The 41937-nt window shown below is 34.4% G+C and carries 42 protein-coding genes and 2 tRNA genes (1 of these 44 only partly in view); 32 read left to right on the top strand and 12 right to left on the bottom strand.

Going from position 1 to position 41937, the window contains the following annotated elements:
* Window positions 1–537: 537 nt before the first annotated feature.
* From rpmH to bsdcttw_RS24815, 14 genes are all read left to right on the top strand, one after another.
* The gene (rpmH, locus tag bsdcttw_RS24880) at window positions 538–672 is read left to right on the top strand and encodes a 50S ribosomal protein L34 (protein WP_033164197.1); all 135 of its coding nucleotides are present in this window, start codon (window positions 538–540) and stop codon (window positions 670–672) included.
* 61 nt (window positions 673–733) lie between these two features.
* Window positions 734–1084, top strand: a complete 351-nt coding sequence (gene rnpA / locus bsdcttw_RS24875) for a ribonuclease P protein component (RefSeq protein WP_185257437.1) — start codon at window positions 734–736, stop codon at window positions 1082–1084.
* Window positions 1084–1296 carry a membrane protein insertion efficiency factor YidD gene (gene yidD / locus bsdcttw_RS24870; RefSeq protein WP_185257436.1) on the top strand — a complete coding sequence of 71 codons (213 nt, stop codon included), beginning with the start codon at window positions 1084–1086 and terminating at the stop codon, window positions 1294–1296. The genes rnpA and yidD overlap by 1 nt, the downstream gene beginning before the upstream one ends.
* A 122-nt stretch (window positions 1297–1418) precedes the next feature.
* Window positions 1419–2699, top strand: coding sequence for a YidC/Oxa1 family membrane protein insertase (locus tag bsdcttw_RS24865; protein WP_185257435.1), 1281 nt, complete (start codon window positions 1419–1421; stop codon window positions 2697–2699).
* Entirely contained in the window at window positions 2700–3461 is a 762-nt protein-coding gene (gene jag, locus bsdcttw_RS24860; protein WP_185257434.1) for an RNA-binding cell elongation regulator Jag/EloR, read from the top strand.
* Window positions 3462–3690: 229 nt separating this feature from the next.
* Complete coding sequence (gene mnmE, locus bsdcttw_RS24855; protein WP_185257433.1) at window positions 3691–5067, top strand: tRNA uridine-5-carboxymethylaminomethyl(34) synthesis GTPase MnmE; 1377 nt, start codon at window positions 3691–3693, stop codon at window positions 5065–5067.
* A 16-nt stretch (window positions 5068–5083) separates the two neighbouring features.
* Window positions 5084–6970 carry a tRNA uridine-5-carboxymethylaminomethyl(34) synthesis enzyme MnmG gene (gene mnmG / locus bsdcttw_RS24850; RefSeq protein ID WP_185257432.1) on the top strand — a complete coding sequence of 629 codons (1887 nt, stop codon included), beginning with the start codon at window positions 5084–5086 and terminating at the stop codon, window positions 6968–6970.
* Window positions 6971–7209: 239 nt separating this feature from the next.
* The gene (gene rsmG, locus bsdcttw_RS24845; protein WP_185257431.1) at window positions 7210–7926 is read left to right on the top strand and encodes a 16S rRNA (guanine(527)-N(7))-methyltransferase RsmG; all 717 of its coding nucleotides are present in this window, start codon (window positions 7210–7212) and stop codon (window positions 7924–7926) included.
* A 31-nt stretch (window positions 7927–7957) separates the two neighbouring features.
* Window positions 7958–8395 carry a GNAT family N-acetyltransferase gene (locus tag bsdcttw_RS24840; protein ID WP_185257430.1) on the top strand — a complete coding sequence of 146 codons (438 nt, stop codon included), beginning with the start codon at window positions 7958–7960 and terminating at the stop codon, window positions 8393–8395.
* A gap of 183 nt (window positions 8396–8578) precedes the next feature.
* The gene (locus tag bsdcttw_RS24835) at window positions 8579–9688 is read left to right on the top strand and encodes a sensor histidine kinase (protein ID WP_185257429.1); all 1110 of its coding nucleotides are present in this window, start codon (window positions 8579–8581) and stop codon (window positions 9686–9688) included.
* Window positions 9681–10328, top strand: a complete 648-nt coding sequence (locus bsdcttw_RS24830; protein WP_185257428.1) for a response regulator — start codon at window positions 9681–9683, stop codon at window positions 10326–10328. The genes bsdcttw_RS24835 and bsdcttw_RS24830 overlap by 8 nt, the downstream gene beginning before the upstream one ends.
* Window positions 10329–11149: 821 nt before the next feature.
* Window positions 11150–11911, top strand: coding sequence for a ParA family protein (locus bsdcttw_RS24825; protein ID WP_185257427.1), 762 nt, complete (start codon window positions 11150–11152; stop codon window positions 11909–11911).
* A gap of 35 nt (window positions 11912–11946) precedes the next feature.
* Window positions 11947–12846 carry a ParB/RepB/Spo0J family partition protein gene (locus bsdcttw_RS24820; protein WP_185257426.1) on the top strand — a complete coding sequence of 300 codons (900 nt, stop codon included), beginning with the start codon at window positions 11947–11949 and terminating at the stop codon, window positions 12844–12846.
* A gap of 12 nt (window positions 12847–12858) precedes the next feature.
* Complete coding sequence (locus tag bsdcttw_RS24815; protein ID WP_185257425.1) at window positions 12859–13371, top strand: DUF4446 family protein; 513 nt, start codon at window positions 12859–12861, stop codon at window positions 13369–13371.
* Between the two features lie 88 nt (window positions 13372–13459).
* On the opposite strand, the gene adhE is transcribed toward bsdcttw_RS24815, so the two are convergent.
* The gene (gene adhE, locus bsdcttw_RS24810; RefSeq protein WP_185257424.1) at window positions 13460–16072 is read right to left on the bottom strand and encodes a bifunctional acetaldehyde-CoA/alcohol dehydrogenase; all 2613 of its coding nucleotides are present in this window, start codon (window positions 16070–16072) and stop codon (window positions 13460–13462) included.
* Window positions 16073–16492: 420 nt separating this feature from the next.
* Here adhE and bsdcttw_RS24805 point away from each other — a divergent pair, with 420 nt between their 5' ends.
* The 3 genes from bsdcttw_RS24805 (at window position 16493) to bsdcttw_RS24795 (ending at window position 18991) form a co-directional block, all read left to right on the top strand.
* Window positions 16493–17569, top strand: coding sequence for an HD-GYP domain-containing protein (locus tag bsdcttw_RS24805; RefSeq protein WP_185257423.1), 1077 nt, complete (start codon window positions 16493–16495; stop codon window positions 17567–17569).
* A gap of 354 nt (window positions 17570–17923) precedes the next feature.
* Window positions 17924–18814 carry a DUF3881 family protein gene (locus tag bsdcttw_RS24800; protein ID WP_185257422.1) on the top strand — a complete coding sequence of 297 codons (891 nt, stop codon included), beginning with the start codon at window positions 17924–17926 and terminating at the stop codon, window positions 18812–18814.
* Window positions 18815–18917: 103 nt separating this feature from the next.
* Window positions 18918–18991 (top strand) — tRNA-Arg (locus bsdcttw_RS24795).
* 52 nt (window positions 18992–19043) lie between these two features.
* Here the strand turns inward: bsdcttw_RS24795 and bsdcttw_RS24790 are convergent.
* The 10 genes from bsdcttw_RS24790 to bsdcttw_RS24745 all read right to left on the bottom strand — a co-directional run bounded on the left by bsdcttw_RS24790 (window position 19044) and on the right by bsdcttw_RS24745 (window position 29594).
* Entirely contained in the window at window positions 19044–20603 is a 1560-nt protein-coding gene (locus tag bsdcttw_RS24790; protein ID WP_185257421.1) for a D-alanyl-D-alanine carboxypeptidase family protein, read from the bottom strand.
* Window positions 20604–20897: 294 nt separating this feature from the next.
* The gene (locus bsdcttw_RS24785) at window positions 20898–21515 is read right to left on the bottom strand and encodes a V-type ATP synthase subunit D (protein ID WP_185257420.1); all 618 of its coding nucleotides are present in this window, start codon (window positions 21513–21515) and stop codon (window positions 20898–20900) included.
* Between the two features lie 58 nt (window positions 21516–21573).
* Complete coding sequence (locus tag bsdcttw_RS24780; RefSeq protein WP_185257419.1) at window positions 21574–22959, bottom strand: V-type ATP synthase subunit B; 1386 nt, start codon at window positions 22957–22959, stop codon at window positions 21574–21576.
* 14 nt (window positions 22960–22973) lie between these two features.
* Entirely contained in the window at window positions 22974–24740 is a 1767-nt protein-coding gene (locus bsdcttw_RS24775) for a V-type ATP synthase subunit A (protein ID WP_185257418.1), read from the bottom strand.
* Window positions 24741–24817: 77 nt separating this feature from the next.
* Window positions 24818–25387, bottom strand: coding sequence for a V-type ATP synthase subunit E (locus tag bsdcttw_RS24770; RefSeq protein WP_185257417.1), 570 nt, complete (start codon window positions 25385–25387; stop codon window positions 24818–24820).
* A gap of 12 nt (window positions 25388–25399) precedes the next feature.
* On the bottom strand, window positions 25400–25708 hold the full coding sequence (locus bsdcttw_RS24765; protein WP_185257416.1) for a V-type ATP synthase subunit F: 309 nt from the start codon (window positions 25706–25708) through the stop codon (window positions 25400–25402).
* A gap of 146 nt (window positions 25709–25854) precedes the next feature.
* Window positions 25855–26277, bottom strand: coding sequence for an ATP synthase subunit C (locus bsdcttw_RS24760; RefSeq protein WP_185257415.1), 423 nt, complete (start codon window positions 26275–26277; stop codon window positions 25855–25857).
* Between the two features lie 27 nt (window positions 26278–26304).
* Window positions 26305–28206, bottom strand: coding sequence for a V-type ATP synthase subunit I (locus tag bsdcttw_RS24755; protein ID WP_185257414.1), 1902 nt, complete (start codon window positions 28204–28206; stop codon window positions 26305–26307).
* A 16-nt stretch (window positions 28207–28222) separates the two neighbouring features.
* Window positions 28223–29257 carry a V-type ATPase subunit gene (locus bsdcttw_RS24750; protein WP_185257413.1) on the bottom strand — a complete coding sequence of 345 codons (1035 nt, stop codon included), beginning with the start codon at window positions 29255–29257 and terminating at the stop codon, window positions 28223–28225.
* Window positions 29258–29282: 25 nt separating this feature from the next.
* Complete coding sequence (locus tag bsdcttw_RS24745) at window positions 29283–29594, bottom strand: hypothetical protein (RefSeq protein WP_185257412.1); 312 nt, start codon at window positions 29592–29594, stop codon at window positions 29283–29285.
* A gap of 421 nt (window positions 29595–30015) precedes the next feature.
* On the opposite strand from bsdcttw_RS24745, the gene bsdcttw_RS25275 reads away from it, so the two are divergent.
* The 5 genes from bsdcttw_RS25275 to bsdcttw_RS24725 all read left to right on the top strand — a co-directional run bounded on the left by bsdcttw_RS25275 (window position 30016) and on the right by bsdcttw_RS24725 (window position 31691).
* The gene (locus bsdcttw_RS25275; RefSeq protein ID WP_269140610.1) at window positions 30016–30144 is read left to right on the top strand and encodes a hypothetical protein; all 129 of its coding nucleotides are present in this window, start codon (window positions 30016–30018) and stop codon (window positions 30142–30144) included.
* Window positions 30141–30779 (top strand): tRNA (guanosine(46)-N7)-methyltransferase TrmB, encoded by a 639-nt coding sequence (gene trmB / locus bsdcttw_RS24740; RefSeq protein ID WP_185257411.1) that lies wholly within the window; start codon window positions 30141–30143, stop codon window positions 30777–30779. Before bsdcttw_RS25275 ends, trmB begins: the two co-directional genes overlap by 4 nt.
* Before the next feature lie 88 nt (window positions 30780–30867).
* Entirely contained in the window at window positions 30868–31020 is a 153-nt protein-coding gene (locus bsdcttw_RS24735; RefSeq protein ID WP_185257410.1) for a hypothetical protein, read from the top strand.
* Window positions 31021–31063: 43 nt separating this feature from the next.
* Complete coding sequence (gene trxA, locus bsdcttw_RS24730; RefSeq protein ID WP_185257409.1) at window positions 31064–31381, top strand: thioredoxin; 318 nt, start codon at window positions 31064–31066, stop codon at window positions 31379–31381.
* Between the two features lie 237 nt (window positions 31382–31618).
* A tRNA-Lys gene (locus tag bsdcttw_RS24725) sits at window positions 31619–31691 on the top strand.
* Between the two features lie 115 nt (window positions 31692–31806).
* On the opposite strand, the gene bsdcttw_RS25370 is transcribed toward bsdcttw_RS24725, so the two are convergent.
* Window positions 31807–32874 (bottom strand): M23 family metallopeptidase, encoded by a 1068-nt coding sequence (locus bsdcttw_RS25370; RefSeq protein WP_185257408.1) that lies wholly within the window; start codon window positions 32872–32874, stop codon window positions 31807–31809.
* Between the two features lie 472 nt (window positions 32875–33346).
* Here bsdcttw_RS25370 and bsdcttw_RS24715 point away from each other — a divergent pair, with 472 nt between their 5' ends.
* The 10 genes from bsdcttw_RS24715 to argC form a co-directional block, all read left to right on the top strand.
* On the top strand, window positions 33347–34111 hold the full coding sequence (locus bsdcttw_RS24715; RefSeq protein WP_185257407.1) for an MBL fold metallo-hydrolase: 765 nt from the start codon (window positions 33347–33349) through the stop codon (window positions 34109–34111).
* Window positions 34112–34386: 275 nt separating this feature from the next.
* A complete protein-coding gene (locus bsdcttw_RS24710) occupies window positions 34387–35007 on the top strand; it encodes a chemotaxis protein CheW (protein ID WP_185257406.1) in 621 nt (206 codons plus the stop codon).
* 174 nt (window positions 35008–35181) lie between these two features.
* Entirely contained in the window at window positions 35182–36054 is an 873-nt protein-coding gene (locus bsdcttw_RS24705) for a class I SAM-dependent methyltransferase (protein ID WP_185257405.1), read from the top strand.
* A 433-nt stretch (window positions 36055–36487) separates the two neighbouring features.
* The gene (locus tag bsdcttw_RS24700; protein WP_185257404.1) at window positions 36488–37738 is read left to right on the top strand and encodes a S8 family serine peptidase; all 1251 of its coding nucleotides are present in this window, start codon (window positions 36488–36490) and stop codon (window positions 37736–37738) included.
* A gap of 381 nt (window positions 37739–38119) precedes the next feature.
* Entirely contained in the window at window positions 38120–38488 is a 369-nt protein-coding gene (locus tag bsdcttw_RS25450; protein WP_225903748.1) for a YkvA family protein, read from the top strand.
* A gap of 62 nt (window positions 38489–38550) precedes the next feature.
* Window positions 38551–39246, top strand: a complete 696-nt coding sequence (locus tag bsdcttw_RS24690; protein ID WP_185257403.1) for a GNAT family N-acetyltransferase — start codon at window positions 38551–38553, stop codon at window positions 39244–39246.
* An 88-nt stretch (window positions 39247–39334) separates the two neighbouring features.
* Complete coding sequence (gene rfbD, locus bsdcttw_RS24685; protein ID WP_185257402.1) at window positions 39335–40195, top strand: dTDP-4-dehydrorhamnose reductase; 861 nt, start codon at window positions 39335–39337, stop codon at window positions 40193–40195.
* 14 nt (window positions 40196–40209) lie between these two features.
* The gene (locus tag bsdcttw_RS24680) at window positions 40210–40668 is read left to right on the top strand and encodes a cupin domain-containing protein (RefSeq protein WP_185257401.1); all 459 of its coding nucleotides are present in this window, start codon (window positions 40210–40212) and stop codon (window positions 40666–40668) included.
* 74 nt (window positions 40669–40742) lie between these two features.
* A complete protein-coding gene (locus tag bsdcttw_RS24675; protein WP_185257400.1) occupies window positions 40743–41300 on the top strand; it encodes a histidine phosphatase family protein in 558 nt (185 codons plus the stop codon).
* A gap of 336 nt (window positions 41301–41636) precedes the next feature.
* Window positions 41637–41937: the 5' end (the start) of an N-acetyl-gamma-glutamyl-phosphate reductase gene (argC, locus tag bsdcttw_RS24670; RefSeq protein ID WP_185257399.1), read on the top strand. Its footprint extends 647 nt past the window's final position; the window shows 301 of its 948 coding nt (coding positions 1–301); it begins with the start codon at window positions 41637–41639; the stop codon falls past the right edge of the window.

Here is a 41937-nt window from a genome sequence, read left to right as displayed (position 1 = left end):
TACTCTAATCTCCCTAAAATAAAATTTCATACATTCTTCTTAATATAATATAACAAAATTGTGGATATTTCAATGATAATATGTAACTAAAATGGCGGAAAGGGGTGGATATCCCCAAGCTAAATGTATTTATTAACAGTTATGTGAATTTTTTATACAGAGTATTAACAGAAAGAAAACCAGTGAAAATAAAGAATTGTTCGAATTAATCAGACAAAATATTCACACCATTTCACAAAGTTATCCACAAATCATCAACAATTTGTGGATAACTTTGTGTGAAACAAATGTTTTTATTATTTTTTCTATTTTTTTGAAATAATTATACTATTTATGGAATTTTATAATAGTAAAAATCAAACCTGGTAGAATTTCTAAAAAAAATAACAGTAATTTACTGGAATATAACAATTAACTATAAGAAATACTTGACGTACAAGCTTATCAAAGATATAATAAACATAATATTTTAAATTATTAAAATAGAATAAATACGCTTACCATTATGTCTTGGTATATATAAAGGAGGTGCCCGTTATGAAGATGACATTCCAGCCTAAAAAAAGAAGCAGATCCAAAGTTCATGGATTTAGAGCAAGAATGAGCACTGCCAACGGCAGAAAAGTATTATCCAGCAGAAGAGCTAAAGGCAGACACAAATTATCAGCTTAGGTCGCATTACTGTGGCCTTTTCTTCTCTTTATTTCTTTTTTAAAGAAAGGGCCGAAAAGTCTTGAAACTATCAGAATCAATGAAAAAAAATGCCAACTTTAAGTCCGTTTATAAAAGCGGAAAGTCTTTAGCCAATACGTATCTGATAATGTACGTAATGGAAAACCATACAGAAAGAAACAAACTCGGTGTTTCGGTTAGTAAAAAAGTTGGCAACAGTGTAATCAGACACAGGATTACAAGATTAATAAGAGAAAGTTACAGATTAAACGAGGAAATGTTTAATAGTGGTTTAGACATTGTCGTTATAGCAAGAGCAGGAGCAAAGGGTAGAAACTACTTGGAAATTAACAGTGCATTACTTCATTTATCAAGGATGCATAAAATTCTGAAAGAGACAACAAAATCGTGATGAAGCGAGTTTTAATAGGAATGATTAAATTTTACAGGAAATTTATTTCGCCCTTAAAAGGGAGGTCAAGTTGTATCTATGTACCTACCTGCTCTTCTTATGCTATTCAAGCACTGGAAAAATATGGTGTCATTAAAGGAGGATATCTTGCCGTAAGGCGTATTTTAAGATGTCATCCTTTTCATATAGGCGGATATGATCCTGTGCCATAATTTATTTTTTGGATTATAAGGTATAGGAACTTAAAGATGTTCCTATAATCAAACGGATGACGGCAAATATGTCGTCTGATGTTTTATTACTGCAAGTTCGGAATGTTCAAGGAGGAAGAAAATTGTTAGAGGCAGTATTAACCCAGAGCGGTGGCATATTAGGACCAATCGCATTTATTTTAGGACGGATATTAAATGGTATCTATGTTTTTTTAGGACTGTTTGGAATACACAACGTAGCATTGGTAATCGTTTTGTTTACCTTTATTGTAAGGGGTCTTATGACGCCGCTGACAATAAAACAACAGAAATTCAGCAAACTTTCCGCTAAGATGAACCCTGAACTTACAGCAATCACTGCTAAGTACAAAGGAAAAAAAGATGAAGCTTCCATGAGAAAACAGCAGGCAGAGACCCAGGCTGTATATATGAAGTACGGCGCTAACCCGACTTCAGGATGTCTTCCCTTATTAATACAGCTTCCCATAATGTTCGCTTTGTATCAGGTTATCTACCATATACCTGCCTATGTAACAGAGATTAATGTTTGGTATAAACATATTGGTGAAGCAATTATAAGTAACGGCAATTACCTTGATATCATGAAAGAGTTTGCAAAAGCTGGACAGGTAAGTACCGTTAAATTTACTGAGATGGCAAATGGCAACTTAACATTGAACCATATAATTGATATTCTGGCAAAGTTCACTCCGGATAACTGGAATGAATTAGTTTCAAAATTCCCGCCATTGGCCGATATTATTAAAACAAACTCAACACATATTATTGATGTAAACAGTCTTTTTAATACAATTAACATTCTTGACAAACCGGGTCTTAAGTTCCCGGGAGTTATTATTCCGTTCTTAGCAGCTGGTTTTCAGTTTATTCAAACAAAGCAAATGATGGCAGCTAATCCTACTCCTGTGGATAAGGATAACCCGATGGCAGCTTCCATGGGTATGATGAATAATGTTATGCCTATTATGTCCGGTGTATTTTGCTTTATGTTCCCTGTTGGTATTGGTATTTACTGGATAGCAGGTAGTTTATTTGCAATTGGTCAGCAGTTTGTTATTAATAGAATACTTTCCAAAATCGATATTGATGACATGATCAAGAAGAATGTTGAAAAAGCAAACAAGAAGAAAGCTAAGTTAGGTTTAGACCCTAATGCCACTTTAGAAGATTTAGCAAAAACTCAGACAAAATCTATTACATCAAGACTGCAAACTCAAGTGCCAGAAAATTCAGGTTCTACCTCTGACTATGCAAATTCAGTTAAGAAAAATTATGTTGACTCAAATTCAGGAAAGAGTGATACAACCTATAAACCGGGAAGTATTTCTGCAAATGCGAATCTCCTGAAATCGAGGAACAAGGATAATAAGGGGGATAAGTAAATGGATTGGTTGGAAATTACTGCAAAAACTGTAGATGAAGCCATAACAGAAGCACTTATTAAACTACAAACGACAAGTGACCGTATTGAGTATGAGGTAATTGAAAAAGAGAGCAGCGGCTTTTTAGGCCTGTTTAACAAACCTGCTAAGATAAAAGCCAGGATGAAACAAGGTGCCGACTATGCAGCAAAGGATTTTCTGAGTAAAGTATTTAAGGCAATGGGAATCGAAGCTACTGTTGAAGTTAACTTTGATGAGGAGGAATCCTCCATGGATATCAATGTACTTGGTGATGATATGGGGGTATTAATCGGTAAGAGAGGTCAGACTCTGGATTCTCTTCAATACCTTGTAAGCCTGGTATTAAATAAAGGCAGTGAAAAGTATATTAAAGTTAAACTTGATACAGAAAACTACAGACAAAGAAGAAAAGAAACCTTAGAAAACTTGGGTAAGAATATCGCATTTAAAGTAAAGAGAACAAGAAAACCTGTTGCTCTGGAACCTATGAATCCGTATGAGAGAAGAATTATTCATTCTGTCCTTCAGAATGATAAATTTGTGGAAACACATAGTGAAGGTGAAGAACCGTTTAGAAAAGTTGTAGTTACTTTGAAGAAGAGTGCACAGCAAAAGGAATATAAATACAACAATCAAAACAGCCATTATAAAACCCAATATGGTAATAAACAAAAAAAAGAATATGGCGGATACACTCATAAGCACAGAGAAGATGTTGTTAAAACAAGCGAAGTAGAATAAAGAAGAAGGGCGTATTAAAGGTAATAGCTTTGATACGCTTTTTTTAAAGTAAAGCTAGAAGTAAAGGTATATTTCTGTATATTAATATACGGAAGGTATAAGTGAAGTCGGAGTGAAAGATTAATCTTTCACTCTGTCTAATTTTTAAGTATACTGAAGTATCCAAATGAATGTTTATAAAAATAAAGTTTTTTAGACGCAAAGATTATTCGCAGGAATGAGGTAAGAAATGAATATTGATACAATAGCGGCGATAGCTACTGCGGTAAACAATGGCGGAATTAGTATAATTCGTATTAGCGGGCCGGAAGCAATAGCTGTTGCAGATAGAGTTTTTCAGCCTAAAAAAGAAGAAAATAAATTATCTTCTATGAAAAGTCATACAGTTCATTATGGGTATATAAAAGATAATGGAAAAGTAATAGATGAAGTTTTAACAGTAATTATGAAAGCTCCCAATACCTATACAAGGGAAGATGTAGTGGAGATTAACTGCCACGGAGGAGTGATTGTAACTAAAAAAGTATTGGAAACTGTAATTAAAAACGGCGCAAGAATTGCCGAACCTGGTGAGTTTACCAAAAGAGCATTTTTAAACGGAAGAATAGATTTATCCCAAGCTGAAGCGGTATCAGATATCATCAATGCAAAAAATACTTATGCACTGAAGAATTCTCTTAATCAGTTAAAAGGAAATGTCTATACAAAAATAAAGGAACTTCGTGAAAATATTCTGCATGATCTGGCTTATCTGGAAGCTGGACTTGATGACCCGGAACATATTGATTTAGATGACTTTAAATATCTTTTAGCTGATCATATTAATGATTACAACAAGGATATACAAAAGCTTTTAGATACTGTGGGTAATGGAAGAATTATAAAAGAAGGCATTAAGACAGTAATTGTTGGTAAACCCAATGCAGGAAAATCATCACTGTTGAACGCACTTATGGGAACGGACAGAGCAATAGTTACAGATATACCGGGTACCACCAGAGATACACTGGAAGAATCTATAATGATAGGTGATCTCTGCCTTAATATAATAGACACGGCAGGAATTAGAAACACAACGGATATAGTGGAAAACATGGGAGTAGAAAGAGCCAGATCTATGACAATGGATAGTGACTTAATTCTTTATGTCGTAGATGCATCACAACCGTTGGATGAAAATGATGAAGAAATTATAGAATTGATAAAAGACAAGAATGCAGTTGTCTTATTAAATAAATCAGATCTTAGTCCCATAATAAATACTGAGACAATAAATCAAAAATTGAAGAAAGAAGTACTATTTATATCTGCGAAAGAAAAAGAAGGGTTAGAAGAACTGGAAGAATATATTAAAAATATGTATTTTAAAGGTATATTAGAATATAATGACGAAGTGTATATTACAAATTTAAGACAGGAAGAGGCATTAAGGCGAGGACAGGAAAGTCTTAAGATAGTAATGGAAACAATTAATGATAATATGCCTGAAGATTTATATGCAGTTGATTTGATGAATGCATATGAAGCATTAGGCAGCATAACCGGAGAGCAGGTAGATGAGGACTTGGTAAATACAATTTTCCGTGAATTTTGCATGGGAAAATAGAGATAGGAGGTAACTTATGTCATATATATATGAAAGTTATGATGTGGTTGTAATCGGAGCCGGGCATGCAGGCTGTGAAGCAGCACTAGCCTGTTCACGGCTGGGTCAGAATACTTTAATATTAACTATAAGCATGGATAGTATTGCTTTAATGCCTTGTAACCCCAATATTGGAGGTACATCTAAGGGACATTTGGTAAAGGAAATAGATGCTTTAGGCGGAGAGATGGGAAAAAACATCGATAAAACTTATATACAGTCTAAGATGTTAAATATATCAAAGGGACCGGCGGTTCATTCCTTAAGAGCACAGGCTGATAAACAGGATTATAGCAGAGAAATGAGAAAAATTCTGGAGAATACGGACAACCTTACTCTAAAGCAGGCGGAAGTTACTGAAATACTTGTGGAAGAAGGAAAGGTTACAGGAGTAAAGACCTTTACAGGAGCAATCTATCCTGCCAAAGCAGTAATTTTATGTACTGGCACATATTTAAATGCAAGATGTATAACAGGAGATATCAGTAATTATACAGGACCCAATGGCTTAAAATCAGCTAATTACCTTACGGAATCCTTAAAAAGCGCTGGTATTGAGATATACCGTTTTAAGACCGGAACACCGGCGAGAATTGATAAGCGTTCTATTGATTTTAGTAAGATGGAGGAGCAATTAGGAGATGAAGAAATTGTACCTTTTTCTTTTACTAACAAGGAAGAAGATATTAGAAAAGAACAGGTATCCTGCTGGCTAACTTACACAAATGAATCAACACATAAGATTATACGGGATAACATACATCGTTCTCCATTATTTTGCGGAGATATAAAAGGAACAGGTCCAAGATATTGTCCGTCTATTGAAGATAAAGTTGTAAGGTTTGCTGATAAAGAAAGACATCAGGTGTTTATTGAACCAGAAGGAAATTATACAAATGAGATGTATGTAGGAGGCATGTCCAGCTCACTTCCGGAAGATGTTCAATATCAGATGTACAGAAGTGTGGCAGGATTAGAGAATGCAAAAATAGTCAGGAATGCATATGCAATCGAGTATGATTGTATTAATCCAAACCAACTAAAAGCAACTCTGGAATTCAAAAATGTCGAAGGTTTATTTAGCGGTGGTCAGTTCAATGGAAGTTCAGGATACGAAGAAGCTGCGGCACAGGGATTAATTGCGGGAATAAATGCAGCTATGAAATTACTTAATAGGGACCCATTAATATTAGACCGATCTGAAGCATATATAGGGGTATTAATAGATGACCTGGTTACGAAAGAAACTCATGAACCATATCGAATGATGACATCAAGAGCTGAATATCGGTTACTGCTAAGGCAGGATAACGCGGATCTACGCTTGACAGGAAAAGGTTATCAGGTTGGATTAATAAAGGAAGAAAGATATCAGGGACTGTTAAAAAAGGAAGAAGAAATTGAAAAAGAAACGAAAAGAGTAAATGAAACATTAATCGGTGCTACTTCTTTCGTACAGGAATTCTTAAATACAAACAACAGCCAGGAATTAAAGACCGGTACTACAATAGGGGAATTAATAAGAAGGCCGGAATTAAATTATGATATGCTGGAACCCATTGATACACAAAGAAAACCATTACCTAAAGATATAAGAGACCAGGTAAATATTAATATTAAGTATAATGGATATATCGAGAGACAGCTAAGACAGGTAGAACAGTTTAAGAAACTTGAAGGTAAGATTATTCCGGAAAATATTAATTATGAAGAAATTAAAAGTTTAAGAATCGAAGCAAGACAAAAGCTTATCAAACTAAGACCAGCTTCCGTAGGACAAGCATCCAGAATATCAGGGGTATCACCGGCAGACATATCAGTGTTACTAGTTTATCTGGAGCAATTTATGAGAAGAAGTAGCTAAAATATAGAATACCAGAAGATAATTCTATAAATAAAATTTATATTAAGGCAGTTTGCTGTAAAATGTAAACTGCCTGTGTTATACTTATAAGAAATAATAGGAAGCTTAAAATAAGGTATAATAAAGAAGGTCAAACGCGTTGGAAAGATTATGGCTGCCAGGATGAATGCCAGCTGTCAATTTTACAATTAAATATTCAGAGTATCCAGCATAGACTGGATATTCACGAAAGGATATATATGGATAATACAAAAAAGTTACTAGATGAAGCAAGAAATCATCATATAGAGCTTACGCAAGAGCAGGCAGAGCAGTTTGTAAAATATTATGAAATGCTGATAGAAAAAAATAAAGTTATGAATCTTACTGCTATTACGGATTATGATGAGGTTATTGTAAAACATTTTATAGATAGTTTAAGTATAATAAAGGTTTATAATGTTAATCAAGCATTAAAGGTTATTGATATTGGAACCGGTGCTGGATTTCCTGGTATACCATTAAAAATTGCCTTTCCAAAGCTTACTGTTACGTTGATTGATTCCTTAAATAAGAGGGTTACATTTTTAAATGAGGTTATATCTGAACTCGGTTTGACAGATATTCATGCTATACATGGAAGAGCAGAGGATCTAGGCAGAGATAGTTCGCACCGCGAGAAATATGATTTATGTGTATCAAGAGCAGTATCTAATCTCTCGACCTTATCAGAATATTGTATACCATTTGTAAAAATAAATGGTATGTTTATTTCGTATAAAGGTATAAATATAAAGGAAGAATTAGACACAGCTAAAAAGGCAATAAATATACTGGGCGGAAAAGTTAAAACCTTTGATGAATTCTCACTGAATGAAAACATGGGAAGAGCTTTAATATTAATTGAAAAAGTTGAGAAAACATCAATGAAATATCCGAGGTTGGCTGGAAAGCCTGCCAAAGAGCCATTACAATAAATAAAATATATTGTAAAAGAAGGGAGTAAGTATGGTACAGGTAAAAGAAATAAAGGACAGTAATAAGCTTTCTGAAATATATGAAATATGGGAAAAGGTATTTGGAATTAGTAGAACAGTGCATAATTATGATATTTCCAATAATTACATTATTCTATATGAGGGGTTAAAGGAAGACACCCCTATTGGAGCAGCACTTATTAAGCCTTCCGGAGAAGATTGCTATATAGAAAATCTTGCTATTATAGAAGAAAAGAGAAATCAGCAAAATGGTGAATTCCTATTAAGGTTTGCTGTAGATAAAGGATTTCAATCAGAATTCCATAAAGTTTACGCTGTAACGAAAGAGAATCAAGGTGGTTTATTTGAAAAAGTTGGATTTTTAAAAACATATGATGACAAAATACAACAAAATATGATAAAATATGAAATAAATCCGGAAAATTTTTATAGAAAATGCAATCATTAAATAAATTAGTAAAATGTGATAAAAATATGTCAAAAAATAAAAAAGTACTTTTAAAAATGTAATAAATGGTATAAAATATATACATTAGAAGCTAATCAGAAAATATTTATATTTAATGAATAAAAACACATTTACATAACCCTGATATTCTAAAATTTTGAGTACATACGGGAGAATAAAAATATGATTTATCAGGAAGATAATATGGGTTTTATGGAACAGTTAAGGGATGCTTTGTATTATATTGATGATAATGAGAAAATAGTTCAGGAAGAAATGAATCAAATTAATATAAAACTGAAGCTGTTGGAAGAAAAAAAGAAAAAAGAACAAAAAAGTATCTCATCATTAATGACAGAAGATGTAAACAGTGAAGTTTATTTATTAAATACAGATGAAAAAAATAAGAAATTATCTCAGCTAATGACGAGAAAAAATAAAATAGAGCAGGAAATAAAGCTGGCTGAAGAGAAATTTCTTGAATGTATAAAGAGAAAAAATAACTTAGATAATATTAAGAATTGTTTTCATACATTAAAGGGTAATATTTGTGAGGATTCATATTCAAAAACTATGAATTCTTCTTGTAAGAATAGAGAAGATAATAAAATAAGTTATGAACTTGGACTAAATATAATTGAAACACAGGAAAATGAAAGAAAGCGAATCGCTAGAGATTTACATGATTCAACGGTGCAGAATTTAACTACTATGATGCATAAAACAGAGTTATGTACGCGATTAATCGATTTAGATCCAATAAGAGCTAAGTTAGAGTTACAAACGATGGTTGGAACTATTAAATCAACCATTAACGATATGAGAAATATTATTTACGGTTTGAGACCAATGGCTTTAGATGATTTAGGATTGATTCCTGCAATTCAGAAATACATCCGTGATGTCTCAAATAATTATAATATAAAAGTTAACTTTAAAATACATAACAAAGAAAAGATTTTGCTGCCTGTTATAAACCTTACATTATTTCGTATTATACAGGAATCTGTAAACAATGCAATAAAACATGGCAAGGCAAATGCAATCTGGGTTGATATATATTATTCAGATAAATCCGTAAGAGTACAAGTAAAAGATGATGGAATTGGCATAAAGGATGATACCTTGCAAAAGGCTCATGATAATATTTTTTCTGGTTATGGATTGTCAATGATGAAAGAGAGGGTTTCAATATTATCAGGAGAATTTAATATTGAGTCAGTGGAGAAAGAAGGAACAAAGATTTCTATAAAAATTCCTTTAATTAAGATATGGAGGGAAACAAATGAATAGTATAAGGGTAGTTATATCAGATGATCACAAAATGATAAGGGAAGGGTTAAAACAGCTTTTGGAATTAGAGGGAGATATTGTAGTTGTAGGTGAAGCAGGGGATGGCATAGAGTGTCTGGAACAGTTGGAAAGTAAGAAGCCGGATGTTTTGTTATTGGATATAAATATGCCAAGAATGGGTGGCTTGAAGGTATTAGAAAAGCTTAGAGAGATGAAGCATACTACTAAGGTTTTAATATTAACTATCCATAATGAAATTGAATATTTATTAAAAGCTGTAGAGATTGGTGTTAACGGTTATATTTTAAAAGATTCTGAAAGTGATTTACTTAGAAGAGCAATCTTTGCGGTATATAGGGGAGAAACATATATACAACCAAATATGATTCCATTGCTAAATGAAAAATTAGAAGGAAAAGAAGATATCACATCCAGTGAAAGTCTTCTTACCAAGCGTGAAATGGAAGTTCTAAAATTAATTACAGAAGGTCTGTTTAATAAAGAAATAGCCTATAATTTATCCATAAGCGAAAAAACTGTTAAAAATCATGTGTCTAATATTTTTAGAAAGATTTCAGTTTCTGATCGTACTCAAGCTGCTGTTTATGCAATTAAAAATAATATAGTAGAAGTACTCTAAAACAGAAGGAGTAAGACATAAAGTTTTTGATACAAAACATATTTTTATAATTGATATTATTTAAAAATTATTAAGTACATAGAGCAAAAATAGGATGAGGCAATAAATAGTCTCATCCTATTTTTGTTTTATAATAGTTTATATAAATAAAAATCACATAAAAAGAGCTTAAAGTTAGAATAAAAAATAAAATCGCAAGATAAAAAAATCAAATTGCAAAAGTAAAAATAAAAAACAGAACAACAAAAGTAAAAAAAATTAAGTTACTATATCCAACTGATTATAAGTATTATTCAAGGACTGTAGTTTTTATATCTTAATATATGGAAGTGCTAATTATTCTGTTTTATATTATTATAACAATAAAATGTTTCACGTGAAACATTGCTATTATTACTTTATTATATTATTAAATGACTATATACAGGTAAAAAATTTAGTATTTTTATGGATAAATAAATTTATTAATGATATAATAAAAAAGATATAGAAAAACTATATTTTCATTCGATAAACATTATATATTTATGTAGACTAATAAAACAAAGTCGGTCAAAGTCCTCTTACTATTCTTTAAGTTTGATAAAAATATCATTTAAGAGAGAATTACTATATTAAACTCTATAAGTAAAGGTATTAACTAATAACGAATATTTGATAATAATCAAAATTTGATATAATTATTAAATCACGTATCTGCAAACTACAATAGATTAGATTCTGATTTTAAATATATAATATAGTTTGTTTATAGTTTTTAATTCTAATGATGAATCATGTCCATAATGATATACAGAAAGAGTGTTCTTTAGGAGGGAATAATGGGTCGAATAATAGCAGTTGCAAATCAAAAGGGGGGAGTAGGTAAGACAACAACATCAATAAATCTATCCGCCTGTCTTGCTGAAAAAGGGAAAAAAGTGCTTACTATTGATGTTGACCCACAAGGAAATACATCAAGTGGTCTTGGAGTAAACAAGAATGAACTACAATATACCATTTATGATCTAATGATAGGTAATTGCACTGTATCTGATTGTTTAGTAGAAAATGTCTTTGATAATTTGTCATTGATTCCTTCAAATGTAAATCTGGCAGGTGCAGAAATAGAATTGATCGGCATAGATGATAGAGAATACATATTAAAAAAAGAAATCGAAAAAATAAGGGAAATGTTTGATTTCATTATAATTGATTGTCCCCCGTCCTTAAATACTTTAACGATTAATGCAATGACTACTGCTGACACAGTACTTGTACCGATTCAATGTGAGTATTATGCATTAGAAGGTTTATCACAGTTGATACATACAATAAATCTGGTTAGACAAAGATTAAATCCCGAGCTTAATATCGAAGGTGTTGTATTTACTATGTACGACGCCAGAACAAACTTATCATTACAAGTAGTAGAAAATGTGAAAGAAAATCTAAAGCAAAATATTTATAAAACGATTATACCCAGAAATGTTAGATTAGCAGAAGCACCAAGTCATGGTTTACCTATAAACTTATATGATTCAAAATCTGCAGGTGCAGAAGGTTATAGAGATTTGGCTGATGAAGTTATCAATAAAGTATAATTATCTACTTAGCAAAAAAATGATTGGAGAAACATATGCCAGGAACAAAAAAGGGATTAGGAAAAGGCCTTGACTCAATGATACCGGACAGAAGTGAAAAGGTTCAAGATAAAATAGAAACAATGGACGTAAAAGATGTTTCACGTGAAACATTAATTTCAATTAATGAAATAGAACCAAATAAAAATCAACCAAGAAAACATTTCGATGAAGACTCTATTCAGGAACTTGCAGATTCAATTAAACAGCATGGTGTTATTCAACCTCTTATAGTGCAAAAGAAAGATAAATATTATGAAATAATAGCTGGAGAAAGAAGATGGAGAGCAGCTAAAATGGCTGGCCTAAAGGAAATCCCAGTTATTGTGAAAAATTATAGTTCACAAGAAATTGTCGAGATAGCATTGATTGAGAATATTCAGAGAGAAGATCTTAATCCAATAGAAGAAGCACTAGCATATCAAAATTTAATTAAAGAGTTTAACTTGAAGCAAGATGAGGTAGCGGAGAAAGTTTCTAAAAGCAGAACAGCTATTACCAATGCAATGAGATTATTGAAATTAGACAACAGGGTTCAGCAGATGTTGATTGATGATATGATAACAGGTGGACATGCTAGAGCATTACTTGGAATTGAAGATGTAGAACTCCAATATCAAGCGGCAATGAAAGTTTTTGACGAAAAATTAAGTGTTAGAGAAACTGAGAAATTAGTAAAGAAATTATTAAAAGGTATTAATGAAGTCAAGAGTGAGGTTGCAATATCAAAGGAAAACCTTGCGGTTTATAGAGATATTGAAGAAAAAATAAAAAAAATTATGGGTACAAAAGTATCTATTAAAAAGAAAGATGATAATAACGGAAAAATCGAAATTGAGTATTATTCAGTCGAAGAACTCGAACGTATATTAGAATTATTTGAAACCATACACTAAAGGAGAACACGAATGTTACTAAATGACTACATAACTGATTATTTGACTTACATTATTTTAGGAATGGCAGCAATTATATTGGTAATGTTTATATGTATTATTGCTTTATTGGTAAAATCAGCTGGACTCAAAAAAAGGTATAAAAAGTTTATGGAAGGTGCTGATGGGAAATCCCTTGAGACACAGTTTGAAACTAAGTTCAATGAATTAGATACATTAAGAAATGAAAGCACCGTGCATACAGAACAGATAAAAAAGATATTCGAGAATCTTTTAGTTGCTTATCAGAAAATAGGAATAGTTAAGTATGATGCATTTCATGAGATGGGTGGTAAATTAAGCTTTGTCCTTGCTGTTTTAAATGATGAAAACAATGGGTTTTTATTAAATTCTATGCATTCAACAAGAGAAGGCTGTTATACTTATATCAAAGAAATTATAAAAGGAGAAAGTTTTGTTGTTCTTTCCTCTGAAGAAAAGGCTGCTCTAGAAGAAGCCAAAAAATTTAAAAATTATATGGAATAGAAAAGGAAGTAAAGTAATAAAAAAAATAGTAAAAAAATATAACAAAAAGTCCGCTTTATGCGGACTTTTTGTTTGTAAACTATATTTATTACTTGGCAGGTGTATTATCTTTTCCATAGTATGCAGTTAAATATAACTCTTCTAATTCAGATACTAATGGAAGTCTGGGATTAGCTGTTGTACACTGGTCACCGAATGCTAAATCAGCTAAACTGTTAACCTTTGTAAGGAAGTTCTTTTCATCAATTCCATATTCCTTTAATGTTGCAGGAATTCCTAAGAAAGAATTTAATTTTTCAACTTCTTTTGCTAAGATTTCAACAGCATCATCGTTGTTCTTAGGTGAATATCCTAATTTCTTCATTAAAGTGAATATCTTATCACCTACAATGTAGCTTTCATACTTAGGCCAGGAAGTGAATTTTGTAGGGCAGGAAGTACCATTGTATCTAATAACATGAGGTAATAATATTGCATTAGCACAACCGTGAGGAATATGATATTCTCCTCCTAATTTATGAGCAAGAGAATGATTAATTCCTAAGAAAGCATTTGTAAAAGCCATACCTGCAATGGTTGATGCATTATGCATTTTCTCTCTGGCTACAGGGTCTTTTTCACCAAATTCATAAGATCTCTTGAGATAAGTGAAGACCATTTCTATTGCATGGATAGCAAGGGCATCTGTATAATCAGAAGCAAGTATTGATACATATGCTTCGATAGCATGTGTCAAAACATCCATACCAGTCCAAGCAGTTGAAGTCTTAGGTACTGTCATAACAAAGTCAGGATCTATAATTGCTACGTCTGGTGTTAACTCATAATCTGCAAGAGGATATTTCTTATTTTCTGTCTTATCCGATATAACAGCAAAGGATGTTACCTCAGAACCTGTTCCGGATGTTGTAGGGATAGCAACTAACTTTGCTTTCTTTCCTAACTGAGGGAATTTATAGGTACGTTTTCTGATATCCAGGAATTTAAGGGACATATTTTTAAAGTCTGCTTCCGGATTTTCGTAGAATAACCACATACCTTTAGCTGCATCAATAGCTGATCCACCACCTAATGCAATAATAACATCAGGTTTAAATTTATTCATGGAGTCTACGCCTCTCATTATTGTTTCAAGAGAGGGATCGGGTTCAACCTGATCAAAGATTTCGCAATGAACATATTCTTCTCTTTTTCTTAACTGGTACAATACCTTGTTAACATATCCTAGCTGTGTCATTGAAGGATCAGTAACGATGAAAGCCTTTGTTATTCCAGGCATCTTAGCCAGATAAGCAGTTGATCCTGATTCAAAGTATATTTTACTGGGTATCTTGAACCATTGCATATTGTTTCTCCTCTTAGCTACGCGCTTGATATTTACAAGATCAACAGCTGATACGTTATGAGTTGTTGAGTTTCCACCATAAGAACCGCAACCAAGTGTTAAGGAAGGCATATTTGTATTATATAAATCGCCGATAGCACCATGAGTAGAAGGAGAGTTTACAATAATACGTCCAGTTTTCATTCTATTAGAGAATTCTTCAATTACATTTTGATCAGTGGAGTGAAGTACGGAGGAGTGACCCATACCGCCGTTTGCTAACATCTTTTCGCAGAGCACCATACCATCTTCCAGATCTTTTGCTTTCACTACTGCTAATACAGGGGATAACTTTTCTATAGACAGTGGATACTCTTTGCCAACACCTTCAATTTCGGTACATAAAATTTTAGTATCTGCAGGGATTGTAAAACCAGCTAAAGCTGCGATAGCTGCAGGTGACTGACCTACGATTGCAGGATTTACACTTCTCTTTTCAATATTAATAACTACAGGCTCAAGTTTTTTGATTTCTTCTTTTGTTGCGAAGTAGCAGCCTGCCTTCTTCATCAGTTCTATAACTTCCTTATAAACTGGAGCTTCAATAATAGCAGCCTGCTCGGAAGCACAAATCATACCATTGTCAAAGGACTTTGATAAAACAAGATCATTTACAGAACGCTTTAAAACTGCTGTTTTTTCAATAAAGCAAGGTACGTTTCCAGGACCAACGCCAAGTGCAGGCTTTCCGCAAGAATAAGCTGCTTTAACCATACCAGGACCACCAGTTGCAAGAATACATGCTACACCAGGATGATTCATTAATACGGATGTAGCTTCTACGGATGGATATTCAATCCATTGGATACAGTTTTTAGGGGCACCTGCTTTTACTGCTGCATCATACAGTGTTTGCGCTGCAGCTTTTGAGCACTTCTGAGCACTGGGATGAAAACCGAATATAATAGGATTTCTGGTCTTAATACAAGATATAATCTTAAACATTGTTGTTGAGGTGGGATTTGTAACAGGGGTTACACCGGCTACAATACCGATGGGTTCAGCTACTGTCATATAATCTTCTTCTTCATTATCTTCGATAATACCAACAGTCTTTTGATACTTAATAGAGTGCCAAATATACTCAGTTGCAAATATATTCTTTGTTATCTTATCTTCGTAAATACCTCTTTGAGTCTCCTCAACAGCTAATTTTGCAAGATACTGTTGCTTTGAAAGACCAGCTAATGCCATCTCTTGAACGATATTATCTATTTGTTCCTGATTAAAGTGCATGAATTCTTTTAGAGCTACTTGAGCGTTTTTTACCAGTTGATCTACATGTTCCTGGGGGGTTGGTTGATTTTTTTCACTCATGATAAATCCTCCTATTATAATAATTTATTTAATGTTAAAATATTAACAAGTTGATTTGTTTTTCTTTACACTCTCAATATATCAGATTGTTATTCTTTTGTCAAACAAATCATTTGTAAATCATGCATAAATTACCACCCAATATTATGCCCAAATAATTAACAAAATATACATAATGCCTAAATGCTTAAATTAGTATATTATTGATGTTCCTCTAAATCGACATTTTGCATAAAAAATCTTTGCATAAAACTTAATATTGTTATTTAATTAACAATTAAAGAAAAGTATTTTTTACATGCTTATTGACATCACAACATTTATTCGATATTGTATTAAGTAGAAGCTTAAGAATACGTTTAATATAGAGAATACAAAGGATATTATTATATTCCGATTGTATATACCAGAGGTGTTTATATGAGAAAGGTGTTACTTGATGCAATCAAGGGACATGAATTACTTGCGAAAGATATTATATCTGATAGTGGTATTGTAATAATGACGGCTGGTTCCCCTGTAAAAATTGAATATGCTAAGAGGTTAAAAGAACTTGGCTATAATTATATCTGTGTGGAAGATGAGTTGTCTGTTGGTATTAATGTAGAAGATAATATAGAAGAAAAGATAAAAGAAGAATGTCAGGATATTGTAAGAGATATAATTGAACGTTATACTTATCAGGGGTATGGTGAACTGGAGGAAATAAAAAGCATAGCGGAGGGAATTATATGCAATATTATTAATTCTCCGAATGTTTTATATAGTATATCCGGTATCCGCAAAAAAAGCGAAAGTACATATTCACATTCCTTAAATGTATGTGCTATGTCTGTTTTAATAGCTCTGAAAATGAAGATGTCAAAAGAAAAAGTAAGGCATATTGCAATAGGAAGCTTACTCCACGATATGGGGTATAATCTCGTTAAAATAGACTATCTGGATTGTAATTACCTTAAGAGCAGTAAAGAAGAACAGAAAGAGCTAATGAAACATGTTGTATACGGATATTCTTCTGTTATAAAGGAAAGTTGGCTTCCTGCAGCCGCGAAAGATATAATTCTCTGCCATCATGAGAGGAATGATGGGACAGGTTTTCCTTTTCATAAAAAAGGAGATAAAATTAAAATTGGAAGTAAGATAGTTGCGATATGTGATACCTTTGACAGTTTGGTCTATGGTTTTATGATGCCAAAATTAAAAGTACATCATGCATTGGACTATATTCTTAGCCAGGCCGGTATTAAATTTGATTTTGATGCTGTAAACTGTTTTATGGAGTTAATAGCTGCATATCCCAATGGGTCGATCGTGCTTACGAATAACGGTGAGAAGGGTATTGTAATTAAGCAAAATAGCAAATGCCCTACCAGACCTGTTTTGCGTATGCTTGTAGATATGAATGGTAATAATTATGATAAATGGGTAGAAAAGGATCTGAAAACAGAGCTGTCTACCATGATTGTTGATGCACTGGATACAGAAGAATACGTATGAAAAAGTAATTTACTTGCCAGCTGCATTAAAATGTGATATAAGTAATTCATATTCAATGAAATTTTCTTTTGTGGGTATGTTAAATAAGCTAACCTCCATATAATAAGGTAATCTAATTATTGTATTTAGCAGGAGGTAATGTGAATTATAAGCTAGCATGAAAGTTAGTGTGAAAATAAAGAATCACATTTCTTATTTGGGCAATACCGTAATCAGTTCTGCGGTATGTATGGTGTCATTATAAAGGTTATTTTTATGACAACTATAGTATTTCTGTAATGAGGAATACTCCCAAGAAACTGCTACGTATTGTTGAATACTCAATAAAATGGGATATTCAGAAAAGAGGTTATTATGCATAGTTTTTTGAGAGCTATTGGTTTTTCTAATATTAAAGATAGATTAGACTTGGAACATTTAATAAATTTAATTACGGAGCTTCCTTCTGAAAAGAGAGTATATACATCTCAGGATGGAAGAATGTTAGCAGAGGTCACCAGGCTGTTTGGCAAACAATTCGGTATTACTGTTAGAGGTGACTATGATAAGGAAGGTAAGTTCTATATGGAACACTATTTTCCTTATGTTAAGGGAAGCTACATGAGTACAAAAGAAGATTTGTCTATTATTAAAAGAGTGGATACAGACGCCTATACAGGTATGAGTGATGATGTCAGACTTGGTGTTTCTTTAATTTTTTATCTTCAGAATGTTGTAGATCATTTTGATGAATTAAAAGCCAGAAATCAGCTTGACAGGCCTTACCCTATATATTTATCTGCATTGTCCATATCCGGTAAGATTCTGCTTCCGCTGGAAAGAGATGAAAAGCTTGTTAAGAGTAATTCTGCAGAAGTGCAATATAGAAGGCAATTAATAACAGAAGCTAAAAAAGGAAATCAGGAAGCCATTGACAGCCTTACAATTGATGATATTGATATGTATGCTATGATATCAAGACGCGCAAAAGTTGAGGATATTTATACAATCGTGGAAACGACGTTTACACCATATGGCTCTGAATCTGATAATTATACAATCCTTGGAACAATATTAGATCTGGAAACAGTTAAGAATGATATTACAGGAGAAGAGATTTATATTCTTGGTCTTTCCTGCAACGACGTAATCTTTCAGGTGGCAATTAATAAAAATGACCTTTATGGCGAACCTATGGTAGGCAGAAGATTTAAGGGAAACATATGGCTTCAGGGATTTGTAGATTTTAATTATAATAATGCTTAACCTTTAATTTTATTATGGTTTGGGGTTGACTATTTGTCCTGAAAATAGTAGAATATTTTTGCTGCTATTTTAATTATATATTGCAGCTCTATACCATGAGAACGTTCTCGTAGCTCAGCAGGATAGAGCGATCGCCTCCTAAGCGATAGGTCGCACGTTCAAATCGTGTCGGGAACGCTGAAATAAGGCTGTTGAAGAGATATCTTCAACAGCCTTTTATTATTGTATTCTAAAAGTTATTTTTATGATGGTTGCCGTTTCTCTTTTTCTTAGTATAGGCATTTCTGCGTTTTCTGTAAGGCAGTTCTACAAATAAAAGGTAACAGGTAACAGAGATTAAAATTACAATCACAATAATTGATATAATAATAAGTCGAAGCCTATGATTGTTATCTGTATCAGATGGCATTTGTACCCCTTTAGTCACGATAGTTTTGGGAGTTTCGGGAATAAAGGTATTATTTAGTTCATAGGGAGAAGATGCTTTATTATAAAGTATATCTGCATAACCTACAAAGATATTTTTATAAGTATAATTCATAGAACCAATGACATTACTGCCATCTTTCAGCTCTGAAACCGGCTCATAGGAAATATTCTTTTCCGCTTTGGAAAAGGAAATTCCTTTAGGCAAAACTACACTTCCTTCTGTGCTTAGTTTTAATGAGGAGGTCTTCCTGCTAAACAGTGGAGCATATTTTGTAAACATTGTATCCGTATCCCCATTATTAGGACCGATTTCCTGAGATATATTATATAAACTGTAATTTTCAAAGCCATAATTTAATAGCGCTTTTGTATCAGCATATTCATCTGTTATACTGTCACAGCACATGATTACACTGATTAAGGTCATTCCGTTACGCTTAGCAAAAGTAACGAGGGTATACTTCGCTTTGGAGGTATAACCGGTTTTACCGCCGATAACCCCGTCATATGAGATTGAACCCTTTACCATTTTGTGATGATTGGCCAGATATCTGGTTTCAGATTGAATATTGGTTGGCGGTATAGCGTATGTTTTAGTTCCTGTTATTTTACGGAAGGACTCATTATTAATAGCCGCTCTTGATATTAAAGCCATGTCATAAGCGCTTGTATAATGATTTTCGTCTGGTAAACCATGTGGATTGACAAAGTTAGAATCAACACAGCCAAGATTCTTAGCAGTCTTATTCATAAGAGCTGTAAAGGCAGGAACACTGCCGGCTACATGCTCAGCAACACCATAAGCCACTTCATTCGCTGATTCAAGCATAACAGCATATAAACTCTGTTCCATGGTAAGTTTTTCACCTACATCGATACCGATTCGGCTGCTGTCCAGATCTACATCATATATAGCATTTTTTGAGAAAGTAACAACTTCTCCGGGACTGGAATTTTCTAATGCTACTAACGTTGTAAGTATTTTAGTAATGCTTGCGGGAAAATGCTTGTCATGCATATTTTTTGCATAGAGAATTGCTCCTGTAGAAGCTTCCATAACAACGGCAGATTTTGAGTTGATACTTGGCTTGTCACCTATATTAAGTGGCAGAAGATTCTTTTGATTGGCTGTAGTATTTGTAATTTTATCAGTGTTAGGGGATGTATTTTTATCTGTTTCTTTGTTATCAATGGAATCAGAATTCTTATCGGAAGTATTTGCTGAGGAAGTTAATACGGTGCTTACATTAGTTGTATTATTATTTATATTAGCAGAGATAGTCTGAGCTTGTACACTTGTAAAAGATGTATTTGAAATAAGTAAGCATAGTACACTTATAAGTAGAAATGACCTTTTCATAACAACTCCTTTAGATACAGTATTTATAGTATAGGATGTTTTCTTGATATTTATTTAAGCATTACTTAATTAAGCTATAAAAATGATACTTACTTTATAGCGTCTATTCGGTGAAATATATAATTAATCTATGTTATCGTTCGTTTTTTGCATAAAATTTCATTACATTTATCTATTATAGATGATTTCACAGGTTGTATCAAGCACTAAAGAGGGGTTAAGAAAAAATTAATATCTGAACATAAAAAAAGCATTATTCCCTATAGAACTGCTATGGAAACAATGCTTTTTTGCTTATTTTGTACGCCAGTTTTTGATGACTTTAAGTCTTGTAAACTCTTCTCTTTCTTTTTCTTCCAAGGCATTTTGAATGTCATGGACAAGTTGTGAATAATTAGGAATCGTTATATTCTTTAAAGCATTGGCGCGTTTTTGTGTTTTATTAATACTTGCAGCAAGACGGTAAGCTGAATTCTCAATAGTTGCAAGCCTGAGAGTTAATTCCTTAACCTTACGAAAGCTGCTGGTTGCTTCATCCAGCGACACTCTGGTATTAAAGAAGGAATAAGTTGGCTTCTCATCTTCTAACTCAAAATCAACTAAAGGAATTTCCGTACCCATGATACTTCTTTGCTTTATCTCGATAGAATTTTCCTCCGGAATTGTGAAGCTTAAATCTTCAACATTTCGGATTCCCATTTCAATATTGGCTTTTTGCAAAGCGGCATATGCACTGGTAAAAGTTCCATCAATTTCTGTCTGGATATCCCTTGCCTTATCAATCAGCTCCATAAGTTCACGAATTAGAATATTACGCTTCTTATCCATGAGCTCGTAACCTTGTTTGGCTAAGGCAAGAGAGTTTTTAGCTAATATTAGATTTCCCTTGGTGGGGAAGGTATTCGGATCCATATATTACACCCATGCCTTTCTGTTTCATCCGTAAAACGGACTCACTTAATTCAGGTACTTATTTGGAAGCCTCTGATGTGATATAGAATTTATCCAGTACCTTAGTATCAATTCTATCAAGCTCTTCTCTGGGTAACATGCGAAGCAGTCTCCAGCCTAAGTCTAATGTTTGAATAATGGTACGGTTTTCATCCATTCCCTGGGTAATAAATTCACGTTCCATAGCAGCACCGAACTTTAGGTACTTCTTATCAATAGGAGAAAGTTCATCCTCACCGATTACACTGGCAAGGGCTCTTGCATCACCTACTCTAGCATAGGAGGAGAATAACTGGTTTGCAAGATCCTGATGATCTTCTCTGGTATATCCTTTACCGATACCATCCTTCATAAGACGTGACAGGGAAGGAAGAATATTAATAGGAGGATATACGGTTTTCTGGTATATGGAACGGTCAAGAACTATCTGACCTTCTGTGATGTATCCTGTTAAATCGGGGATAGGGTGTGTTATATCGTCATTGGGCATTGTAAGAATAGGAATCTGGGTAACAGAACCTTTGCGGTCTCTAACGATTCCGGCTCTTTCATAAATAGTTGCTAATTCACTGTACAGATAACCGGGATAACCCTTTCTGCTGGGGATTTCACCTTTTGAGGAAGAAACCTCACGCATTGCTTCTGCAAAGGAAGTCATATCTGTTAAAACAACGAGAATGTGCATTCCTTTTTCAAATGCCAGGTATTCTGCTGCAGTTAAAGCAACTTTTGGAGTAATTAATCTTTCTACTACAGGGTCATTTGCCAGGTTCAAGAACATTACTACGTGAGGTGTTGCTCCACTTTCTTCGAATGTACGGCGGAAGAAATCAGCAACGTCATGTTTAACACCCATAGCTGCAAAAACGATAGCAAATTCCTCATCACTGTTCTCACCTAAGGAAGCTTGTTTAACAATCTGTGCGGCCAACTGGTCGTGAGGGAGACCGTTTCCTGAAAAGATAGGAAGCTTCTGACCACGAATTAAAGTTGTAAGACAGTCAATTGCGGAAATACCGGTACGAATATAGTTTCTGGGATACTCTCTGGTACAGGGATTTAAGGGGAGACCATTAACATCCTTATTCACTTCAGGTACTATTGGGCCAAGACCGTCAATGGGCTGACCTACACCATTAAATACACGGCCTAAGATATCTGTTGAAAGAGCTACTTCCAAGGGACGACCGGTTAATTTTGTATGTGTGTTATTAAGGGACATTTCATCTGTTCCCTGGAATACCTGTATAACTGCTTTATCTTCGTATATTTCTACGATTCTACCAATCTTCTTGGTTCCGTTTACGGTCAGTTCTACGATTTCATCATAGGAGGCATCACGTATACCCTCAATAGCAATAAGAGGGCCGTTTATTTCACTTAATCCTAAATATTCTATTGCCATAGTTTTAATCCTCCTTAACCGTTCTTGGCCATGATGCGATTATAGAAGTCATCAATCATAGCTGTATAGTGATCAAATTTGAAAAGTTCATCATTTGCAACATCATACTTAATTGAGATAATCTTTTCGAAGATATCTTCCTGCTTTAACAGTGACATAGGCATATTCATACCAATGAGCTGCTTTGATTTGGAGTAAAGATAAAGTATGGTTTGCATCATTCTAAGCTGTTTATCCAAAGGTACATAGGTATCGGAAGGGTGATAAGCATTCTGCTGAACAAATCCCAAGCGAATGACTCTGGCAATTTCTAGTACCAGCTTCTGGTCATCCGGGAGTACGTCACTACCGATTAATTTTACGATCTCATTTAACTGATTCTCTTGGGTTAATATGCTTAATAACTGATTTCTGCAATCAATAAAGTCTCTTCCGACATTTTGAGTATACCAGGGAGCTAAGTCGTTTAAATACTCGCTATAGCTGGTTAACCAGTGGATAGCAGGGAAATGTCTTGCATAAGCCAGGGATTTATCAAGGGCCCAGAAACAGCGAACAAAACGCTTGGTGTTCTGTGTAACCGGTTCAGAGAAGTCACCGCCCTGAGGGGATACAGCTCCGATAATAGATACACTGCCTTCTGTTCCATTTAAGTTCTGCATAAAACCGGCTCTTTCATAAAAGGCTGAAAGTCTTGAAGCCAGGTATGCAGGGAAACCTTCTTCTGCGGGCATTTCTTCCAAACGTCCGGATAATTCACGAAGAGCCTCTGCCCAACGGGAAGTAGAGTCAGCCATAATAGCTACGTGATAACCCATATCACGATAGTATTCAGCTAAAGTAATACCGGTGTAGATACTAGCTTCACGAGCAGCAACGGGCATGTTGGAAGTATTAGCAATAAGAGTGGTTCTATCAAGTAAGGGATTGCCGGATTTCGGATCTACTAACTTTGAGAAGTCTTCCAATACTTCTGTCATTTCGTTACCACGTTCACCGCAGCCGATGTATACGATAATGTCCGCATCGGACCATTTAGCAAGCTGATGCTGTGTCATGGTCTTACCGGTACCAAATCCTCCGGGAATGGCAGCTGTACCGCCTTTAGCGATAGGGAATAAGGTATCAATAATACGCTGTCCGGTTATAAGGGGACGGTCTGCGGGGTATCTTTTGGAAGTAGGTCTCGGAACACGAATAGGCCATTTCTGAGTAAGAGTAATGTCTTTCTCTTCTCCTTCCGGTGTTCTGATGGTTATAATGGTATCATTTATTGTATACTGTCCGTCTCTTACAGCTTTGATAACTACACCATTTGTTCCGGGAGGTACCATTGACTTGTGAACAATAGCACGTGACTCGGGAACTTCGGCGATAATGGTTCCGCCGTATACTTTATCCCCTTCTTTTACGGTTACATGCACATCCCAAAGCTTGTTCTGATCAAGTGCATCTACACTTACACCTCTGGAAATATATGCTCCGGAAGATTTTGCTATTTCTGTTAATGGACGTTCTATACCGTCAAAGATATTACTGATAATACCGGGTGCTAAGGTTACGGAAATAGCAGCGCCTGTTGAATATACTAATTCGCCAGGTTTCATACCGGTAGTCTCTTCATATACCTGTATCGTAGTCTGTTCTTTTGTAAGACCGATTACTTCTCCGACCAACTTTTCGTTGCCAACAAGAACCATTTCGCCCATCTTAAAGCCCTGATTGCCTGCCACATATACAATTGGTCCGTTAATTCCGTGTATTTTTCCTGTTATATTCATAATGGAGATAACTCCCCTTTCTTCTTTTCACATGGCATTTTTAATTTGATACTGGCTTATAAGTTAATGTTAATGAATTAACTTACAGCGAATTTATTCTTGGATTCTTCCATTCTGGTCAGAAATGAATTATCTATCAAAATGCTTTTTTCCTGAATAACAGCACGTATACCGCCTATAAAATCACGGTCACTTATGGTTAGTGTGGCACCTGCCTCCGCTTCCAAAGTGTCTTTTAAGGCAGCATCGGTAGGATTGATATAAATTGCTATATTGTCTTTACCTGCAAAGTTTTTTGCAGCTTTTATCTGCTTTACCAAAAGGGCTTTATATTCGGGAGTTTTCATATACTCCTGAAGTTTAGCAGAGATATCCTCAAAAAGTTTACTCTTCAGCTCAAAGGAACGATCACTTAATTTTCTCTTTAGAGTGATTAACTCACTAGCGACTTCCTTATTTTTTTCACGAAGCAGTTTTTCAGATTCGGCTCTATATGTTGCATCAGCTTTTCTTAACTCTTCTTCCTTGTGCTCGTTGTAGATTTGCTGTAAAGATTTTTGATATTCTTCTATTATTTCAATATTCTGACTGGTGGCGCTTTCCATTGCAGAATTATAAAATTGTTCTAATTTTTCATCTAAAGTCATAGACATCTCCCTTTACAATTTTATTCCAATTGCTTCATTTACATAGGAAGTAATAAAATCGGGTTTCCTTCCCGTTCCGTGGCGGTCGGGAATTTCAACAATCAGCGGAAGCTTTCGGTTTAATTTTACATCATTTATAATATCAGGGAATTCGCGGCTGAACTTTTCTGTAATCAGAAGAACTCCGATCGTTTTATCTGCAAGCGCTTTATCCAGTTGTTCTTTTAAATGCTTTTTAGAATGTATGACAACTCCATCCACGCCTGTGAGGCGCATTCCGGTGTAGGTATCAACGTTATCGCTGATAAGAAACATACGCATACAGTTACCTCCTTAATTAATAAGAGAAAAGCCTTATGCTAGGCATTATTGCAATTGCCCGTAGAGAGCGGTTATAGCTTTGGGATGTCTTGCAATATGCATAGGAGAGAAGTGTGAAAGAAATACTTTCACACTTCTTTTTTGCATTACGGTAAGATAGAGAATGATACGATTAATCCGTAGAGAGCAATACCTTCTGCAAGAGCTACGAAGATAAGTGCTTTACCCATGATACTGGAATCTTCGCTCATAGCGCCTAAGGCAGCGGAAGCAGCGGAAGCAACGGCGATACCACCACCGATACAGGATAAACCAGTTGAAAGAGCAGCAGCTAAATATCTCCATCCTTCTGCGTTAGATGCAGCTGTTGTAGCTTCAGCAGCAGATACGTGACCGGAGAATAATAAGATGTGTGCAATTACTAATGTACCAAAGAAGAAAAATGAGTTTGCAAGTACTGTTGCCTTAAAGTTTCCTTTTTTCTTTTCACTGAGTAAAAATGCTCCAAAGGGAATTGCGATACTTAATACTAAAGCGATTACTAAAATGATTTTTGCTGTCATTGTCATAATATGTTCCTCCTTAAAATTATACTATTATTTACTTTTATATGGTTTAAATCCTTTTCCTGTCCCCCTGTAAAATCGACTGAACATTTCGTAATATTCAAGACGCAGTACCTGAATACCAACAATGAGGCCTTCCATACCGGCTACGAAAATATTACCAAGAATTACAATCAATATATTAGGGTTCCCTGTATGGGCTCCTGCAAAAAGCATTACGACACCCATCATGGCTGCATGGCTGATTGCGAAAGCACCAACACGCAGGAAGGAAATAGAATTTGTAAGGTAGCTTAAAACGATTTCAAATAACTCAAAAAATGATTCTACAAAAAACATACCCTTTTGTTCCGGTAATATCTCAGCCTTCTTCTCGACTAAATGTGAGAGGGGCTCTCTTAAGAAGATAAGAATAAGTGGTATTCCCAGGAAAACAAGGAGTACAATACCGGCAGGCATAGGGTTACCGGTTGCTACAAGAACGACACAAACCAGTATCATCACGTAGAATACGAGACCTGCGGCACCATTGGTATCAAAGAAAACTTTTTCAACATCTTTTGCTTTTATACCATTAACAATGTTTATAATCATTGCGATTATAATAAGGCCTGAACCAAAGGCTACAGCCGTTAACAGTACTGTCATTACATTTTCCATGGGATTAAGCCATATATGAGGCAGAACATCTTCAAAACCGAAAATACTGCCGTACATAAAGCCCATGATGGTGGAAAATACACCAGCTGAGGAAACAATAGCAGCCAGAGGCATCTTCTTAAAGTAATACAGTAAACCGCCGCCTATTGCAAGACATAGACCTTGACCAACATCTCCGAACATGATTCCAAAAATGATGGAATAGGTGATAGCAACAAAAAGGGTAGGGTCCATCTCGTTATAAGCCGGAAGACCATACATCTTTATAAACATTTCAAAGGGCCTGAATATCTTAAAATTATTTAACTTTGTCGGCGGCTTTGAGTTAATACTAGCAAGATCTTTTTCTGATAAACAGTAGATGTTTTTATCCTTATCAATATCATGAAGTAAAGCAGGAGCGCTTTCCTCTGTAATCCAGCCGCATAGGATGAAGTATGAGGCATTTCTTTTAGAAATAGTAGTCAAGGCAGCCATTTTCCTGACATCAAAATTATTGGAATATACACTGATGTGCTCATAAGCATTTAATACCTGGTCTGAACGGCTGCTTAAGCGGGATTTCATCTCAGCGTTGATGTCGTCAATTGACTTCTGATTTTCTTCCAACTTCTTGACGAGGGAATTATAAGCCTGCTCCGGTGTTCCTTCATATTCCGAGGCAAGAGAGATATTTTCAAAATGCAGAGATGAAAATATAGTATCTGTCTTTTCAGCTTCGGAAGCCGGCACAAAATATACACCCCAAACATAGTCCGCATCATTTCGACATTCTACAAACACTGTTGTAAGGCTTTCATACACGAATTTGGAGAATTTGGTGTAATACTCACGGGAAATTCGTCCAAAGCGGTATTTTATAAATTTGAAGTCCTGAATTTTATCAAGTTCATAGTCCAGTGAGCGGAAGGGTTCAATTTTTTTCTGAAGCTCCAATAAATGCTCTCTATCGACTCCCAGCTTCTTCTTACCGGCAGTCAAATCTTCCATTTCCCGGGACGCAGATAAAATTATTGTAGACGCTTCGGAAAGGGTCATGTTGGTTGCTTTAACGGGTTGCTTGTTATCAAACCTATCTGCCAGTTCAAGAGCCTTTGCATGAATATCTTTGTAGGGATTCGTCTCGACAAAGGGTTTTAAATCCTGAACGGAACTAAGTTCGGATAGAGCATTCTCAAGGTGAATTTCATATTTATTCAAATACGTGCCTACAACTCTGTCAAACTCAGCCTTTGGACCGGTAATGGTGATAAATCTCATCTTTTCAATCAATTATTACACCTCCGATTCAAGTAATAGTAATATATTTTATTGTATCTGCAGGATCAAGCTTATAACGGATACATTCCAGTGCGGATGTAAGCCTGTCAATTTCTGTCCTCTTAAGATACAAATAATAACTGATGGGTGCCATGGAATTCTGGTATTTATCACTTTGATGTTTATAATTCTTAAATAAAGTCTTCTGATATACCTTTTCAACTGTGCCATTTGCGAGGGAAGGAATCATAAACTCATAAGGAGTTGTCTTTAATACCCCGCTGAACTCATCAATGGTGGAGGTTTCCATCAGTTTTATCAACTTATCCTTTTTTAATTTATAAGTGATGGGAATAATGTAAGCGTAGGCATCCTTAACCTGAAGATTGTAGAACTTCTTGGAGCGGTATAACCACATTATATTTAGCAGGTCTATTTCAAGACCTATGGTTTCTGTAACATACTTTAGATTATCGCCGGACAGAGTTTTATCTTTCATCTTCCATGCTTTCATGAAGTATTGGATATCAAGCTTCATTTCGTAATCAAAGGAGGTTATCTCCGTCTTCTGAATGCTGGTAAGTACAGAATAGTAGTCGCTTCCTTTAAGGTTTTCTACATATTCATCCATGGATTTGGAAGAGGCGAGTGCTGTAATATCAATACTGGAATGCTTATTAAAAAAGGCAGTAATGCTGTCCAGGTCGTATTGCCTGTGCTGGTTATAGACCATATGCATACAGTATTTCAATATGTTCACTTCATAACGGAGAAAGACAATGTCAAGTACCTTTCTTTGCTCGGGATTAGAGAAGCTGTATAATTTGGAAAAGTCCTTGTACAGGCAGTTGTCTATCATTCCCTCCACCTGACCGCGGTGGATAAGGTTTTCATCTATACCTGAAAAGATATGATCATACCCGGGATGAGACTTTAAGTACGCAATAAAATCGGCTGTGGATTCGAAGTTTGCTATTGTTTGATATTCTGCGTCTTTGACAACTTTGGCCTCCAGGGCTTTGGTTTTTGTAACAATCCCGCTATAGACTAATAAATTGCTCATAACAAACCTCCCTGTAACTAATTATTTACTCACTGATGATTTCCTGCATTATCCGATCGACATATAAATCGTGATTCCTGGCATAATTAGATTCCAAGTCGGCAAGTTGCTTTTCCCAGTCTTTTGTTATAGCTTCTTTTTCGGCGGCTAATTCCTTTGTTACCTGATTTTTTAATACAAGAAGTTTTGCATTAGTGCTATCAGCTACGTCTTTATCCAACTTTTCCAAATCATTTTTTAAGGCTTCGTGTAATTTCACTTTTTCATCGTTGGCACGTGCAATGATAAGATTCGCTTTTTCTTCAATGTCGTGTAAAAGACCAATTACATTTTCCATGTTAAACCTCCTTGCGTTTATTTTTTGTTTGGCTTACGTATAATATACGCGGTATTCATAATAATTGTAAGCCAATAAGAATTAACCTTGAAAAATTATAAAGCATGTGACCTTACGGCTAGACTAAAATAGTCAGTATAATTCCTATTTTTTAAGCTGGAACACAGCTATATAATACTACAGAAATTAAAAAATACTATCGTTAAAATGTACAAATTTCGATAAATTATTAACAATTAATTAATTATAATTAATTAAATCGTTGGAAAAATTAAATTTTTAAAAACAGTTATTTTGAGAAGCCCCAAAAATGTTTAAGTACTTGTTATTATCTATTTGTATGATATAATGAATTAGCAAAAATTTCAATAAGAATTAAGTCGTAAAAAATAATATTTTGTAACTTAGCAGCAGAATGAGAGTGGAAGAAAATATAACTGGAAAGGTTGCCACAAAGGGATTCTTTCGCTCTGTTTATAGGTGGCAGCAGGGCAGTATATCTGGCAGTATGGATACATTCAGACCTGCAATATATGATGGTGCATTATGAGATTGAGAAATGTGCGAGGTTCCAAAGAAGAGATTGAAACAAATGAATATGTTATTCATAATCCGGAACAACACAAAGGCAAATGGAAAGAAGTTTTTGGTAACGATAACCCTCTTCATATTGAGATTGGAATGGGAAAAGGTAAATTTATCTGCCAGCTTGCTACAGAGAATCCAGACATCAATTATCTTGGGATTGAAAAGTATTCCAGCGTATTAATTCGTGGTATAGAGAAAAGAAAAGATTTGGAGCTATCAAATCTCTTTTTTCTATGTTTGGATGCGGAAACTGTAAATAATGTATTTGATAAAGGAGAGGTTGAGAGAATTTATTTGAACTTTTCTGATCCTTGGCCCAAAGACAGGCATGCCAGAAGAAGATTGACCTCAAAGGAATTTTTATCAAGATATAAAGGATTTTTAAAAGAAGAGGGAGAGATCATTTTTAAAACAGATAACCGTCTGCTCTTTGATTTTTCCTTAGAAGAAGCAGAAAATGCGGGTTGGGCGCTGGTTAATCATACTTATGACCTTCATAACAGCGAATATGTAACCGGAAATGTAATGACAGAATATGAAGAGAAGTTTTCAGGACTAGGAAACCCTATACACAGAATGGTAATAAAACAGAAATAATAGTTTTACATGATACTTATGTTACCCCCTGTACAATTTAAAAAAATCTGCATATAATAGATATAAAGCTTTAAATAAGGAGATTATAATGAAAAACACATTAAAATCTCAGCTCGCTAAATCATTTAGCGGCAATATGGAACTCAACAAACGTGCACTTCAGATGAAAAATTCCTTTGACGAGATAAATGGAATATTAGGCAAGGGATTAAAAAAGAAGAGCAATAAAAAACAATCATAGATTGCTGTTAAATACAGTGTAAATGAACGAAGGAGGAACAAATATGGCTCACAAATTTACAGATGAAAATTTTGAAGAAGAAGTTTTAAAATCACAGGTTCCCGTAATGGTTGACTTTTATGCGGACTGGTGCGGTCCTTGTAAGATGATGGCACCGGTTGTTGAAGAACTTGCGACAGATTATGAGGGAACGATTAAAGTGGGCAAACTTAATGTAGATGAAGCTCCCGGCATCAGCAGTAAATACAGAGTTATGTCTATTCCCACCCTGTTATTTATTAAAGATGGGCAGGTAGTTGATACAGTAATCGGCGCAGTACCAAAATCACAGTTAACCGATAAGATTGAAAAATTAAAATAAGTTTTATGAGATCATAGTTGTAACTAACCGGGCAGTGCTTTTTACTAGAGAAAGCACTGCCCTAATTTTATCTGGTTAATAAAGAAAGCTTGTCTGAATTGGATAATAATTGTTGAAAAATAAGCTTTTGTAAACAATTAAAATAAAAATTAAAAAAGTTTAAAAAAATGCTTGCAATTTGTTTATAGATATTATATAATCATTTTTGCGTTCGGGAAACACGAACAAGCAAAATAAGCGCTTCTAGCTCAGTTGGTAGAGCACCTGACTCTTAATCAGGGTGTCCAGGGTTCGAGCCCCTGGAGGCGCACTTTGAAGTCCTAGTTTGGCAGACGAGAGAGCTGCTGGGTTAGGGCTTTTTTGTTATACAAAAAAATTTGATGCATTATTATCCTAATAATAAAATAATCAGACTACTTTATAATTTATTCAGCATGTACAATAGTATATTCTTCGGTAATTATTTCAATTGGATTTCCATTACAATTATAGATATTAGTAAAGGAGCAAGGAAAACTTCTAGCTTCTGCATTGGGACCACTTGTTAATTCAAAATGGAGGTGAGGACAACCTGACAAACCTGTATTACCTACTAAACCAATAACTTGACCTTGCTTTACTACCTCTCCAATTTTTAGATTTATACTATGATACTGTAAATGATCATATTGGGAGTACTCTCCTCCAACATGCTCTATAGTTACTACATTACCCGTGATTACTGGCCAATAGCCATGGATAGATTCTATTTTTTCTTCTTCCTCTCTACTTATCCCTATGGTTTTTTCTTTCATTTCCTCATAAACTTGTACTACTACTCCATCAGCAATAGCATATACCTTTTCTCCATAGCAAGGATAGTCTTCTTGTTTCATATTCTTATTAATAGGTACCATATGATTGTTATCTAGTTTGGCTAAATCAAAGGCAAATTCATCAGCGTTTCTTTGACGATGAGCAAGGAGACAATCAAAATTCCCGTTTACTTGCCATGTTCCCTTAACAGGAAAAGTATATTTATTTTTATTTTTATATTTTATAAGAGTGATATTCTTATTTTTCTTGTACTCAATACCCTCTTGTGTATATTTAACCTGAACTATAAGTTCATCTAATAATTCGTTATATACAATATGGAAGTACTCATTTCTTAATCCAATTTCTTCACCTGGTTGTAATGTTGCACTTTCAGCTAAACAATTGTAATCCCATAATTTTTGAGCTCCTATTAAGGCTCCTATTTGATTTTCTGAAATATGAATGTTTTTATTCCATTGTGGTATCCAGAACTTTAAAGACTCATAAGAATATACATACTCTTTTATAACCTGTCCGCATTTTTTTACTGTAAAAGAAAGTTTTTGTATTTCTATTGCAGCATCTGTTGTATTTTTAATCCTTAATGCTCTAAGCATAAAATCAGAAAAATATATATCAACATTAAAATCAGACATTGTTATTATATAATCTTTAGGTAAAATCGTAATTTCCATTTACATCACCACTTCCTTAATATTCTATTTAAATAGTATCATCAGGTAGATCAGCATCTCAACCTACAACTTTTTTCTGAAACAAAAATGCGCCATTAGCATTTTGCTTATGACACATTTTATATTTGGTTTTCTCTTCTTATTTGTAGAATAATTCTCTGGATACTTTTAAGAGATAAATAATATATCCAAATAAATAAACTCTTTTTTTAGCAGGAACTAGAATTTCACCCTCATCAATATCAACAGCATTAAGTAGGATGAACCCAATTCCAAACGATTTATTTAATTTCCTTAATTCATCATTTCATTGTCGGATGTGACAGGTACTTCTTTGGCTTTTCATAAAATTATCATCAGGGTATAGTGAAATTATGTATTTTGATTTAAAATATGTCTTAGATTGATAAATTAATTAATGATACAAACTAGATATATTTAAGAATACATCAACTGTAGAAAGTGTGATAGAATGGATGATTGGTTTACTGTTGAAAAAATAGATGATGCTACATATGCAATCAGTGAATATAAGCACTGGGAAGAAACACATTGTTATCTTCTTAATGGAAGATATAGCAGCCTTTTAATTGATACAGGGCTTGGTGTTGGAAATATTAAAAAGGTAGTTGATAATCTTACAAATCTACCGATAAAAGTAGTTACAACGCATGTTCATTGGGACCATATCGGAGGACATAAATATTTTGATAATATCGGTGTTTACGAAACAGAAAAAGACTGGATAAACACAAATTTTCCCATTCCATTAAGCGTTGTGAAAATGAATTTACTGAAAGAACCATGTGAGTTTCCAAAAGAGTTTGATAGCGAACAGTATCAAATTTATCAAGGTCAGATTTCGTTTTTATTACATGAAAATGATGTTATAAGTTTAGGGGATAGAAATATTAAAGTGATACATACACCTGGCCATTCTCCTGGTCACATATGTTTTCATGAAATAGAAAGGAATTATTTATATAGCGGTGATTTAATATACGAAGGGACTTTAGATGCATTTTACCCCTCAACCAATCCATATCAATTTATGAACTCTGTAAAAAAAGTTAAAGAATTAGCAGTAAAAAAGGTATTACCAGCACATCATATGCTTCATATAAGTCCAGACTTAATATATGATATTGATAAAGGTTTTACGGAATTATACGAATCAGGTAAACTTGTTCAAGGAAATGGATTGTACCAATTTGGTAAATTTAATATTCATATTTAAGAAGTATACGATATGAGGTCATTGTAATTGTAAGTAAATATTGATTATATCAAGCTTTGCATTTTTGTAAGTATTACACTGGGTAAAGACGATATAAATATTATGCATTATATATATGGTCATTCAGTTGATAAAAGGGTTTAACAGCTGTTCTGGTATACTCGGCCTGTCAAGGAGTCACCAGGTGTCAGACGAAATAGGAGCTTGAAATAGAAAAATGATTTAATTAATATTAAAGATATTTCTAAAGAATATAAAGGGTGAAGGAGTATCGTATGGAAGCAAAAGACAAAGTTGAGTTTTGGTTGAAAAATTTAAAACTCTTCGCGTTGAACTCTGAAGTTCATTGTTCACGTGAAGAAAAAATAATAAAACAAGAACTCATTGGTACAAGAAATGTCAATTTAGCATTTAATGAAATGATAAAACATATGCATTCTGATATGGGATTCCAATATGAAAATATTGTAAAGCAACCTGTTGTTATTAAAGGTGGGAAGCAGATTCTACTCTTTACAATTGGAATGAATAATTATTACACCGATATTTCAGCCATTCATGAAATAATTACTTATCCGACAAGGAATTATAATCAATTTAAGGTTAACGAAAATCCACCAATGGTCGCAATCTTAAACTGGTATGAAGGATTAGTGCCAGTAATTCAGACGCATATACTTATAGAAGAGGAATTATCAGAAGAGAATTATTTACTTATTTATGATATTAACAAGGAAATATATGCTTTTACTATTACAAAAATCTATCCAAAGCATGAAATCGATAGTTCATTGTATGGAAAAGAAATAGAGATAGATAATAAAAAAATTAAGTATCTTGATTTTAGTAGTTATGAAAAGCAACTTATAGATGTTAGAATGAAATTGAAAATGTAAAAGGTGTCGAATAATTTGGTAAAAGCCAACTAGTCATTAGTCATGGCCTAAGTAAGGTTAATACTATACTATTCAAAGCTTGCCCTTCAAATTTCAATATACGTTATTAAGTTTTAATGTTCGATATTATATAATATTGTGATTGTTTATTATATTTATTATTGGAGGTATAGGATGGATACAGTTTGGTCGACATATATTCAAAAAATTGGTACATTATACCTTAGTCGTTCATTACGGTTTTCCGATTTTTTTAAAGAGTCTTATATTGATACATTCATGATTGATGACAAACATAGGATATTAGAAATTGGTTGCGGACCTGGAGCATTAACACAATCAATACATCGTTGGTATCCTAATGCAGAAATCATAGGTACTGATAGGGATAGTGAATTTATTGCATTTGCATCTAAACAAGCTGCAACTATTAAGTTTATCCAAGCTGATGCCACAAGCTTGCCTTTTAGCGACAGTTCCTTTGATGCCACAATATCAAATACAGTGCAGGAACATATAGAGCCATCAAAGTTTTTTGGGGAACAATATCGTATTTTAAAACCCAATGGAGTATGCCTTGTTTTATCAGCAAGGGGAGGGATTAACATACAAGCACCATGTATTATTGAACAAACTGAATTAGAAAAAGAAATATATAAACGTACTGAGAAATATTTTAAAGAAGTAGATAAAAAATATAATGTATGCGCTTATCCCTTATCAGAGTTGGAATTGCCATTAACGATGCAGGAATATGGTTTCAATAATGTTTCTACAAGTTATTTAACTATAAACCTAACTCCAGATAATCCTGAATATACTAAAGAAATGGCATACGCAATGATTAATACTAATCGGCAAATTGAGCTTGATAACATTGACCTTTTACCTCTTATTGCACCAAAAATTATTACCTTGGATGAAATCGATGAATTAAAGCAGATTAAAAATGCCAAATATGATAAGCGTCTGCACCTATACGATAAAGGTGTAAAACAATGGGATACAAATATGTCATTAGTAATGGTGCTTCGAGGAACAAAATAAGTATAAAAAGGTAACTAAACATTTGATTTAAATTTGTAAATGCTGTGTCTATGTTTAAAAACACTAATAAGTAGAGCCAATATCCGAATTGATATCTTTTGGATATTGGCTCTTTCTTATTATGTTCTTTGATTGATTAAACAATTTAAGAAATTCCCGGGAGTTTTTATTGAAGAACAGTAATACGATTAAAGCTGTTAACTCAATTTGTAGAAAGTATAATGGGAATTAACACTTAATGGACCTTATATAACATCCTGGAAGGTTAGAACAATGATAATTTTATTCCATAAATAGCACATAAAGTATAGTAAATTTATGTATTTTGATTTACAATTATAGACAGTTGGAAATGAAGCCTATTGATGTAAAACAATGCAAAGATGGTTTTATATTAGTCATCTTAATCTTATTGATGGAGGAGGAATTAAAGATGAAGTGGAAAATGAAAAAATTGAGTATTTTAGTTATCGCCTTGTTGCTATTATTTCAAACGGCTTGTAGTAAGTCTGAAAAAACAAACGAGAGTATCAATTCCGGCAAAGTTCAAACAACGGTAAGCATTGCCCCAACTGAGACACAGGTTACGGCAACTCCAGCTGAACAAACAAGTAAACCAGCTGAGTCCCAGCCAGCTACACCATTATCAAGTAAGAAGGATAACGAGACAAAAGTTTCTATTAAGCCATTTGATGATATAAGAGCCTTTGATGGAGAAAAGAAAATATTAGAGGAAAATGAATATAGTTTGGATGATATGATTACATATACTTTTAACGAAGGTACTGTTCTAAAGGGCAACGAAAGCCGGCAAAAAGAAATAATGGATAATGGTAAAAATCCCGGTCTTGGTATCAGAAAGCTTCACGAAGAAGGTATTACAGGTAAAGGTATTAATGTTGCAATTATTGACCAGAATCTTTTACTTCATCATCCGGAGTTCGATGGAAAAATAGCGAAATATTATGATACCGGTTGTGAGCAGGATCCCAAGAGTGGTTCCATGCACGCACCTGCGGTTACAAGTATTTTGGTTGGCAGCACAGTGGGAGTGGCACCGGATTCAAAGGTTTATTTCGCTGCTGCACCGTCCTGGACCAGAGATAGCTCTTTCTTTGCAAAAGGACTCAATTGGATTATTAAAGTGAATAAAAAATTACCGAAGGATGAAAAAATTCGTGTTGTGTCAGTGTCGGCAGCACCTTCAGGAGTTGGTTCTCCTTTTATAAAAAATCAGAAAATGTGGGATAAAGCAGTTCTTGCAGCCCAGAAGGAAGGAATTCTGGTATTAGATTGCCGAGACGATAAAACAACTGGTATTATTGCTCCGGCATACTATGATCCAGAGAATCCCGATGATGCTGCGATGTGTACAGGGGGATTCCCTACATCTAAATTTATAATCCCCTCTTCGAAAATAGGGGTACCGACGTCCTATAGAACAGTTGCCGAAGAATACGTGGAAGGCTCACCTTCCTACCAGTATACTGGTCAAGGCGGGTTAAGCTGGGGAATACCTTATGCAGCAGGAGTATTGGCTTTGGGATGGCAGGTTGACCCGTCCCTAGACAATGAGCAGATAGTTAAGACCCTTTTTGAGACCAGTACGAAAGCAAAGGACGGAATAAGTAGTATAATAAATCCAACCGCTTTTATTGATGCAATTAAGAAAGCTAAGGAATAGGAAATATGTTATAAAAAGTTTTATATAAAGTAAGATAAAGAGTAACAAGGGATATTAATTATAGGAAAGAGTCAGTATCTGAATGAGCGAATTTCAGGTACTGACTCTATTATTATACCTAAAAAGGAGTCAATGATATTGAAAAACTCGAGCATGAGATTTACACACCTGACTGTCTGTACTACAGAATTCATGGACATTGCTTATTCTATCAATAAATCAAACAGGATTTAGATTAAAGTATAGTAAAATTATAGCATATGATTTAAAATAATAAATATTTAAGCATAGTAAAGATAGCAAAAGGTGTAGCTTGCCTTGCATTTGTTTCATTGTATAAAATCCAAATCAGGAAAACCAATTTTGGGAGAATGACAAAGAATGAATCTGAAAGAAAGGTCAAAACAGTTGAAAATAGATATCCCCGCTATTTTTATAGCGTTGAGGGAAAAAGAGACGCCTGTAATTGCAAAAATTCTTGCCGGTGTTACCATTGCCTATGCATTATCCCCAATAGACCTTATACCAGATTTTGTACCTGTGCTAGGTTATTTGGATGATGTAATTATATTGCCGCTTCTTATCACACTGACGGTACGGTTGATTCCCGCAGACAAATTTGCTGAATGTCGTTTAATGGCTGAAGGACTATGGGCAGATGGCAAACCAAAGAAATGGTATTTGGCTTTACCGATTGTAGCCATATGGGTAATTGTGATATATTCTATTATAAGAATTATCTGGTTCTGATAATGAGGGTTAGCGGAAGATGATTTATAGTTTTAACTACAAAGGCAAAAGGAAGAAAACAGATGAAAGAGAAAGCAATAAAATACTTGATGAAGGACCAACTGCTGCATATCGGGATGATTGAACCTATCAATAGGAACACCGCCGATATCTTATATGCAGATTCAGATTGTGTGTTAATGAAAGAACTAAAAAGCAATGCCCTAATGATATCTGCAGCTTCCTTTGAAAAAGGGCATGAAGTACTTAGTAAGATATCTGAATGCAGTCTTATTGTAGCGCATCAGCAATTCATGGCAGACTATATATCAAATAAATTCGGATTAAACAATAAACTTGAATGCTTTCAAGCAGCTTATCTGAGCAAAGATAAACTGGTTATAGATAAAAGTATAGAAGTAAGACAGTTAGATATCAACCATGCAGATTCAGTCTTGAAACATTATGATTTGCTGTCAGATTCAGAAATTAGAGCTCTTTTAAAAGACGGCAGTATATATGGGGGATATAAAGATGAAGTTCTTGTAGGCTTTATTGGAACTCATTTGGAAGGCAGCATAGGGTTGTTAGAGGTATTTCCTGAATACCGGCATCTGGGTTATGGCACAGTTCTTGAAAGTTATATGGTGAACAAAATACTTGATATGAGCGCTATACCTTATGCGCAGGTTGAAGTAAATAATACAAAGTCGATGGCATTGCAAAAGAAGCTTGGATTTAATATATCTGAGAACAGCATTTATTGGATTTTTAATTAAGTCTCTTCAAGAGTTAATGGATGGCTTATTAATAATATGTGGTTAGAAAAAAGATAACAGGTAAAGCAAATGAAAGGTCATGAAATAAATGAAGGTTTTAGTAACAGGTGCCACAGGGCAGTTAGGTTACGACGTTTTGAAAGAACTGAAGAAAAGAAGCATAGATGCTGTCGGCATCGGTTCAAAAGACTGTGATATAACCATTCAAAAGGCTGTCTTTCAGATGATAGAGAATATAATGCCAAATGTAATAATTCATTGTGCCGGTTATACTGCAGTTGATAAGGCTGAAGACGAAGTAGATAAATGTAATTTAATTAATGCAGAGGGAACAAGAAACCTTGCATTAGCGTGCAATAAATACGATATTACTCTATTGTATATAAGCACTGATTATGTATTCAGTGGAGATGGCATAGAACCATGGCAAGCAGAGGCTGAAAGAAACCCGGTCAGCCAGTATGGAAAAAGTAAGTATCAGGGAGAAGTGGCAGTTGAAGAACTGCTGGATAAATATTTTATAGTAAGAGTTTCGTGGTTATATGGAATTAACGGAAAAAATTTTGTTAAGTCTATGCTGAAACTTGCTGATACTCAGAATAGCATTAAGGTAGTTTCAGACCAGATTGGTTCACCGACATATACCATAGATGTGGCTAAAATTTTAGTGGATATGATTCAGACAAATAAATATGGAAAGTACAATGTATCAAATGAAGGTTTCTGCTCCTGGTATGAATTTGCTCAAGAAATATTTGAGTACACGAGTAAAACTATTGAAATTATTCCAATAACTAGTGAAGAGTATGGTGCAAAGGCAAAGAGACCCTTTAACAGCCGAATGGATAGTAGTAAACTGGTGGAAAACGGGTTTGAATCATTACCGGAATGGAAGAATGCTTTGAAGAGATTTCTAAAAGAATACAATGGGAAGCAGCCATTAATATAATGAAGGAGTAGTATATGGAGATAAAAAACGTTGATCTGTTTACGAATGATTATATCTGGAAGGATTCTGTTGGCTTAATCACAAAATCGTTAGGTGCAGCAGCAGGCAGCCAAAAAATTTATGTTAATATTGATACTGTTCCACCAAAAGCCTACAGCACGAAGTACCATAGTCATTCCCAGCAGGAAGAATTTTTTATGGTCCTTTCAGGGACCGGCACGTTACGACTGAACGACAAAGAAGTGCCCGTAAAGCAAGGTGATTTTTTTGCTAAGCCGGCAGCACAAAACATTGCTCATACATTTTATAATTCTGGCAGTGATAATTTGGTTATTTTAGATGTAGGAACAAATGAAAAGGAAGACACTTGTTACTATCCGGATGATGATATGTACTTACAAAAATCAAATGAGCAACGTCGTAGTTTTCCTGGCTCAGCTATTGATCCATTGTGGACATCAGAGCCGAATTGAGGCAACGAGCAATAGAAGCAACGAGCAATAGAAGCAACGAGCAATAGAAGCAACCTATAGGGGGGATTTATACTATGAAGATTGTATTCGTAAGACACGGGGAACCGGACAAAACCTATGTGGACGAAAAAGGGTTTATCGGAATGGGAAGAGATATGGCTCCATTAACAGAGCTTGGGATAGCACAGGCGAAAGAGGCTTCTAGGAGTCCGCTGCTGCAAGGCTGCCAGATAATTGTAGCTTCGCCTTATACAAGGGCATTGTATACGGCAGCTATTCTCTCTAAAAATGCTAACTTGGATATCCTGGTGGAAATAGACCTACATGAATTCCTTCCGGATAAGACTTTTCAAGTAAAGGGAGAAGAAGAAAATTCAAATTTACATAAAGAATTCATTAAGTGCCGCGGGGAATATCCCCAAGGGGAAACAAAAAAATGGGAGACAATTTCTGAAATTATCAAACGTACGAAGCCTGTAATGGATAAGTACTATGATCTTGGATATGAGAAGATAGTTGTTGTCGCACATGGGGGAGTTATAAGAAGGTATGCAGGGATAGATGTAATAGCATACGGAGAAGTCTTAGAAGTTGAGTACAACAAAGAGTTTCAATGTTTTGGGTGGGTGTAAGGCAGCTCAGTCTCAGAGGTAATTCTGAGACTGAGCTTTTTCTTTTCATAATCCCATCAGATTATCTGTTAATAAGGAAATTAATATGAATAATAATTAAAATATTGCAATTAATATGAATAAAAATAAATTATGTATTGCAGAAAAAATAAGAAGTGTTATAATAATCAATAATACAAACCCACGTCATTAATCATAAACTACTGTTATGCTTGAAAAGTTTGATATAATAAAGCATATTCTTCATTAGCCGGCCGTTACAATAATACTGTATTAAAAAGTGAATAAAAATACATAACATAATATAATTCAATGTTCCAGAGGAGGGACTATAAAATGAAAACTAAAATATTTGTAGACGGAAGCGAAGGCACAACCGGACTTCGTATACATGAACGCTTTCAGAATCGCCAGGACCTGGAGATACTGACCATATCTCCGGAATTGAGAAAAGATGAAATGGAAAGAAAAAGGCTTATCAATGCTTCTGATATTACCTTTCTCTGCCTGCCAGATGCTGCTGCAAAAGAAGCAGTGGCTATGGTAGAAAACGAAAACGTTAAGATTATAGATACTTCGACAGCCCATAGAACTGACAGAGAATGGGCCTACGGTTTTCCGGAGCTATCGAAAGAAT

This window comes from Anaerocolumna chitinilytica, from assembly GCF_014218355.1.
Taxonomy (GTDB): Bacteria; Bacillota; Clostridia; order Lachnospirales; family Lachnospiraceae; genus Anaerocolumna; species Anaerocolumna chitinilytica.
The sequence above is the reverse complement of the archived record's forward strand: the minus strand, read 5'-3'. Positions and strand labels throughout refer to the sequence as shown.

Coding starts and splice junctions, on each gene's coding strand:
- trxA (WP_185257409.1), top strand. CDS start 31,064: ATGGCTCACAAATTTACAGATGAAAATTTTGAAGAAGAAGTTTTAAAA.
- bsdcttw_RS24830 (WP_185257428.1), top strand. CDS start 9,681: ATGAATAGTATAAGGGTAGTTATATCAGATGATCACAAAATGATAAGG.
- bsdcttw_RS24675 (WP_185257400.1), top strand. CDS start 40,743: ATGAAGATTGTATTCGTAAGACACGGGGAACCGGACAAAACCTATGTG.
- bsdcttw_RS24680 (WP_185257401.1), top strand. CDS start 40,210: ATGGAGATAAAAAACGTTGATCTGTTTACGAATGATTATATCTGGAAG.
- jag (WP_185257434.1), top strand. CDS start 2,700: ATGGATTGGTTGGAAATTACTGCAAAAACTGTAGATGAAGCCATAACA.
- bsdcttw_RS24765 (WP_185257416.1), bottom strand. CDS start 25,708: ATGCGTATGTTTCTTATCAGCGATAACGTTGATACCTACACCGGAATG.
- bsdcttw_RS24750 (WP_185257413.1), bottom strand. CDS start 29,257: ATGAGCAATTTATTAGTCTATAGCGGGATTGTTACAAAAACCAAAGCC.
- bsdcttw_RS24715 (WP_185257407.1), top strand. CDS start 33,347: ATGGATGATTGGTTTACTGTTGAAAAAATAGATGATGCTACATATGCA.
- bsdcttw_RS24745 (WP_185257412.1), bottom strand. CDS start 29,594: ATGGAAAATGTAATTGGTCTTTTACACGACATTGAAGAAAAAGCGAAT.
- mnmG (WP_185257432.1), top strand. CDS start 5,084: ATGTCATATATATATGAAAGTTATGATGTGGTTGTAATCGGAGCCGGG.
- bsdcttw_RS24780 (WP_185257419.1), bottom strand. CDS start 22,959: ATGGCAATAGAATATTTAGGATTAAGTGAAATAAACGGCCCTCTTATT.
- rsmG (WP_185257431.1), top strand. CDS start 7,210: ATGGATAATACAAAAAAGTTACTAGATGAAGCAAGAAATCATCATATA.
- bsdcttw_RS24840 (WP_185257430.1), top strand. CDS start 7,958: ATGGTACAGGTAAAAGAAATAAAGGACAGTAATAAGCTTTCTGAAATA.
- bsdcttw_RS25370 (WP_185257408.1), bottom strand. CDS start 32,874: ATGGAAATTACGATTTTACCTAAAGATTATATAATAACAATGTCTGAT.
- bsdcttw_RS24820 (WP_185257426.1), top strand. CDS start 11,947: ATGCCAGGAACAAAAAAGGGATTAGGAAAAGGCCTTGACTCAATGATA.
- yidD (WP_185257436.1), top strand. CDS start 1,084: ATGAAGCGAGTTTTAATAGGAATGATTAAATTTTACAGGAAATTTATT.
- bsdcttw_RS24710 (WP_185257406.1), top strand. CDS start 34,387: ATGGAAGCAAAAGACAAAGTTGAGTTTTGGTTGAAAAATTTAAAACTC.
- bsdcttw_RS24760 (WP_185257415.1), bottom strand. CDS start 26,277: ATGACAATGACAGCAAAAATCATTTTAGTAATCGCTTTAGTATTAAGT.
- bsdcttw_RS25450 (WP_225903748.1), top strand. CDS start 38,120: ATGAATCTGAAAGAAAGGTCAAAACAGTTGAAAATAGATATCCCCGCT.
- bsdcttw_RS24790 (WP_185257421.1), bottom strand. CDS start 20,603: ATGAAAAGGTCATTTCTACTTATAAGTGTACTATGCTTACTTATTTCA.
- bsdcttw_RS24785 (WP_185257420.1), bottom strand. CDS start 21,515: ATGGATCCGAATACCTTCCCCACCAAGGGAAATCTAATATTAGCTAAA.
- bsdcttw_RS24705 (WP_185257405.1), top strand. CDS start 35,182: ATGGATACAGTTTGGTCGACATATATTCAAAAAATTGGTACATTATAC.
- bsdcttw_RS24835 (WP_185257429.1), top strand. CDS start 8,579: ATGATTTATCAGGAAGATAATATGGGTTTTATGGAACAGTTAAGGGAT.
- bsdcttw_RS24805 (WP_185257423.1), top strand. CDS start 16,493: ATGAGAAAGGTGTTACTTGATGCAATCAAGGGACATGAATTACTTGCG.
- bsdcttw_RS24735 (WP_185257410.1), top strand. CDS start 30,868: ATGAAAAACACATTAAAATCTCAGCTCGCTAAATCATTTAGCGGCAAT.
- rpmH (WP_033164197.1), top strand. CDS start 538: ATGAAGATGACATTCCAGCCTAAAAAAAGAAGCAGATCCAAAGTTCAT.
- bsdcttw_RS24815 (WP_185257425.1), top strand. CDS start 12,859: ATGTTACTAAATGACTACATAACTGATTATTTGACTTACATTATTTTA.
- bsdcttw_RS24770 (WP_185257417.1), bottom strand. CDS start 25,387: ATGACTTTAGATGAAAAATTAGAACAATTTTATAATTCTGCAATGGAA.
- bsdcttw_RS24690 (WP_185257403.1), top strand. CDS start 38,551: ATGAAAGAGAAAGCAATAAAATACTTGATGAAGGACCAACTGCTGCAT.
- adhE (WP_185257424.1), bottom strand. CDS start 16,072: ATGAGTGAAAAAAATCAACCAACCCCCCAGGAACATGTAGATCAACTG.
- bsdcttw_RS24775 (WP_185257418.1), bottom strand. CDS start 24,740: ATGAATATAACAGGAAAAATACACGGAATTAACGGACCAATTGTATAT.
- trmB (WP_185257411.1), top strand. CDS start 30,141: ATGAGATTGAGAAATGTGCGAGGTTCCAAAGAAGAGATTGAAACAAAT.
- bsdcttw_RS24700 (WP_185257404.1), top strand. CDS start 36,488: ATGAAGTGGAAAATGAAAAAATTGAGTATTTTAGTTATCGCCTTGTTG.
- rfbD (WP_185257402.1), top strand. CDS start 39,335: ATGAAGGTTTTAGTAACAGGTGCCACAGGGCAGTTAGGTTACGACGTT.
- bsdcttw_RS24800 (WP_185257422.1), top strand. CDS start 17,924: ATGCATAGTTTTTTGAGAGCTATTGGTTTTTCTAATATTAAAGATAGA.
- mnmE (WP_185257433.1), top strand. CDS start 3,691: ATGAATATTGATACAATAGCGGCGATAGCTACTGCGGTAAACAATGGC.
- bsdcttw_RS24825 (WP_185257427.1), top strand. CDS start 11,150: ATGGGTCGAATAATAGCAGTTGCAAATCAAAAGGGGGGAGTAGGTAAG.